52 protein-coding genes, 1 tRNA gene and 2 pseudogenes (1 of these 55 only partly in view) are annotated in these 56,034 nt (G+C 64.4%); 25 read left to right on the top strand and 30 right to left on the bottom strand.

Features of this window, described 5'->3' with window-relative positions:
* Positions 1–907, top strand: partial view of an alpha/beta hydrolase gene (locus LWW96_RS19485; protein ID WP_291489516.1) — the 3' portion only. It extends 101 nt beyond the left edge of the window; the window shows 907 of its 1,008 coding nt (coding positions 102–1,008); its start codon lies beyond the left edge, outside the window; the stop codon is at positions 905–907.
* A gap of 41 nt (positions 908–948) precedes the next feature.
* Here the strand turns inward: LWW96_RS19485 and LWW96_RS19480 are convergent, their stop codons facing one another.
* Positions 949–1,887, bottom strand: a complete 939-nt coding sequence (locus LWW96_RS19480; RefSeq protein WP_291489515.1) for an EamA family transporter — start codon at positions 1,885–1,887, stop codon at positions 949–951.
* A 304-nt stretch (positions 1,888–2,191) separates the two neighbouring features.
* On the opposite strand from LWW96_RS19480, the gene LWW96_RS19475 reads away from it, so the two are divergent.
* From LWW96_RS19475 to LWW96_RS19465, 3 genes are all read left to right on the top strand, one after another.
* Positions 2,192–2,536 (top strand): antibiotic biosynthesis monooxygenase family protein, encoded by a 345-nt coding sequence (locus LWW96_RS19475; RefSeq protein ID WP_291489514.1) that lies wholly within the window; start codon positions 2,192–2,194, stop codon positions 2,534–2,536.
* An 86-nt stretch (positions 2,537–2,622) separates the two neighbouring features.
* The gene (locus LWW96_RS19470; protein WP_291489513.1) at positions 2,623–3,504 is read left to right on the top strand and encodes a LysR family transcriptional regulator; all 882 of its coding nucleotides are present in this window, start codon (positions 2,623–2,625) and stop codon (positions 3,502–3,504) included.
* A gap of 169 nt (positions 3,505–3,673) precedes the next feature.
* A complete protein-coding gene (locus LWW96_RS19465; protein WP_291489512.1) occupies positions 3,674–4,831 on the top strand; it encodes a zinc-binding dehydrogenase in 1,158 nt (385 codons plus the stop codon).
* Between the two features lie 99 nt (positions 4,832–4,930).
* Here the strand turns inward: LWW96_RS19465 and LWW96_RS19460 are convergent, their stop codons facing one another.
* Genes LWW96_RS19460 through LWW96_RS19450 form a run of 3 tightly spaced genes read right to left on the bottom strand, consistent with a single transcriptional unit; the run spans position 4,931 to position 6,773 of the window.
* Complete coding sequence (locus tag LWW96_RS19460; protein ID WP_291489511.1) at positions 4,931–5,581, bottom strand: DsbA family protein; 651 nt, start codon at positions 5,579–5,581, stop codon at positions 4,931–4,933.
* Positions 5,582–5,584: 3 nt separating this feature from the next.
* Positions 5,585–5,863 carry a hypothetical protein gene (locus LWW96_RS19455; protein WP_291489510.1) on the bottom strand — a complete coding sequence of 93 codons (279 nt, stop codon included), beginning with the start codon at positions 5,861–5,863 and terminating at the stop codon, positions 5,585–5,587.
* 43 nt (positions 5,864–5,906) lie between these two features.
* On the bottom strand, positions 5,907–6,773 hold the full coding sequence (locus LWW96_RS19450) for an MBL fold metallo-hydrolase (protein ID WP_291489509.1): 867 nt from the start codon (positions 6,771–6,773) through the stop codon (positions 5,907–5,909).
* A gap of 124 nt (positions 6,774–6,897) precedes the next feature.
* On the opposite strand from LWW96_RS19450, the gene LWW96_RS19445 reads away from it, so the two are divergent.
* Entirely contained in the window at positions 6,898–7,791 is an 894-nt protein-coding gene (locus LWW96_RS19445; protein WP_291489508.1) for a LysR family transcriptional regulator, read from the top strand.
* A 267-nt stretch (positions 7,792–8,058) separates the two neighbouring features.
* On the opposite strand, the gene LWW96_RS19440 is transcribed toward LWW96_RS19445, so the two are convergent.
* From LWW96_RS19440 to LWW96_RS19430, 3 genes are read right to left on the bottom strand one after another with little or no spacing between them, the layout of a single operon-like run.
* A complete protein-coding gene (locus LWW96_RS19440) occupies positions 8,059–9,051 on the bottom strand; it encodes a tripartite tricarboxylate transporter substrate binding protein (RefSeq protein ID WP_291489507.1) in 993 nt (330 codons plus the stop codon).
* Positions 9,052–9,096: 45 nt separating this feature from the next.
* Positions 9,097–9,468, bottom strand: a complete 372-nt coding sequence (locus LWW96_RS19435; protein WP_291489506.1) for a hypothetical protein — start codon at positions 9,466–9,468, stop codon at positions 9,097–9,099.
* 11 nt (positions 9,469–9,479) lie between these two features.
* Positions 9,480–10,838, bottom strand: coding sequence for an acyclic terpene utilization AtuA family protein (locus LWW96_RS19430; RefSeq protein WP_291489505.1), 1,359 nt, complete (start codon positions 10,836–10,838; stop codon positions 9,480–9,482).
* Between the two features lie 104 nt (positions 10,839–10,942).
* Here LWW96_RS19430 and LWW96_RS19425 point away from each other — a divergent pair, with 104 nt between their 5' ends.
* On the top strand, positions 10,943–11,836 hold the full coding sequence (locus LWW96_RS19425) for a LysR family transcriptional regulator (protein ID WP_291489504.1): 894 nt from the start codon (positions 10,943–10,945) through the stop codon (positions 11,834–11,836).
* A gap of 81 nt (positions 11,837–11,917) precedes the next feature.
* Here LWW96_RS19425 and LWW96_RS19420 read toward each other — a convergent pair whose 3' ends face one another.
* From LWW96_RS19420 to LWW96_RS19405, 4 genes are all read right to left on the bottom strand, one after another.
* Positions 11,918–13,564: an ankyrin repeat domain-containing protein gene (locus LWW96_RS19420; RefSeq protein ID WP_291489503.1), complete on the bottom strand. Its 1,647-nt coding sequence runs from the start codon at positions 13,562–13,564 to the stop codon at positions 11,918–11,920.
* A 234-nt stretch (positions 13,565–13,798) separates the two neighbouring features.
* Complete coding sequence (locus LWW96_RS19415; RefSeq protein WP_291489502.1) at positions 13,799–15,229, bottom strand: hypothetical protein; 1,431 nt, start codon at positions 15,227–15,229, stop codon at positions 13,799–13,801.
* A gap of 12 nt (positions 15,230–15,241) precedes the next feature.
* Positions 15,242–17,458 (bottom strand): ATP-binding protein, encoded by a 2,217-nt coding sequence (locus LWW96_RS19410; RefSeq protein WP_291489501.1) that lies wholly within the window; start codon positions 17,456–17,458, stop codon positions 15,242–15,244.
* Complete coding sequence (locus LWW96_RS19405) at positions 17,455–18,687, bottom strand: hypothetical protein (protein ID WP_291489500.1); 1,233 nt, start codon at positions 18,685–18,687, stop codon at positions 17,455–17,457. Before LWW96_RS19405 ends, LWW96_RS19410 begins: the two co-directional genes overlap by 4 nt.
* A gap of 437 nt (positions 18,688–19,124) precedes the next feature.
* Here LWW96_RS19405 and LWW96_RS19400 point away from each other — a divergent pair, with 437 nt between their 5' ends.
* Positions 19,125–19,748: a lipocalin family protein gene (locus LWW96_RS19400; RefSeq protein ID WP_291489499.1), complete on the top strand. Its 624-nt coding sequence runs from the start codon at positions 19,125–19,127 to the stop codon at positions 19,746–19,748.
* 104 nt (positions 19,749–19,852) lie between these two features.
* Here LWW96_RS19400 and LWW96_RS19395 read toward each other — a convergent pair whose 3' ends face one another.
* The 6 genes from LWW96_RS19395 to LWW96_RS19370 are packed head-to-tail and all read right to left on the bottom strand — an operon-like array spanning position 19,853 to position 26,337.
* Positions 19,853–21,511 carry a dipeptide ABC transporter ATP-binding protein gene (locus LWW96_RS19395; RefSeq protein WP_291489498.1) on the bottom strand — a complete coding sequence of 553 codons (1,659 nt, stop codon included), beginning with the start codon at positions 21,509–21,511 and terminating at the stop codon, positions 19,853–19,855.
* Positions 21,508–22,587: an ABC transporter permease gene (locus LWW96_RS19390; RefSeq protein ID WP_291489497.1), complete on the bottom strand. Its 1,080-nt coding sequence runs from the start codon at positions 22,585–22,587 to the stop codon at positions 21,508–21,510. Before LWW96_RS19390 ends, LWW96_RS19395 begins: the two co-directional genes overlap by 4 nt.
* A gap of 25 nt (positions 22,588–22,612) precedes the next feature.
* Complete coding sequence (locus tag LWW96_RS19385) at positions 22,613–23,029, bottom strand: DUF86 domain-containing protein (RefSeq protein WP_291489496.1); 417 nt, start codon at positions 23,027–23,029, stop codon at positions 22,613–22,615.
* Positions 23,019–23,438, bottom strand: coding sequence for a nucleotidyltransferase domain-containing protein (locus LWW96_RS19380; protein WP_291489495.1), 420 nt, complete (start codon positions 23,436–23,438; stop codon positions 23,019–23,021). Before LWW96_RS19380 ends, LWW96_RS19385 begins: the two co-directional genes overlap by 11 nt.
* A gap of 16 nt (positions 23,439–23,454) precedes the next feature.
* A complete protein-coding gene (locus LWW96_RS19375; RefSeq protein WP_291489494.1) occupies positions 23,455–24,486 on the bottom strand; it encodes an ABC transporter permease subunit in 1,032 nt (343 codons plus the stop codon).
* Between the two features lie 45 nt (positions 24,487–24,531).
* Positions 24,532–26,337, bottom strand: a complete 1,806-nt coding sequence (locus LWW96_RS19370; protein ID WP_291489493.1) for an extracellular solute-binding protein — start codon at positions 26,335–26,337, stop codon at positions 24,532–24,534.
* Between the two features lie 72 nt (positions 26,338–26,409).
* Between LWW96_RS19370 and fabI the strand changes: the two genes are divergently transcribed.
* Both fabI and LWW96_RS19360 read left to right on the top strand, forming a co-directional pair.
* Positions 26,410–27,210 carry an enoyl-ACP reductase FabI gene (gene fabI, locus LWW96_RS19365; RefSeq protein WP_291489492.1) on the top strand — a complete coding sequence of 267 codons (801 nt, stop codon included), beginning with the start codon at positions 26,410–26,412 and terminating at the stop codon, positions 27,208–27,210.
* Positions 27,211–27,303: 93 nt separating this feature from the next.
* The gene (locus tag LWW96_RS19360; protein WP_291489491.1) at positions 27,304–28,164 is read left to right on the top strand and encodes a DNA ligase; all 861 of its coding nucleotides are present in this window, start codon (positions 27,304–27,306) and stop codon (positions 28,162–28,164) included.
* Positions 28,165–28,377: 213 nt separating this feature from the next.
* On the opposite strand, the gene LWW96_RS19355 is transcribed toward LWW96_RS19360, so the two are convergent.
* A complete protein-coding gene (locus tag LWW96_RS19355; RefSeq protein WP_291489490.1) occupies positions 28,378–30,750 on the bottom strand; it encodes an arginine/lysine/ornithine decarboxylase in 2,373 nt (790 codons plus the stop codon).
* 146 nt (positions 30,751–30,896) lie between these two features.
* Here LWW96_RS19355 and LWW96_RS19350 point away from each other — a divergent pair, with 146 nt between their 5' ends.
* From LWW96_RS19350 to LWW96_RS19335, 5 genes are all read left to right on the top strand, one after another.
* Positions 30,897–31,322, top strand: a complete 426-nt coding sequence (locus tag LWW96_RS19350; RefSeq protein WP_291489489.1) for an NfeD family protein — start codon at positions 30,897–30,899, stop codon at positions 31,320–31,322.
* 110 nt (positions 31,323–31,432) lie between these two features.
* The gene (locus LWW96_RS19345) at positions 31,433–32,362 is read left to right on the top strand and encodes a stomatin-like protein (protein ID WP_291489488.1); all 930 of its coding nucleotides are present in this window, start codon (positions 31,433–31,435) and stop codon (positions 32,360–32,362) included.
* Positions 32,363–32,757: 395 nt separating this feature from the next.
* A tRNA-Ser gene (locus tag LWW96_RS19340) sits at positions 32,758–32,847 on the top strand.
* Between the two features lie 517 nt (positions 32,848–33,364).
* Entirely contained in the window at positions 33,365–33,595 is a 231-nt protein-coding gene (locus tag LWW96_RS22230) for an AlpA family phage regulatory protein (protein ID WP_366118444.1), read from the top strand.
* Positions 33,592–35,001, top strand: a complete 1,410-nt coding sequence (locus LWW96_RS19335) for a YfjI family protein (RefSeq protein WP_291489487.1) — start codon at positions 33,592–33,594, stop codon at positions 34,999–35,001. The genes LWW96_RS22230 and LWW96_RS19335 overlap by 4 nt, the downstream gene beginning before the upstream one ends.
* Before the next feature lie 394 nt (positions 35,002–35,395).
* On the opposite strand, the gene LWW96_RS19330 is transcribed toward LWW96_RS19335, so the two are convergent.
* Positions 35,396–35,986 carry an inovirus-type Gp2 protein gene (locus tag LWW96_RS19330; RefSeq protein WP_291489486.1) on the bottom strand — a complete coding sequence of 197 codons (591 nt, stop codon included), beginning with the start codon at positions 35,984–35,986 and terminating at the stop codon, positions 35,396–35,398.
* 391 nt (positions 35,987–36,377) lie between these two features.
* Positions 36,378–36,485 carry a hypothetical protein gene (locus LWW96_RS22225; protein WP_366118442.1) on the bottom strand — a complete coding sequence of 36 codons (108 nt, stop codon included), beginning with the start codon at positions 36,483–36,485 and terminating at the stop codon, positions 36,378–36,380.
* 382 nt (positions 36,486–36,867) lie between these two features.
* Between LWW96_RS22225 and LWW96_RS19325 the strand changes: the two genes are divergently transcribed.
* The 4 genes from LWW96_RS19325 to LWW96_RS19310 all read left to right on the top strand — a co-directional run bounded on the left by LWW96_RS19325 (position 36,868) and on the right by LWW96_RS19310 (position 40,547).
* Positions 36,868–37,200, top strand: coding sequence for a hypothetical protein (locus tag LWW96_RS19325; protein WP_291489485.1), 333 nt, complete (start codon positions 36,868–36,870; stop codon positions 37,198–37,200).
* Between the two features lie 56 nt (positions 37,201–37,256).
* Positions 37,257–38,231: a DUF932 domain-containing protein gene (locus LWW96_RS19320; protein WP_291489484.1), complete on the top strand. Its 975-nt coding sequence runs from the start codon at positions 37,257–37,259 to the stop codon at positions 38,229–38,231.
* Between the two features lie 145 nt (positions 38,232–38,376).
* The gene (locus LWW96_RS19315; RefSeq protein ID WP_291489483.1) at positions 38,377–39,405 is read left to right on the top strand and encodes a lambda-exonuclease family protein; all 1,029 of its coding nucleotides are present in this window, start codon (positions 38,377–38,379) and stop codon (positions 39,403–39,405) included.
* A gap of 116 nt (positions 39,406–39,521) precedes the next feature.
* Positions 39,522–40,547 (top strand): phage capsid protein, encoded by a 1,026-nt coding sequence (locus LWW96_RS19310; RefSeq protein WP_291489482.1) that lies wholly within the window; start codon positions 39,522–39,524, stop codon positions 40,545–40,547.
* Positions 40,548–41,465: 918 nt separating this feature from the next.
* Here LWW96_RS19310 and LWW96_RS19305 read toward each other — a convergent pair.
* The 3 genes from LWW96_RS19305 to LWW96_RS19295 form a co-directional block, all read right to left on the bottom strand.
* On the bottom strand, positions 41,466–41,879 hold the full coding sequence (locus LWW96_RS19305) for a hypothetical protein (protein WP_291489481.1): 414 nt from the start codon (positions 41,877–41,879) through the stop codon (positions 41,466–41,468).
* Between the two features lie 73 nt (positions 41,880–41,952).
* Complete coding sequence (locus LWW96_RS19300) at positions 41,953–42,114, bottom strand: hypothetical protein (RefSeq protein WP_291489480.1); 162 nt, start codon at positions 42,112–42,114, stop codon at positions 41,953–41,955.
* A 10-nt stretch (positions 42,115–42,124) separates the two neighbouring features.
* Entirely contained in the window at positions 42,125–42,664 is a 540-nt protein-coding gene (locus LWW96_RS19295; RefSeq protein ID WP_291489479.1) for an SHOCT domain-containing protein, read from the bottom strand.
* Between the two features lie 176 nt (positions 42,665–42,840).
* Between LWW96_RS19295 and LWW96_RS19290 the strand changes: the two genes are divergently transcribed.
* The 3 genes from LWW96_RS19290 to LWW96_RS19280 all read left to right on the top strand — a co-directional run bounded on the left by LWW96_RS19290 (position 42,841) and on the right by LWW96_RS19280 (position 46,873).
* On the top strand, positions 42,841–43,101 hold the full coding sequence (locus LWW96_RS19290; RefSeq protein WP_291489478.1) for a helix-turn-helix transcriptional regulator: 261 nt from the start codon (positions 42,841–42,843) through the stop codon (positions 43,099–43,101).
* A 342-nt stretch (positions 43,102–43,443) separates the two neighbouring features.
* Positions 43,444–44,631, top strand: a complete 1,188-nt coding sequence (locus tag LWW96_RS19285) for an ATP-binding protein (RefSeq protein ID WP_291489477.1) — start codon at positions 43,444–43,446, stop codon at positions 44,629–44,631.
* The gene (locus LWW96_RS19280; RefSeq protein WP_291489476.1) at positions 44,624–46,873 is read left to right on the top strand and encodes a S8 family serine peptidase; all 2,250 of its coding nucleotides are present in this window, start codon (positions 44,624–44,626) and stop codon (positions 46,871–46,873) included. Before LWW96_RS19285 ends, LWW96_RS19280 begins: the two co-directional genes overlap by 8 nt.
* Here LWW96_RS19280 and LWW96_RS19275 read toward each other — a convergent pair.
* Positions 46,808–47,100: pseudogene (locus LWW96_RS19275) on the bottom strand (hypothetical protein); the annotation flags it as partial. The gene LWW96_RS19280 and the pseudogene LWW96_RS19275 sit on opposite strands and share 66 nt — an antisense overlap.
* A 41-nt stretch (positions 47,101–47,141) precedes the next feature.
* Positions 47,142–47,291 (bottom strand): hypothetical protein, encoded by a 150-nt coding sequence (locus tag LWW96_RS19270; protein WP_291489475.1) that lies wholly within the window; start codon positions 47,289–47,291, stop codon positions 47,142–47,144.
* A 155-nt stretch (positions 47,292–47,446) separates the two neighbouring features.
* Between LWW96_RS19270 and LWW96_RS19265 the strand changes: the two genes are divergently transcribed.
* Positions 47,447–48,220, top strand: coding sequence for a DUF4239 domain-containing protein (locus tag LWW96_RS19265; RefSeq protein WP_291489474.1), 774 nt, complete (start codon positions 47,447–47,449; stop codon positions 48,218–48,220).
* A gap of 73 nt (positions 48,221–48,293) precedes the next feature.
* Positions 48,294–49,532 (top strand): serine hydrolase domain-containing protein, encoded by a 1,239-nt coding sequence (locus tag LWW96_RS19260; protein WP_291489473.1) that lies wholly within the window; start codon positions 48,294–48,296, stop codon positions 49,530–49,532.
* A gap of 8 nt (positions 49,533–49,540) precedes the next feature.
* Here the strand turns inward: LWW96_RS19260 and LWW96_RS19255 are convergent, their stop codons facing one another.
* From LWW96_RS19255 to LWW96_RS19245, 3 genes are all read right to left on the bottom strand, one after another.
* Complete coding sequence (locus LWW96_RS19255) at positions 49,541–49,921, bottom strand: hypothetical protein (RefSeq protein ID WP_291489529.1); 381 nt, start codon at positions 49,919–49,921, stop codon at positions 49,541–49,543.
* A gap of 250 nt (positions 49,922–50,171) precedes the next feature.
* A complete protein-coding gene (locus LWW96_RS19250) occupies positions 50,172–50,699 on the bottom strand; it encodes a hypothetical protein (RefSeq protein WP_291489472.1) in 528 nt (175 codons plus the stop codon).
* A 313-nt stretch (positions 50,700–51,012) separates the two neighbouring features.
* Positions 51,013–51,705 (bottom strand): response regulator transcription factor, encoded by a 693-nt coding sequence (locus LWW96_RS19245; RefSeq protein WP_291489471.1) that lies wholly within the window; start codon positions 51,703–51,705, stop codon positions 51,013–51,015.
* 106 nt (positions 51,706–51,811) lie between these two features.
* On the opposite strand from LWW96_RS19245, the gene LWW96_RS19240 reads away from it, so the two are divergent.
* Positions 51,812–52,234, top strand: coding sequence for a hypothetical protein (locus LWW96_RS19240; RefSeq protein WP_291489470.1), 423 nt, complete (start codon positions 51,812–51,814; stop codon positions 52,232–52,234).
* Between the two features lie 224 nt (positions 52,235–52,458).
* A pseudogene (locus LWW96_RS19235) lies at positions 52,459–52,616 on the top strand (IS5/IS1182 family transposase); the annotation flags it as partial.
* A gap of 136 nt (positions 52,617–52,752) precedes the next feature.
* Here the strand turns inward: LWW96_RS19235 and LWW96_RS19230 are convergent.
* Together LWW96_RS19230 and LWW96_RS19225 are read right to left on the bottom strand one after the other, a co-directional pair.
* On the bottom strand, positions 52,753–54,885 hold the full coding sequence (locus LWW96_RS19230) for an IPTL-CTERM sorting domain-containing protein (protein WP_291489469.1): 2,133 nt from the start codon (positions 54,883–54,885) through the stop codon (positions 52,753–52,755).
* 756 nt (positions 54,886–55,641) lie between these two features.
* Positions 55,642–56,034 (bottom strand): XdhC family protein (locus LWW96_RS19225; protein ID WP_291489468.1); only part of this gene is annotated, 393 nt, incomplete at its 5' end.

Here is a 56,034-nt window from a genome sequence, read left to right as displayed (position 1 = left end):
CTTCATCAACGTGCCGGCAGGCCCGGACGGGCCCGCGCTGCGCGGTGCCGTGTGGTCGCCCTGCAGCGCCACGGCAGAGCGCCTGGTGCTGGCGCCGCTGGTCATCGAGGGCACGCGCGACTGCCCCGTGAACGGCACGCAGTTGCCGCTGGTGCTGGTGTCGCATGGTTCGGGCGGCTCGGCCCTGGGCCATCACGACACGGCGGCGGCGCTGGCCGATGCGGGCTATGTGGTGGCGGCCATCAACCATCCTGGCGACAGCTTCCAGGATGCAAACCGCCAAGGCCACCTCTCGGCCTTTGCCACGCGGCCGGTGGACATGAAGCGGCTGGCGGACTACATGCTGGGCACCTGGCCCCAGCGTGCGCAGCTGGACGCGGGCAAGGTGGGATTTTTTGGCTATTCGCGCGGCGGCTACACGGGCCTGGTGGCCCTGGGCGCGGTGCCGGACTGGACACTGCGCCCAGACCTGTGTCCACCCCTGTCCACGCGGCCCTTGTGCGGCGAGATCCGGCGCAACGAAATTCCCGCCACGCCCGCGCCCGACCCGCGCATCCGGGCGGCGGTCATCGTGGACCCGTTGAGCGTGTTCGACGCCAAAGGGCTGGGGAAGGTCAGCACGCCCGTGCAGCTGTGGGCCTCGGAGCTGGGTGGAGACGGCGTGACGCTGCCGAGCGTGCAGGCCGCGCGCGACGGCCTGCCGCAGCCGCCCGACTGGCATGTGGCAGCGGCCGCAGGGCACTTTGCCTTTCTGGCGCCCTGCTCACCGGCCTTGGCCGATGCCGCACCCGATATCTGCCGCGACGCCCCGGGCTTCGACCGTGCGGCCTTCCACCAGGCATTCAACGCGCAGGTGGTGGGCTTCTTCCAGCGGCACTTGCAGCGGACCGACGCGTCAGCGGACTGAGGTCGCGCCACCGCGGCAGCTCCCCGGTCTGGCCTTGAGCGTCACCGCGACGGCCGCCGCAGCGTCCACAGCGCAGCCGCCATCAGCCCCACCCCGGCCAGCTGCACGGGGCTGAGCGTGCGGCCGTACACCGCCCAGTCCACCAGCACCGCCGTGAGCGGGTACACAAACTGCAGCACCGCAATGCGCCCCAGCCCCAGCCGCGCCATGCCCGCAAACAGCACCACGTACGCCAGCCCCGTGTGCAGCACGCCCAGGCCGAGCAGCCAGCCCCAGGCCGCGCCCAGCGGCGGCCAGCCCAGCACCCAGGGCGCCCATGCCAGCGCCACCGTGCCCACCAGGCATTGCCACATGGCCATGGCATAGGGGCTGATGGCCTTTTGCGTATTGGCCAGCAGCGTCACGCCCGCATAGCAGAGCGAGCCGCCGAGGCACAGCAGCACACCGGCCAGGTAGTCCCCGCCACCGCTGGTCGCAGCGGCCGCGCCATCGAGCAGCCCGGTGGTCAGCACCAGGCCGCCCAGCGCGGCCAGGGTGGCGAGCCACTGCGCGGGCGAGACGGCTTCGCGCAAGAAAAGCGCACCCAGCACGATGACCCAGATGGGCTGGATGTGGAACACCACTGTGGCCACGGCAATGGAGGTGCGCGGGATGGCGGCAAAGAACAAGGCCCAGTTCATGACCATGAGCACGCCCGTGGCGCAGGCCACCCAGCGGGCGCGGCCGTTCAGCAGCAGTTCGCGCCCCCGCCCCGTGGCCAGGCACCACGCCAGGAGCGCCAGCGCGCCAAAGGCGCAGCGGAACCACACGGTGACCAGCGGGTGCTGGCCGGCCTCTTCCACAAACACGCCGATGGTGCCCAGCAGCACGCCACCGGCAATCAGCAGCCACTGGCCGTCGCGCTCGCGCGTGCTGGCGGGGAGCGGTGGGACAGCCGCAAGAACGGAGGACGGGGACGTACCGGCTTTGGAGGAGTTCATGGCACCGATGCTCGCGGTTTGTTGCCATTGTGTAAAACGGATAAATCGAACGGATACCATTCGATAATCGAATGCTGTGTGGCCTCCTGCCGTCGCCGGGCCGTAAAGGAAGGTCGCCCTTGCCCGACGGGCAGATACCGCGGTGGTGATGCACCGGCGCGGATGCCTCCGAGCCACCCGCTTGACCTCAACCCCACTTGAGCTTCTAGACTCCACGGCACACCCCTTCGAGCCCCGTTGGCGCCCCCCAAAGTCGCCAGCGGGCTCCTGGAACCTGTTCAACCCCTTGAAGCCGAGGCCCCCCATGCCCGTCACCGCCGCCAAAGACCACCCCACCACCGCCCTCTACCGCGTTGACAAGTTCACCGTGCCCGCCCACGCGGTGGACGCATTTGTTGCACAAATGAAGCGCCTGCAAGCCACGCTGCAGGCCCAGCCGGGCTGCCTGCATGCCACGGTGTTGACCCAACTGGGCGGGCCGGGCCGGTTCAACGTGCTGACCTGGGTGGAATGGCAGGACCAGGCCTCGGTGGACCAGGCCGCAGCCGCCATGCAGCGCCAGTTTGCCGCCGAGGGCTTTGACCCCAAGGCCTTTTTGCAGCAGCTGGGGGCAGAGGCGGACCTGGGCCTGTACCGTGCGGTTGCGTAGAGTGCCCGGCCGCGCGCCTGCGGGCTCGGCGGGCCGGACCTGAAAATCACCCCGCCCCCCGGCCCTCCTGATCCTTCGTTGCGCCCATGAACTACCCCGACTTTCAGATCGACTGGCTGCGCGCCTTTGTGGCCGTGGTGGATGCAGGCTCGCTCTCGGGGGCGGCACCGCTGGTACACCGCTCGCAGTCGGCCGTCAGCATGCAGATCAAGAAGCTGGAGGCCGCGCTGGGCCGCCCCGTGCTGCTGCGCGGGCCGCGCCACCTGGAGGTGACGCCCGCGGGGGCCGAGCTGCTGTCGTACGCGCGCCGCGTGCTGGACCTGCAGGCCGAGGCGCATGCCGCGCTGTTCGGCCCGCAGCTGGCGGGCCGGGTGCGGCTGGGCGTGCCGGACGACTACGCCAGCGCCTACCTCACGCCGGTGCTGCGGAGTTTTGCGCACCGGTACCAGGGGGTGGAGATTGAGCTGACGTGCGAGCAGTCCACCTCGCTGATTCCGCGCCTGGCGCGGGGCGAGCTGGACCTGGCCCTGGTCTCGCAGGACAAGCCGCAGCGCGGGCGCTTTCTGTTTGACGAGCCGCTGGTGTGGGTGGGCTCGCCGCAGTTCGAGGTGTGGCGGCGCGACCCGCTGCCGATTGCGGTGTACGAGTCCACCAGCATGGCACGCCAGGCCACGCTGGCTGCGCTGGGCACGCGGCGGCGCGGCTACCACCTTGTGTACCACAGCCCCAGCCTGGCGGGCCAGCTGGCCGCGGTGGAAAGCGGCTTGGCCGTGGCGGTGCTCACGCGCTGCAGCGTGCCGGCGCATTTGCAGATCCTGCAGAACCTGCCGGCGGAGTTTGAGCTGCCGCCGCTCGACGCCATGCACGTGGCGGTGCTACGCAGCAAGGTGTCGCAGCGGCAGCCGGCGGTGGACGCGATGTATGAGCAGGTGGTGCGGACGCTGGGCGGGTTGGGTGCGCGCGGCTGAGTCCGCAGCGTTGTGCAGCACGCCGCCGCCCGGCCCGGTGCGGCGCATGGCCGCCAGAAGCACCCGAAGCCGCCAGCAGCCACCAAGCCACCGGCAGCCGCCTGGGCGACCGTGGCGGTGCAGCGCACCGGGTTCTAATGCGCGGGTCTTGTTTCAACGGATGCAAACCATGACCGCCAGCCCCACCCTCGCCAACATCCCTTCCACCGCGCTGCAGTTGCGCTCCCTCGTCACTGCGGACGGCACCTTGCAGATCAGCCTGGAGCCCACGCCCGTGCCCACGCCGGGGCCCGACGAGGTGCTGATCCAAGTGCAGGCCACGCCCATCAATCCGTCGGACATTGGCTTGCTGCTGGGCCCGGCCGATCTGTCCACCGTGCAGGTCACCGGCACGGCCGAGCGGCCGGTGGCCACGGCCCGCATCCCCGAACGCGCATTGCCCGGCCTGGCCGCGCGCATCGGCCAGAGCATGCCGGTGGGCAACGAGGGCGCGGGCCTGGTGGTGGCGGCCGGCGCATCGCCCGCCGCGCAGGCACTGCTGGGCCGCACGGTGGCGGTGATTGGCGGTGCCATGTATGCGCAGTACCGCGCCATGCCTGCGGCGCAGTGCCTGCCGCTGCCGCCCGGCACCACGGCAGCCGAAGGCGCGTCATGCTTTGTGAACCCGCTGACGGCACTGAGCATGGTGGAGGCGATGAAGCGCGAGGGCCACACCGCGCTGGTGCACACCGCCGCGGCCAGCAACCTGGGCCAGATGCTGCTCAAGATTTGCCAGAAGGACGGCATTGGCCTGGTCAACATCGTGCGCAAGCCCGAGCAGGCGGCGCTGCTGCGCGGGCTGGGTGCCCAGCATGTGTGCGACAGCAGCGCGCCCACCTTCATGGCCGAGCTGACCGACGCGCTGGCCGCCACGGGGGCCACCATTGCGTTCGACGCCACGGGTGGCGGCACGCTGGCCGGGCAGATCCTGCAGTGCATGGAAGCCGCCATCAACCGCACAGCCAAGGAGTACAGCCGCTACGGATCGGCCGTGCACAAACAGGTATACCTGTATGGCCACCTGGACACGCGGCCCACCGAAGTGCACCGCACTTTTGGCATGGCCTGGGGCATGGGCGGCTGGCTGCTGTTTCCGTTTCTGCAAAAGATTGGCCCGGAGGCCACCCAGGCGCTGCGCGCGCGCGTGGCTGCAGAGTTGAAGACGACGTTTGCCAGCCACTATGCGCGCACGGTGTCGCTGGCGGGGGCGTTGAGCGCCGATGCAATTGCGTTCTACGGCGCGCGGAACACGGGGGCCAAGGTGCTGATTGATCCGTCGATGGAATGAGCTGGGAGCGTTTGGGCTGAGGCGGTGAAGGGCCCGTGCGGCGCTTCGACAAGCTCAGCGTGTGCCGAGTGTGGTTGTGCGAAGGCCATCAACCTGTATTCAAGCCGCAGCCGCCGCCCGCACCAGCGCGACCAGCTGCTCACGCGGCCCCAGCAGCGCATCGCCGCCCAGCAGGCGCAGCGCCCCGCCCTGCGCCGTGACCACCAGCTGCGGCACGCCGCGGGCGCCCACGGCGCGCAGGGTGGCCTGGGCCTGCGCGACGCGTTGGGCGGTGCGGCTGCGCAGCGTGGCGTCGGGGGCCTGCGCCCGGGCTGCGGCATCCGGCAGGCCCAGCGCGCGCAGCACCTCTGCGATCACGGCCGGGTCGGAGTTGTCGCGGCCGTCCACATAGCGCGCGTGCTGCAGGGCGTGCAGCGCGTCCAGCTCACGCTCCGGCGCCGCCTGCGCCACGGCCGTGAGGGCCAGCGTGGCGGGGCCGGAGTCAAAGCGCGCCCCCGCGACGCCCAGGACGCGGTCGCGGTAGGCCTGGGTGAAGGGCTGGCCGGTGAGCTGCTGGATGCGCTGGTCGTTGGCCCAGGCATAGGCGGCGAACTGCGCGTCCATGGCCCGTGCGCCGGCCCCGGCAAACAGGCCGGTGGGGGCCAGCGCCACGTGAAGGCCATCCACGCCCTGCAGGTGCTTCAGCGCGGGCGCGGCGGCATAGCACCAGCCGCAAAGGGGGTCGAACAGATAGGTGACCGTGGTGGACATGGGTCAGGGTCTTTCGTGAGGATCTCGGGTTTCAGACGCCGCCAGTGCGGCTTCAAAGGCGGCAACTTCTTCGGCCAGCGTGCCGCGGCTGCGGAAGTGGCGGGCGGCGCGGTCGTACCAGTTTTCGGCATCTTCCAGGTCGCCTTCCTGCAGGTGCAGGATGCCGTGCAGCCAGGCGGCCCGCATGGAGCCGTCGCGCTGCACCAGGTCGTGCGCCGCGTTCCAGCGCCCGGCGTGCAGGTGCAGCAAGACTTGTTGGAGCAGGGGCGGCGCAGCGGTCACGATCTTCTGGTGCCTTCGTTTCAACGGTTTGCCCGGGCGGCGCTCACCACTTCATCTCGCCCTTGTTCACCTTGGCGCCGATGTCCAGCGACAGGCCCATGGGCGCTGCGGGGTAGGCCTTCTGCATGGCATCGATGAGTTCGGCACTGGTTTGGGTGGCGGCGGCGTTCTTCTCGAACGTTTGCAGGTAGCCCTTGGTGTAGCGGATGTTGGCGGCGTCCAGCGCGCCGCCGGCGGGCATGTGGCCAGGCACCACCAGGGTGGGCTGCAGCGCAGCCATTTCGTCCAGCTGGGCCACCCAGGCACTGCGCTCGGCCACGGTCTGGGTGTCGGCCGTCCACACGTGGGTGTTGGTGCCGAACACGCCGATGGTGCCGACCACGGCCTTGATGGACGGGATCCACGCATACGGGCGGTGGGCCAGCAGGCCGGTGGTGCCGCGGATCTCGACCGTCTGGCCGTCCACGCTCAGCGTGTTGCCGGCGATGGCCTTGGGCAGCACGGGCGTGCGCGGTGCGTTGGCGCCCATCTTGGGGCCCCAGAAGGCCAGCTTGCCTGCCAGCTTGGCGTTGATCTTCTCCAGCACGGCGGGCGTGGTCACCACGTCGGCCTTGGGGAAGATTTCTTTCAGCGTCTCGACGCCAAAGTAGTAGTCGGGGTCGGCCTGGCTCACGTAGATGGTCTTCAGCTCTTTGCCCGTGTCGAGCACGTTGGCGGCAATGCGCAGCGCGTCGGCGCGGGTGAAACCGGCGTCGATGACCATGGCTTCTTTCTCGCCATAGACCAGGGTGGAGTTGACGTTGAAGCTGTTGCCGTCGGCGTTGTAGACCTTGACTTGCAGGGGCTGGGCAGCCTGGGCGCCGGTGAAGGCAACGGCGAGGGTGGCGGCGATGAGGGCGGTGCGGAACATGGGGTTTCTCCGGTGTTTTAAGCGGTGGTGCAAAGGACGGAATGCAGTTTATTTGCACTAATCGATCCAATAAACCCGATAATTCGCGCATATTTGTTTCACAAACCGATCAAATAACCTTCCTATGGACCGCCTGACCGCCATGCGTGTATTTGCCGAGGTCGCCACCAGCGGCAGCTTCAGTGCCACAGCCGACAAGCTGGACATGTCACGCGCCATGGTCACGCGCTATGTGGGTGAGATGGAGCAGTGGCTGCAGGCGCGGCTGCTGCAGCGCACCACCCGCAGCGTGACGCTGACCGACGCTGGCGAACACGCGCTGCGCCGCTGCCAGCAGATGCTGGCGCTGTCGCAGGACCTGGAGGATGAAACCGCCCACACGGCCGACGGCGCGCTGCGCGGGCAGTTGCGCATGACCTGCAGCGTGTCGTTCGCGTTTGCGCAGATGGGCGCAGCGATCGCAGACTTTCTGGCGCTGCACCCGCAGCTCAAGATCGATCTGGATGCGAGCGAGGGGTCGCTCAATTTGGTGGAAAAGCGCATCGACCTGGCCATCCGCATCAGCGCCGAGCCCGACCCGCTGCTCATCGGCCGGCCCCTGGCGCCGTGTGATTCGGTGCTGGTGGCATCGCCCGCCTACCTGGCCGCGCACGGCGTGCCGCAGGTTCCCGCCGACCTGGCGCCGCACCGCTGCCTGAGCTACGCCAACTTTGGCAAGAGCGTGTGGGCGCTGACGCGCGGCGGCGTGACGGAACGCGTGGGTGTCTCGGGGCACTTCAGCGCCAACGAAGCCACCACACTGATGCGCGCCGCGCTGGCGGGCGGCGGCATTGCCATGCAGCCGACGTATCTGGTCAATCCCTACCTGCACAGCGGCGAGCTGCAGACTGTGCTGCCGGGGTGGAACTTGCCGGCGATGACGATTTACGCGCTGTACCCGTCGCGCAGGCACTTGTCGCCGGCGGTGCGGGCGCTGCTGGATTTTTTGGTGGATCGGTTTGCGGGGGCGCCGTGGTGAGGGTGGTCACCTCAGCCGAAGAACCATCAATTTGATAGCTGCCAGCGCTTATCCATCAGGCGGTAGAGGCCTATTTGGCTTGATTTTTCACAACCTGTGAGAACGCGCTGACACTCCCTCTCCCCGGGTGGGAGAGGGTTGGGGAGAGGGGGAGCATGGGGCGCGGCGCTTGGAAGAAGAGCCCCTCTCCCCGACCCTCTCCCGCGAGGGGAGAAGGAGTGAGACCGGGGCAGCGCGTGTTGCCACCACCGCTACCGGACCTGCGGCTTACTCGGCCTCAATCCCTGCCGCCTTGATCACCTTGCCCCACTTCTGCGTCTCCGCGGCCTGGAATTTGGCGAGTTCATCGGGCGTGGTGGTCCAGGCTTCGGAGCCTGCGTTGTCAAAAAAGCTCTTGGCCGCGGCGCTCTTGGTGGCCGCCGTGAGCAGTTCGTTGAGGCGCGCCACCACCGGCGCAGGCGTGCCTGCGGGCACGTAGGCCGCAAACCAGTAGCCCATGTCGTAGCCCTTCACGCCCGCCTCGTCCAGCGTGGGCACATCAGGCAGCTGCGCGCTGCGCTTTTGTGTGGAGTAGCCCAGCGCGCGCAGCTTGCCCGCCTTGACCTGGGGCACGCCGGTGGAGGTGTCGGTGATCATCAGATCAATCTGCCCGCCCAGCAGATCGGTGATGGCCAGCGGGTTGCTCTTGTAGGGCACGTGCAGGATGTCCACGCCCGCGAGCTGCTTGAGCATTTCGCCCGCCATGCGGCTCGAAGAGCTGCCGCTGCCGAAGCTCAGCTTGCCGGGGTGCTTCTTGGCGAAGGCCAGCAGCTCCCCCACATTTTTGTACGGCGCGCTGGCGCTGACCACCAGCACCTGCCCGCCCTTGCCCAGGCCGGTGACGGGTGCAAAGTCCTTCACGGGGTCGTACGAGAGCTTTTTGTACAGGTGCTCGTTGGCGGCATGCGTGGTGTTGGTGGTGATGAGCACGCTGTAGCCATCGGCCGCCGACTTGGCTACGGCCGATGCGGCGATCATGCCGCTGGCGCCCGCCTTGTTGTCGATGACCACGGGCTGCTTGGTGTCGTTGGTGATGGACTGGCCCAGCGCGCGGGCCAGCTGGTCGGTGGCGCTGCCTGCGGCAAAGGGCACGACGAAGGTGATGGCCTTGGCGGGGTAGCCACCGGCCGCCTGGGCCAGCGCTGCGGGGGCGTGCAGTGTGCCGAGCGCCAGCACGGCAGCGGTGGCGAGCAGAGCGCGGCGGGGGGATGAAGGGGTCATGTTGTCTCCGGGTGTTGGTATGGATGAAAAATCGAAACGAGAGGGTTAGGCCGATGAGCCGCCAAAGTGCGGCGCCAGATCGGCGGGCACGGTGATGGGCATATCGAGCAGCAGGTAGCTCAGCGCCTTGCCGTGGCTATCGAGGTTGAGCGAGTCGTTCACGCCGCCGTCGAGCACGTCGTCCAGCACGATGTTCATGGCCTGCAGCTGGGGCAGCAGGTAGCGCGTGACCTGGCGCGGGCGGCGCTGCGCAAACTGCTGCGCCACGGCGGCCTCGGTGACTTGTTCGACCAGCACATCCCACAGCGCGGGGTGCCAGGCGATGACGCTGATGTTGGAGCGGTTGCCTTTATCGCCGGTGCGGCTGTGGGCCAAGCGATACAAAGGAACAGTCACAGTGTGGTCTGTTGTGGCCATAGCTTGAGTCCTCAATCCACCAGCTCAAAATGCACGGCCACCGCCTCGCGCGGCACCAGGCACGACACAGTGCCCAGGCGCGGGCGCATGGCGGTGCGCACGCCGCCGCCGCCTGCGGGGCCGCAGGTGTAGAGCGCTGTCACCTCGCGCACCAGGCGCTGGGCGCTGGCGTGGTCGCGGTGCTGCAGGGCCACGCGCAGGCGCACGTCGCGAGCATCACCTACTGTGGGGTCGTCCAGCCAAAGACTGGTGTCGTCGCCAAAGAGGCTGGTCACGCCGATCAGGTCGATGCGCAGCGGGCCCAGGCCGCTCAGACGCTCGCGCAGCACCTCGCCCGCCAGTCGGGCGCGGGCTTCGGCGCGCGGGCCGGCGTAGGAGATTTCGCCCTCAGCAAACCAGCCCGATTCAAAACACACGTTGACCTTGAGCGTGGCTGGCCGCGCGTGGCCCTGCACGCCTTCCAGCCGCACCGCGTCAGCGCCCACCGTGGTCACGCGGGCGGTGGTGATGTCGGCCACCACATCGGGCGTAAGGTAGGCCGCCGGGTCGTGCAGCTCGTACAGCAGCTGCTCCTTCACCGTGCGTTCGGTGATGCAGCCGCCCGTGCCCGGGGGCTTGGTGATGGTGCAGTGGCCGTCGGCGTCGATCTCGGCGATGGGGTAGCCCAGTTGCGCCAGGCCCGCCACATCCTTGTAGCCAGGGTCGGCAAAGTAGCCGCCCGTAACCTGGGCGCCGCATTCGAGCAGATGCCCGGCCATGGTGGCGCGGGCCAGCCTGTCCCAGTCGTCCAGCGCCCAGCCGTAGTGCGCCAGCGCGGGGCCCAGCACCAGCGACGGGTCGGCCACCCGGCCGCACACCACGATGTCGGCACCCGCGCGCAGCGCATCGGCAATAGCCTGCGCACCGATGTAGGCGTTGGCGCTCACGATGGGTTCGGCGGGCATGGCGCTGCCCAGCGCGGCTTGCAGCAGCGCGCGGTGTTCGGGGCCGCTCAGGTCGTCGCCCTGCAGCACGGCGATGCGCGGGCGGCCCAGGCCCAGCTCGGCCGCCAGCGCGTGGATGCGGCGCGCAGCGCCGTGCGGGTTGGCCGCGCCAAAGTTGCTGACGATGCGCACGCCGTGCTGCAGGCACTGCGCCAGCACAGGGCGCAGCAGGTCCACCAGCAGGGGTTCATAACCTGCATCGGGGTCTGTGCGGCGCGCCAGCTGGGCCAGGGCCAGCGTGCGCTCGGCCAGCGTCTCGAAGATGAGCACCGCAGGCTGGCCGCTGGCGATGAGCGCCTGTACCACGGGCAGGGCCGCGTCGGTGCGGTCGCCTGAGAAGCCGGCGGCGCAGCCGACCAGCAGTTTTTTGTCAGCGATGTTCGCCATGAATCGTTGTCTCCTGCGCTCACTGTAGGCAGCCTGCTGTGTTCTGTGAAATCGATTGTTACGATCAATCCATCTGAAATGCAGATGAATCAAGCCGCCCCGCCATGAGCACCCCTCACCTCTCCAGCCGCCAGCTCGATGCCTTCCTCGCGCTGGCCGAACAGCGCAGCTTCACCCGCGCCGCCGCGCTGTGCCACCTGTCGCAGCCTGCGTTCAGCGCCCTTATCCGCGCGCTGGAGGACGACCTGGGCCTGCGCCTGTTTGACCGCAGCACGCGGCATGTGGACCTCACGCCCGAGGGGCAGAACTTTCTGGAATCGGCCCGCCGCATTCGCGCCGAGATCACCAACGCCCTGGCCGCCGTGCGCGACACGGCCACGCTGCAGCGCGGGCGCGTGGCCGTGGCGCTGCTGCCATCGCTGGCCGCAGGCTGGCTGCCGGGCGTGCTGGCGCAGTACCGCACTGCGCACCCGGGCATCGAGATCGATATTGCCGATGTGCTGTCCGAGCCCTGCATCGACCGGGTGGCCAGCGGCCATGCCGACTTTGCGCTGGCCGCCATCCGCGCCGACACGCCCGCGCTGCAAGCCGAGCCGTTTTGCAGCGACAACTTCTACCTGGTGTGCCCGGCCGACCACCCGCTGGCGCGCCGCCGCAAGGCGATCACCGCGCAGGACCTGGCCGCATGGCCTTTCATCCACCTGGCTCGCACCAGCAGCGTGCGGCAATACCTGGAGGCCGCCCTGCACCCGCAGGCCCTGCGCACGCTGATGGAGGTGGAGCAGCTGGCCACCGTGATGGGCATGGTGCGCGCGGGGCTGGGCATCAGCGTGGTGCCCGCGCTCACGCTGTTCCATTTCGAGCAGCCCGGCCTGGTCACCCGGCCGCTGTCGCTGCCGGGGCTCACACGGCAGATCTACCTGGTGCGGCGGCGGGATGAGAGCCTGTCGGTGGCGGCGCAGGCGCTGTACGCGCTGGTGATGGCGCAGCGGCCATGATGGAAGCCGGATGTTTTTGCTACTCTATTGATAGCTGCCAGCGCTGACAGGTAAACCGCCACAGGCGGATTTCATTCAAAGTCAGGCCGCAAGCAGCTTCTGGGCCGCCTTGTTGCGCTTGACCACCGCCAGCTGCAGCGGTGTGCGGCCTTCGCGGTCGCACTGGGTGCGGTCCGCCCCCGCCTGCAACAGCAAAGGGATGCAATCGGTCGCCTTGCACAGCACGGCCTCATGCAAGGCATTGCCACCGCGGTACAGCACCCTGTTGGGGTTGGCACCGTGGGCCAACAGCAGCGCGACCTTGGCTTCAGACAGGGCGTTGATCGCGCCCTCCAAGGGAGTGCGCTGCGCATCGGCGGGGGGATCGGCGGGCAAGCCCAGCGCCAGCACCATCTCCAGCAACGCCACAGGCCGCTCCACGATGCGGCTGGTGAAATCCTTCAGGCAGCTGTTGGCGGCATTCAGCCAGACGGCGTCGCGCGCAGGAAATGCCTCGGGGGCGCTGCGCAGCACCAGGTTTCGCAGCGTGGCCACGTCCGTGCCTTCGTGCTTCGTGATGCCCTCCACCAGCAAGTGGGGTTCCGGGATTTTTTCGATGCACATCAGTGCGTGGTCTCCCGGTCGCCACAGGCGGTCCAGCGCATGGCCATTCCCCGCATCCACCGCACTGCTCAGCAACTGATGCCGTTGGGCCTCGTCTGGCGGGGCCTGCGCCAGCAGTTCATCGAGGCGCACGTGGTCGTGGTACCAGATCGCGCTGCGTTGCTGCTGCGGGGTGTCGTACTCCAGCGCGTAGTGCGGCCAGATCACCCGGCCACCGTGTGCCACCAGCAGATCGCGCAATGCCTGGTGCACGCCCCCAGCCAGGGCCGAATCCCCGTGCTGGCTTACGGCGTTGACCTCCGCGCCCCGCTCCAGCAACCACTGTGCGGCCTGCACCGCCATGGAGACTGGCTTGCTCAGATAGTGCGTTGCTTCGGCCAATTGCATCAAGGGCGTGTGCCCCTCGTCGTCCACAGCGTTCACATCCACGCCCGCGTCCACCAGCGCCTGCATCAGCGCAATGTCAAACGCATACGCCGCGCAATGCAGCGGAAACACCGGCAAGGTGAAGCTGGGCATGCGGGTGACCAATGCCAGCGGGTCGGGCCGCGCACCGGCTTGCAGCAGGGCGATGATGGCGTCGGTGGGCAACACGCCGCTGGCCTTGCCCGCCTGCGGCGTGAGCAAATGCACGATGAGCGGCCGGTGGTACAGCACCGTGTTGGGGTCCAGGCCGTGGTGGTGCACCAGGTTCAAGACCTCGCTGTATTGCTCTTTGGAGAGCAGCTGGTGCACTTCTTCCAGCGGGTCCAGCTTGCGCACAGCCGCTTCAAATTGCTTGCGCGTGACGGATTTGGAACCGTTGAGAAAAAAGCCTTGCGCCTTGGGGCCATCGTGCCATTCACAGCTCAGCAGCTTGGCCCCCCGCTCCAACAAACCAGGTGGCCATTCTTCGGCAGGCAGCAGGTTCCACGGCCCCAGCACGGCCAGCTCTGCACACAACTGCGCAGCCCCCGCAAACTCAAAAGAGACCCCGGAGTCTTCGCCCAGGCCCAACAGGGTGCCCAGCACGCGGGCCTGCTCGTTCAGCGGCAGATCCGCGGTGGATTGGGCCTGAGCAGCCCAGGCGGCCGCCTGGGCTCGGGACTCAAAGTAAACGGTGTAGTGCAGGTGGGATTCGGACATGGCGTGGGTTCAACAGCAGAGATAAATCACAGCGTTAGGCAGTGGCGGGGCTGCGACGCGTCAGCTCTTTTCTTCTCGAGCTTTCTGGAGGGCGGCTTCGCAGGCCTCGGCCACATCGGGCCGGGTTGAGACAGGCACATTGCAACGACTTCGGTCGGGTCCACGGGGGCTTGGCGGTCTTGAACGCCTGCGTTGGAGCAAGTCCATCGAGGGAAGGCCGTTGCGCACATGCCGTCAGGTCGGGGGTTTCAGGTAGCGCGCGCACAGCTGGCCGATGGCGTCGCACAGCAGATCGGTGGCGGGAGGCACGCCGGGCTCCATGGGAAAGTCGATTTCCTCGCGGCGCACCCAGTCGTCGCCGTCCAGCTGGGCGAAGCGCACGGTCATCTTTTTCCAGTCGAAAACCTGGGTTTGCAGTTCCACCGCGCCGCTGCGGCTGAAATAGGACTTGGTACGGGACAGGTGCAGGCTGCGGGAATGCCCGTCGTACTCCAGGTACAGCAGGCCCGGCGGCACGCGGGGGTCCGCTCCCGAAGCCAGCCGCTCGACCACCGCCTTCAGGCTGTCGCGCAGCCACTGCGGGTACTGGCGGGGCTGCCAGTCGGTGGGGCCGTCGATGAGGCCCGGCGCGCGCGCCCAGGTGGCGCGCTGGGCGGCGCCGTCGGCCACCGGCTTGGGCTTGCTGGCCTTTTTGGGGGGCGCGCTCGTGCCCAGGGCATCCACGGCCTCCTGCTGGGGCGTGCCGCGGAACAGGCGCACATCCGCTGCCAGCAATTGGCCGCGCGCAGCCAGCGCCTCGGCCAGCACCACCGCCACATCGAGGTTGCCGGCACTCACCGCCAGGCGCAGCGGCGTGCGGCCGCGCGCATTGGCGGCGGCGGGGTCCAGGCCCCACTCCAGCAACTGGCGGGTGGTGGCCACCGGGTCGCCCTCGCGCCGCCAGGCCACCGAGATGCCCGCGCGGCTCTGGTCCAGCCCGTCCACGTCGCCAGCGCAGTGCATCAGCGCGTTGGAGCCTGCGGGCGTGGTGAATTGCACATTGGCGCCGCGGTCCTTCAAGAAGCGCAACAGCGGCACACTGCCCATGGAGGCGGCCATGAGCACCGGGTTGACCATCTCACGGTGGTCCATGGCCTCGATGTCGGCACCGGCGTCCAGCAGCAGGTCGATGGCCTGATAGACGGCTTCGGCATGCCCGGCGGGGGCGTCGTCGCGAAAGGGCATGCTGAAGATTTCGCCGCGCATGTCCCCCAGCCCGAGGGCCAGGCACAGCGCCGGGTCTTTGGTTTTGCGCGGGTCGCCACCGGCGGCCAGGACCAGCGCCAGCCGCTCCAGCGCGCGGTGTTCCGCGTAGCTTGAGAACTCCGTGCAGCACTCTGCCAATGGGGTGGAATTGCGGTTCTTGCGCCGGTTGGGGTCACCGCCCTTCTCCAGCAGCAGGCGCAGCAGCGCGAACTGGGCGTCTACCCGGCCGGGTACGCTGGCATCGTCCGGACGGTCGTAATAGGCCCAGTGCGCCGAGCACGCCCACTGCATTGCAGACTCTTGCGAGACGCTGATGCGGTCCGGGTGCACGCCGGAGCGGACCAGGCGCTCTATCTCGGCAATGAGCGTGTCGAATCCGATGTCGTATTCGAGGGTGACGGAAGAAGATGCAGTGGCCATGAAGAAAAAAATTCAATCGGATGAAAGAGCGGAGCCGGGCCAGGCCTTTGCCGCCGCCGCAAGCTCCTGGTGCAGCAGTAATTCCACCTCGCTGGGCTCGAACTGCCCCTGCAGCAGCGGGATGGCAAAGCGGTATTCGCCGCCTTCGTGCTTGCGCAGCACGTAGGCCAGCTGCAGGCGCGCCAGCGACTGGCGCAGGGCCTGCGCGTCGGCCAGGACACCGTGGCTTTGCAGCAGCTGGGCCAAGCTGGCCAAACTGCTCTGCCCGGCCTGGGCCGTGTGGTACACCACGATGCGGTCGAGCCGGCAGGCGGCGTCGTCTTGGCTCAAGCGCCCCCAGCCGGCCAGCGCGTCGTGCACCGCCTGCGAGGCCAGGGCCTGATCCAGATGGCGCTGCTCGATGGCGCGCTCTCCGGGCTGCAGCGCCTCCAGGCATTCCTGACACAGGATGGCGACCAGATTGGCGCGCTGGCCGCTGGCGTCCACCAGCTTTTCCACCAGCGTGTCGCTGGCAAAGCCCAGGCGCAGCTTGCGCAGCGGCTCGGTGGCCAGTTCGCGGCAGGCATCGCGCTCCAGGCCGCCGATGGCCAGCACCTCGCCGAAGTTGCGCAGGGGGCTCTGGTAGTCCAGCACGGCCGTGGCGTACAGGTCCCAGAAGCCGGCCAGCATGAACCAGCAGCGGCCTTCTTCGCTGAGTGCGCGCAGGGTGGACAGCTGCGCATAGCCGCTGCCCGATTCGGCGCGGAAGAACAGGTCGGCCTCGTCGATCAGCAGCACCAGGCGCTTGCCCTGGTACTGCGCCTGCAGGTGGTCCACGATGGCTTCGAGCGGGGTGTCGGCCGGCAGGCCGAACTGCAGCGCCATGCGGGGCGCCAGGCGGTGGTCGCGCAGCGAGACGTAGTGGCACACGGTGTGCGGGTGGCCCTGCAGGCGGCGCTGCACGGCCTTGAGCAGGCTGCTCTTGCCCAGCTGGCGCCCGCCCACCACCAAGTAGTTGGCGGGCTCGCGGCTGACCACGCGCGCCAGCAGCTGCGTGCGGCCGAAGAACGCACCCTCGCGCGTGATGCCGCCGCGCGTCTGGTAGGGCGAGATGCGGGTGATGCGCAGCTGCGCCGCCAGCAGGCGCAGCAGCACCTGCAGCGACTGGCCGCCCACCAGCCATTCGGTCTGGCTGGCGCTGTCGATCAGCACATGCAGGTTGGCGCGGTCGTCGCCATGGGCCCGTAGCAGCGGCTCGGGCGTGTCCACGCTGTGCTGGCCCAGCACGAGGAGCACGTCGCTGCCCGTTTGCGCGGCGCGCAACTGCCGCACCAGGGTGGCCTCGTCCACGCCGGGCGTGGACGCGAAGACCAGGCACCGGTCCAGCGACACGGGCAGATCCGGCGGAAACTGCCACTCAAACACCAGCCCTGGCAGCGCCCAGCCGGTGCTGGGCTGGCTGCGGGCGGACACGCGCTCGGCCAGCGCGCGCACCAGCTCCGCGGCCGCGTCGCGCGCACCGGGCTGGGCGCATTGCACCGCGCGGCGCCAGTCCACCAGGCGGATGTCGGCGGCCAGAAGCGTGGCTTCGCGCCGGCCCGTCCACCCGAGCAGGCGGTCCAGCCGCGGCAGGCGCGAGAGCGGCGTGCGGCGCAGCCGCGCGGGCTGCAACTGCGCGGGCCCGAGCAGCGGATGGCGCGCCACCCACACCACCGCGCCGACCGCGAAGATTGCGGCGCACCAGTAGATGAGCTTGCGCAGGCCGTCGAACGGGTCGCGCTCAGAGGCGGGCACGGGTGCGAAGTCGTCCGGCTGGCCTTCCAGGCAGTTGATGGGCAGGTAGCCGCTCGGGATGGGCGGGCGCCCGGGCCGGCAGCTCCAGGTGGTGGTGCCGGGTTTCAGCTGCACCACCACCTGCGTGCCCGCCAGCTTGCCCAGCGCGGGGTTGGCCGCGATGTCGACCTGCAGCACATAGGGCCGCGGCGAGCTGACGCGCAGCTGCGGGTTGCCGATGGGCGGCGCGTATGGGCGAATGTCCTCGGGCCAGCCGTCCAGCTCGTTGTGGGCCTGCATCATCGCCACCCGCCACTGCACCAGCTCGCCCCACACCACGCCCGCGTTCTCTGCGCCCAGCACCGCATCGCGCGTGACGGGGTTGAGCTGGGGCGTAAGCAGCGCGCTGGCCACGAACAGCGTGACGGCCGCAATCAGCACCGCGCGGACCACGGCTTTGGAACGCAGCACGCTCATGCGGCGGTCGGGGAGGACTCCAGCACCATCACGCCAGCCTCGCGGATGGTGGCGCTGCGCCAGTGCAGCCGCGCCGCGTCGCCCGTGCCGCGCACCTGCAGCAGGTTGCCCCAGAACAGGCGGCGCAGTGCGTCGTCCTGCAGGTAGGGGCGCGCGCGGCCCAGCTCGTCGGCCTGCAGCAGCTGGGCCAGGCGCTCGCGCGTGGCGGGGGCCTGGGCCAGCGGCAGCAAGGTCTGCCACAGGCGCGCACTGCTGGCGAGGTGGCTGCGCAGCGCGGCCGAACGGGCCTGCGCCTCCTCCGCCCCATGGTCCACCAGCCACTGCAGCCCCTCCTCGAACAGCGCGGGGTGGCCGCCGCTGAGCTCTTGCAGCGCGGCCAGCACGGGCTGCGCCCACGGCGGCTCGGGCCAGCGCTGGCGGGCCAGGGCGGTGAGGTCGTCCAGCGACGGATCCGGCCAGTAGTGGACCTGTGCGATGTTGAGCAGCGACAGATCGCCGCCGCGGTACTTGAGATCGGCCAGCGCCTCGCCGCCGCACAGCAGCAGGTGCAGGCGGCCGCTGTGCATCTCGCTGAGGCTGCGCAGAATGCCCGCCAGGGTCTCCCGCAGCGCGGGCGTGCCCTGCTCGAAGCGGCTGACCAGGCAGAACAGCCGCTCGCCCGCCAGCAGGCGGCGCTCCAGCGCGGACTCGAACTCGTAGTCGGAGGCCACGTCGCTCAGGCCGCACTGCCGGCCGATGGCGGCAAAGTACTCGGCCGGCACCGTGCTGACACTGTAGGGTGGCTGGATGTGCAGCACAGCGCTGTCCCCGTACTGTGCCTTGGCACGCGCCAGCAGCCCCAGACGAAATGGCGGCTGCCCCCAGTGGGCGGGCGACAGCAGCAGCGAGATGGGGTACGGCACGGCCTGCGCCAGCTGCGCAAACAACCGGTCGAGGAACGCGCCAAAGGGCTGCTGCTGCGCCACGCCCGCAGATTCGGTCTGCAGCGGAAACTCCGGCTCGAAACCGGCGGCGCTGAGCAGGCGGTTGGCCTCGGCCTCGGTCAGCCGCAGGTAGCGCGTGCAGGCCACGACTTTGTCGCGCGAGCGCGGGTTGGGCGCCGACAGGCCGTTGCGCCAGTTGTTCACGGCCTCGCGGCTGAGGCCGATCTCGGTGGCGACGCCGGAAGCACTGGCGCGGATGCGCCGCATATAGAGCGAAAGCAGATCGGAAAACGAATCTCTGGCCATGGAGGAAAGCGGCGGCGGCGCTCGGTGAGTGCCGCCACGGTGGTCGTCAAAGCAAAAGGGCGAAATGCAAGGCGGCAAGGCCAGGCGGCAATTGTGAACTGTGAACCGGGCCCGGCGAACTGCGCGGCGCAACGATTCGGCAATCCCGCCACAGCCACAGCGGCCCCGCGCCGGGTCAAGCCACGCTGTCGGCACCGCCGGCCCGTGCGGGCATTGTTGCCGGCACGGGAGGTGCCGTCCCTCGCCAAGTTGTCCATGGTCGCCGCCGCGCTCTTGACACGGCGTCCACCGGCCGGCGGTGGCGCCGCGGTGCCAGGCTGCCAGGCGGGGCTACCGACACGCTGTGCCAGCGCCAGCCTACACGGCGCCTGCGCTGCGGCGCCTACAGTGGGCTGCGAGAGAAAGCACACCCACCTACTGCTTGAGGAGACCACACCATGCGCACCCGTTCCCCGCGACCCCTGGTCACCCCCTGGCACCTGGCGGCCGGCATTGCGGTGCTGGTGGCCGTGCTGGCGCTGTCCGCATGCACCACGCCCCGAACGCCCGAGGGCATCCAGCCCGTCACCGGCTTCGACGTGGACCGCTACGCCGGCCACTGGCACGAGGTGGCGCGCATTGACCACCACTTCGAGCGCGGCCTCATCCGGGCCAGCGCCACCTACACGCGCAACCCTGACGGCCAGTCACTCAAGGTGGTGAACCGCGGCTATGACCCGGTGCGGCGCCAGTGGAAGGAGGCCGAAGGCACCGCCCGCTTCGTGGGCGACCCGGCCCGGGCCGCGTTGAAGGTGTCGTTCTTCGGCCCGTTCTACGGCGGCTACAACGTGGTGGCGCTGGATGAAAACTACCAGTGGGCCCTGGTGGTGGGCTCCAGCACCGACTACGTGTGGATCCTGTCGCGCACCCCGGCCCTGCCCGCGCACGTGCGGGAACACCTGCTGGAGCGCGCACGGGAGTTAGGCATTGACATGAACCGCATCGTGTGGGAGCAGGAGCAAGCGCTGCAGCCCAGCCGCACGTCACGGGCAGCGCAGGTCCGCCGTGCGCCGATGACGTGAGCACCGGGGTGCGGCCCATGCCACGGGCGCCGCGCTGCCCTGCCCCCAGGACAGCGGCAGAATAGCTATATTTTTAATAGCGCCTTGCGCTTTATCCACGGGCGCTACGCGGCATTTTCATCCAAAGGAGTGGCTGCGGCCACCAGGCGCTGGGTGTACGGATGCTGCGGAGCGTCCAGCACGTCGGACACGCTGCCGCTTTCCAGCACCTCGCCGTCTTTCATCACCAGTACGCCATGGGCCATGGCGCGGATGACGTCCACGTCGTGGGTGATGAGCAGGTAGCTCAACCCCTTCTCTTTCTGCAAGCGCTGCAGCAGGCCCAGCACTTGCTGCTGGATGGTCACATCCAGCGCGCTCGTGGGCTCGTCCAGCACCAGCACCTGCGGCTGCACGATGAGCGCGCGGGCAATGGCCAGCCGCTGGCGCTGGCCACCCGAGAACTCGTGCGGGTACCGCTCCAGCAGGCGCGGGTACTGTGCCTCGGCCAGGCCCACTTCGGCCAGCACGGCTTCCACGCGGGCGCGCCGGTCGGCGGTGGCCAGGGCGGGTTCATGCACCCGCAGGCCCTCGCCCACGATTTCTTCCACGGTGAGGCGCGGCGAAAGCGAGGAAAACGGGTCCTGAAAGACCACCTGCACCTGCCGGCGCAGGCGCTGGTTGGCGGGGGTGTTGCGCGTGGCCGGCTGCTGCCAGGCCTGCCCGCCCACCTCCAGCAGGCCCGAACAGGGCAGCAGGCCCAGAATGGCCTGGGCCAAGGTGGACTTGCCCGAGCCGGACTCGCCCACCACCCCCAGCGTCTGCCCCGGCAGCAACTGCAGCGTGGCGCCGTGCACGGCCACGAACTCGCCCTTCTTGAACCAGCCCCGCAGGCCGGGCAGCGGCGTGGGGTACACCACGCGCAGGTCCCGCGCCTTCACGACGGGGGCGGCGCCCGCTGGCGGTGGGGTCTCGACCACATCGCGCCGCGGCTGGCTGGCAATCAGGCGGCGGGTGTAGGCATGCTGTGGTGCGCCGAACACCTCGGCCACGGGGCCCTGCTCCACCAGCACGCCCTGCTCCATCACCGCCACGCGGTCGGCGAAGCGGCGCACCAGGTTCAGGTCGTGCGTGATGAGCAGCACGGCCATCCCGCTCTTGCGCTGCAGCTCGGATAGAAGGTCCAGAATCTGGCCCCGCAAGGTCACGTCCAGCGCCGTGGTGGGCTCGTCCGCCAGCAGCAGCTGCGGCTCGCTGGCCAGCGCCATGGCGATCATGGCCCGCTGGCGCTGGCCGCCCGAGAGCTGGTGCGGAAAGCTGTTGGCGCGCCGTGCAGGCTCGGGAATGCCCGTCTGCGCCAGCAACCCGACGGCCGCCTGGGCGCACTGCGCGCCCGTCAGGCCCCGCTTGAGCTGCAGCACCTCGGCGATCTGCGCGCCGATGGTCATCAGCGGATTGAGCGCCGTCATGGGCTCCTGGAACACCATGGCGATCTCGCCACCGCGCACGCCGCGCATCTCGCGCTCGGACAGGGCCAGCAGGTCGCGCTGGCCCCGCAGCACGGCCTGGCCGGTGATAGCGGCATCGCCCGCCAGCCGCAGCAGGCTGAGCGCGGTGATGGTCTTGCCCGAGCCCGACTCACCCACCAGGGCAAGCTTTTCGCCCGGCGCGATGGAGAAGCTGACGCTGCGCACCACCGCTTTGGCGCCGAAGCGCACGTGCAGGTCCTGCACCTGCAGCAGGGGCAAGTGCGAAGACGAAGACGAAGGCGGAGAGGTGTTCATTGCTTTCGGGGATCGAGGGCGTCCCGCAGCGCGTCGCCCATGAAGGTCAGCAGCAGCAGCGTGACCACCAGCACCGCAAAGGTGGACAGCGAAATCCACCATGCGTCGATGTTGTTCTTGCCCTGGCTCAGCAGCTCGCCCAGCGATGGTGTGCCGGGCGGCACGCCCAGGCCGAGGAAGTCCAGCGACGTCAGCGCCAGGATGGCCGCGCTCATGCGGAAAGGCAGGAACGTGACCACGGGCGTCAGGCTGTTGGGCAGGATGTGGCGCCAGATGATCTGCGCATTGCCCACGCCCAGCGCGCGCGCGGCCTTCACATAATCCAGCTGCCGGTTGCGCAGGAACTCGGCGCGCACATAGTCCGACAGGCCCATCCAGCCGAACAGGCTCAGCAAAATGAGCAGCAGCGCCACGCTGGGCGCGAACACGGCACTGAAGATGATGAGCAGGTACAGCTCGGGCATGGAGCCCCAGATCTCGATGAAGCGCTGAAACGCCAGGTCGGTCTTGCCGCCGAAAAAGCCCTGGATGGCGCCGGTGACCACGCCCAGTAGCACGCCGGTCACCGTGAGTGCCAGCCCGAACAGCACACTCACGCGAAAGCCGTAGATCAGCTGCGCGAGCAGGTCGCGGCCCCGGTCGTCCGTACCCAGCCAGTTGTCGGTAGTGGGCGCCGATGGGTTGGGTGATTTGGCGAAGTAGTTGAGCGTGTTGGGCCCGTAGGTGTTGAGTGTGTAGAGCGCCCAGTTGCTGCCCTGGCTCAGCCGCTCCTGGATGAACGGGTCCAGGTAGTCCGTGGGGGTGTCGAAGTCGCCGCCAAAGGTGGTCTCGGGGTAGTCCCGCAGCATGGGGAAGTAGGTCTGCCCCTCGTAGCGCACGATGAGCGGCCGGTCGTTGCTGATGAGCTCGGCCCCCAGGCTGATGAGCACCAGGGTGCAGAAGACCAGCAGGCTCCAGTAGCCCAGGCGGTTGCGCCGAAAGCGCAGCCAGGCGCGGCGCGCGGGGGATAGCGAGGCGGGCGCGGAGGCCGGAGCCATCGCCGCCGGACCGGGGGAAGTGGGAGAAGGCGAATCCATGACCTGTTGTTGCCGGAAGGATGGCCTAAGCAGCATCCTGTTGCAGGAGAGTCTTGCTGTACTGCAGGAATTCGTCGAGATGCTTCTCGATGATTGCCACAGTGATGGGCAACTGCAGGCTCTGGTAGTCGTGCACCGCAATGTTGCGGAACCCGACCATGCGTTGGAGCCCCTCCGCCAGCGCGGCCTCGATGCGCCCGGCCCGGGCCAGCAGGGCAAACACGTCCCGCGCGCTTTGCGGCAGGCCGAGCCGGTCCCGCCGCACCAGGTGCTGCCCCATGTCCAGCGCGGCTTCGCAGGCGCGCAGGATGTTCAGGATGGCCGCGTCCTGGCGGCTGAAGCTGGCGGCAAAGGTGGCCGGATCGCTGAAATACTCTTCGCGCGCCCGCTTCACGCAGCGTTCGATCGTGGCGGCCTTGTTGACCAGCACCTCATCCACCATACACAGTTCCTCGTTTCTGGATATCGGCCAACAGCCCGGCACGCGCGGTGTCCAGCGCCGTCTTCTCGCTGAGGATGGCGCTTTCAAACAATGCGGCCTGCACGTCGCGTGCCCACCAGCGCTCGCCCCGGGTGATGACCTGGTATTGCATGACCGTGGACGCGGCGCGCAGGTCCAGTAGGTCCACGGCGCAGCCCGCCAGGTCTGCCAGCTCGCCGGACAGATGCCACAGGTGCGCGGCATCGGCATAGCCCGCCACCAGCACTGCCAGGTCCAGGTCGCTGTCCGGCCCGGCCGTGCCCTGCACGCGGCTGCCAAAGGCATATACGGCCAGCAGGCCGGGGACCTGCCCCTGCAGCGTGCCAACGATCTGGGCGCGGACCTGCGGCGCTATCGCCAACGGACTCATGTGCTGATGGCCTCCGTCAATCGAACTTCACGCGCGGGTCCACCCACACGTAGCACAGGTCGCTGATCAGCTTGGTCACCAGCCCGATCAGCGTGAACAGGTAGAGCGTGCCCAGCACCACCGGGTAGTCGCGCCGGATCACGCTGTCATAGCTCAAGAGGCCCAGGCCGTCGAGCGAGAACAGCGTCTCGATGAGCAGCGAGCCCGTGAAGAACGCACCGATGAACGCCGCCGGAAACCCGGTGATGATGGGGATGAGCGCGTTGCGGAACACGTGCTTCCACAGCACCTGCCGCTCCGACAGCCCCTTGGCGCGGGCCGTGAGAACGTACTGTTTGCGGATCTCTTCCAGGAACGCGTTCTTGGTGAGCATGGCCGTCACCGCAAAGCTGCCCAGCACCATGGCCGTGACGGGCAGCGTGATGTGCCACAGGTAGTCCACAATGCGCGCACCCCACGTCAGAGTCTCCCAGTTCGACGAGGTGAGCCCGCGCAGGGGAAACCACTGCAGCTGCCCGCCAAAGATCACCAGCAGCGCCACGCCCAGCACGAAGCCGGGGATGGCATAGCCCACCAGGATGATCAGCGTGGTGACCATGTCGAAGCGCGAGCCCGCCCGCACCGCCTTGGCCACGCCCAGCGGCACGGCCACCAGGTAGCTGATGAAGAAGGTCCAGAGCCCCAGGCTGATGGAGACGGGGAGCTTCTCCTTGACCAGGCTCCACACGTCCTTGTTCTGGAAAAAGCTCCTGCCCAGGTCGAAGCGGGCAAACTGGCCCAGCATCTGGAAGAAGCGTTCGTGCGCGGGCTTGTCGAAGCCGTACAGCGCCTTGATCTGCTCCAGCCGCTTGGGGTCGACGCCCTGGTCGCCGCGGTAGGCCATGCCCCCTGTCTCCAGCCCGCCCTTGCCGGCCGCCGTGCGCGCCTCGGCCAGGTACTGCTCCACCGGGCCGCCGGGCACGAACTGGATCACGGCAAAGGTCACGAGCAGCACGCCCAGCAGGGTGGGCAGCATGAGCAGCAGGCGTTTGGCGATGTAGGCAAACATGTCAGAGGTCCATGGCGCTGCGCGGCCATCCGGGGAGGTGCTGTTTCATTCTTTGGCCCACCACGAGAACATCAGCCATTCCTCGGCCTTGGCATAGGGGGGCATGGGCTCCTTGTAGGCCAGGCGCTGCTGGTTGTAGACCACGCGGTGCGAGCCCAGCGTCCACTGGGGGATGAGGTAGTGGCTGTGCATGATCACGCGGTCCAGCGCGCGGCAGGCGGGCAGCATCTCGGCCTGGCTTTTCGCGCGGGTGAGCGCCGTGACCAGGGCGTCCACGGCGGAGCTGTTCACGCCCGCGTGGTTGCTGGAGCCCTCCACCTTCACACCCTGGCTGCCGAACAGCTCCTTCATCGCCTGGCCCGGGTTGTAGGTGCCGGGGTAGGCCAGGCTGATCATGTCGTAGTCGAACTTGTCCAGCCGCTGCAGGTACAGCGCGAAGTCCACGGCGGTGAAGCGCAGGGTGATGCCGAGCTTTTCCAGGTTGCGGATCCACGGCGTGACGGTGCGCGCGCCGCCTTCCTTGCTGTCCAGGAATTCGATCACCATGGCCTGGCCCTCGGCATTGCGCAGCGCGCCGTCGCGGTAGGTCCAGCCGGCTTCAGCCAGCAGCTCGCGCGCACGGCGCAGGTTGGCGCGCAGCGAATGGCCCTCGCCCTCGGTGGTGGGCGGCGTGTACATGGGGCCGAAGACGGCGTCGGGCACCTTGCCGCGCCAGGGCTCCAGCAAGGCCAGCTCTTCGGCAGAGGGGTTGCCCCGGGCCTCGCACTGGGTGTTGCCAAACAGGTCTTTCACGCGCGGATAGCCGCCGTAGAACATCTGGCGGTTCATCCACTCGTAGTCGATGGCCAGGCCCAGCGCCTCGCGCACGCGCACGTCCTGCAGCAGCGGGCGGCGGGTGTTGAGCACATAGCTCTGGAAGCCCGCGGGCAGCTGGTGCTTCATGTCCTTCTTGACCAGCACGCCCTGCCGGAAGAGCTTGCCGTCGATGCGGCGGGCCCAGTCGCCGGCCGAGTAGATGGTCATGAAGTCGAACTCGCCGGCCTTCATGGCCTCCAGCCGAGCGGTGTTGTCCTTGTAGATCTTGACGGTGATGCGGTCGAAGTTGAAGGCGCCCTTCACCACATTGAGATTGCGGCCCCAGTACTGCGGGTCGCGCTGGTAGGTGATGTCGCGGCCGAAGCTCACCTCGCCAATGCGGTACGGGCCGCTGCCGATGGGCGTGTCCGTCACGATGTCGTCAAAGCGCTTGGCCTTGCCGTCTGGCCCGCGCCCCCAGGCCCGGCTGAAAACGGGCACGCCGCCCACGGTGATCGGCAGTTCGCGGTTGGGCTGCTTGAAGCGAAAGCGCACGGTGCGCTTGTCCAGCACGTCCACGCCCGCGACTTCCTGCAGCAGCGTGGCGTAGCTGGGCGAAGCGTAGGGCCCGATCAGCGTCTCGTAGCTGTACTTGACGTCGGCGGCCTCCACCGGCTCGCCGTTGTGAAAGCGCGCCTCGGGCCGCAGGCGGAAGGTGGCGCTCAGGCGGTCCTCGGCCACCTGCACGTCCTCGGCCAGCAGGCCGTAGGCCGAGGCCGTCTCGTCCATGGAGCCGGTGAGCAGCGATTCGAAAATCAGGTCCCCCAGGTAGGCCGGCGCCGACCCCTTCATAGTGAAGGGGTTGTACTTGTCGAAGGTGGAGTAGCGCAGGTTGCTCACCATGCGCAGCTCGCCGCCCTTGGGGGCGTCGGGGTTCACATAATCGAAGTGCGCGAACCCGGGCGGGTACTTCAGGTCGCCCCACAGCGCATAGCCATGGGCGGCCCAGGCAGGAGCCGCGCACACCGCCAGCAGGAAAGTCAGCCAAAACCGCATGCGACAATTCTGCCCTACGTTGCACACCCCACGCGGGTGCCGCATTCCACACCATTCCAAGGAGAACAACACATGGGTTTTCTGACCGGCAAGAAGCTGCTCATCACGGGCGTGCTGTCCAACCGCTCCATCGCCTACGGCATCGCCCGGGCCTGCCACCAGCAGGGCGCCGAGCTGGCGTTCAGCTACGTGGGCGAGCGCTTCAAGGACCGCATCACCGAGTTCGCCGCCGAATTCAACTCCACGCTGGTGTTCGACTGCGACGTGGCCAGCGATGAACAGATCGACCGCATGTTTGCCGACCTGTCGAAGACCTGGCCGAAGTTCGACGGCTTCGTGCACAGCATCGGCTTTGCGCCGCGCGAGGCGATTGCCGGCAACTTCCTGGACGGCCTCTCGCGCGAGGGCTTCCGCATCGCCCACGACATCAGCGCCTACAGCTTCCCGGCCATGGCCAAGGCCGCCCTGCCCTACCTGAACGACAAGTCCTCGCTGCTCACGCTGTCGTACCTGGGCGCGCTGCGCTCCATCCCCAACTACAACACCATGGGCCTGGCCAAGGCCAGCCTGGAAGCCAGCGTGCGCTACCTGGCCGAGGCCGTGGGCCGCACCGAGGACGGCCGCAGCTTGCGCGCCAACGGCATCAGCGCCGGCCCCATCAAGACCCTGGCGGCCAGCGGCATCAAGGACTTCGGCAAGCTGCTCTCGCGCGTGGCCGACGCCGCGCCCCTGCGCCGCAACGTGACCATCGAAGACGTGGGCAACGTGGCGGCCTTCCTGCTGTCGGACCTGGCCTCTGGCGTGACGGCCGAGATCACCTACGTGGACGGCGGCTTCAGCCAGACCGCCGGCCTGAGCGCCGACCAGGTTTAAGAACGTGTTCACGTTCTAAGAAAAATGGGCTCCAGCGCTGATCCAGCAAGCGCCGACAGCTATTCATTTGATAGCTCCAGCCGCCGCACCTGGATGTTTGCCAGTGCAGGCTGGCTGGCGGCCGTTGCGGCAGCGGGGCTGGGCACAGCCCCTTTCGCCGCGCACGCGGGCGAGCCTCCGGCGCTGCTGCTGGCCAACGTCTACCGCCCCGGCCTTCCCCTGGCGGACTACTGGGTCAGCGAAAAGTACGACGGCGTGCGCGGCTTCTGGGACGGCCAGCGCCTGCGCACGCGGGGTGGGGAGACCGTCCAGGCCCCGCCCTGGTTCACGGCCGGCTGGCCTGCCACGCCCATGGACGGTGAGCTGTGGGCGGGCCGCGGCCGTTTTGCCCAGGCCCAGTCCACCGTGCGCCAGCAGCGGCCCGACGACGCCGCGTGGCGGCAAATGCGCTTCATGGTGTTCGACCTGCCCGGCCACGGCGGCACGTTTGACGAACGCATCCCGGCTATCGAATCCCTGGTGGCGGGCATCGGCCAGCCCTGGGTGCAGGCGGTCGCGCAGCGCCGGGTGGCCTCGGACGCCGCCCTGCAAGCCCTGATGCAGCGCACGGTGCGCGAAGGCGGCGAGGGGCTGATGCTGCACCGGGGCGCGTCGCTGTACGAGGCGGGCCGCAGCGACGATCTCGTCAAGCTCAAGCCCCAGGAGGACGCCGAAGCCCGCGTGGTGGCCCACCTGCCCGGCCGGGGCAGGCATGCGGGGCGCCTGGGCGCGCTGCTGGTGGAGATGCCGTCCGGCCAGCGCTTCAAGCTGGGCGCCGGCTTCAGCGATGCCGACCGCGCCCACCCGCCCGCCGTGGGCAGCTGGGTGACCTACCGCTTCCGCGGGACGCACGAGGGCGGCGTGCCGCGCTTTGCGAGCTTTGTGCGCGTGCGCGAGGACCTGCCGCCGCGCTGACCGGTGCGCCCGGCGGGCTTGCACCGCCGAAAGTGCTATCAAAAAAATAGCTTCCAGCGCTTACTGCACAAGCCCTGGAAGCCAATTTCACTAAAAACGCAGGCTGCAAAGCCATCCGCCCGAGCCTGGCTCCGCGGCGGCCGGCCTCTCAACGGCGCGGGGCGGCCAGCCCTGCGGGCCGGGACCGCACCCGCGGCGGCCTGCGCGGATGCCTCAGACGATGCGGCCGTAAGGGCCGTCGTCGCCCTGCTGCACCAGGTTCTCCGCAGTGGCCAGGGGCGACGGGTTCTTGCGCGAGGACGTGTGGCCCTCGGCCACGCAGTCCGCGTAGTAGCGCACCTGCCCGTTCTCGTCCTCGACTTCCACCAGGCCGTGGATGTCGGTCTCGAAGCCCGGGCACAGCTTGGCAAACTCGCGCGCGAACTTGAGGTAGTCCACGATCTTCTTGTTGAACACCTCGCCCGGGATCAGCAGCGGAATGCCCGGCGGGTACGGCGTGACCAGGCCCACAGTGATGCGCCCTTCCAGGTGGTCGATTTCCACGCGCTCGGTCTTGCGGTGCGCAATGTGGGCGTAGGCGTCCGAGGGCTTCATGGCCGGAGTGAGGTCCGACAGGTACATCTCGGTCGTCAGGCGCGCGATGTCGTACTTGGCGTACATCTCGTGCACGTGCTGGCACAGGTCCCTGAGGCCCATGCGCTCATAGCGCTTGTGCAGCTGGCAGAACTCCGGAAGGATGCGCCACATGGGCTGGTTCTTCTCGTAGTCGTCCTTGAACTGCTGCAGCGCCGTCAGCAGCGTGTTCCAGCGGCCCTTGGTGATGCCGATGGTGAACATGATGAAGAAGCTGTACAGGCCCGTCTTCTCCACCACCACACCGTGCTCGGCGAGGTACTTGGTCACGATGGACGCGGGAATGCCGGTCTTGTCGAACTTGCCGTCCAGGTTCAGGCCGGGCGTGACGATGGTGGACTTGATCGGGTCCAGCATGTTGAAGCCGTCGGCCAGCTGGCCGAAGCCATGCCACTTGCTGCCGTTCTTCTTGCCCTTGCCATCGCTGCGGATGATCCAGTCCTCGGCGCGGCCCAGGCCTTCGTCCACGAGCTTGTCGGGGCCCCACACCTTGAACCACCAGTCGTTCTTGCCGAAGTCGTCTTCCACCTGGCGCATGGCGCGGCGGAAGTCCAGCGCCTCCAGCAGGCTTTCCTCCACCAGCGCGGTGCCGCCGGGCGGCTCCATCATGGCGGCAGCCACGTCGCAGCTGGCGATGATGCTGTACTGCGGGGAGGTAGAGGTGTGCATCAGGTACGCCTCATTGAAGAGGTGGCGGTCCAGCTTGGTGGTCTGCGAGTCCTGCACCAGCACGTGCGACGCCTGGCTGATGCCCGCCAGCAGCTTGTGGATGGACTGGGTGGCGTAGGTCACCGAATGCTTGGGGCGCGTGCGCTTCTTGCCCATGGCGTGGTAGCTGCCATAGAACGGGTGGAACGCCGCGTGCGGCAGCCAGGCTTCGTCGAAGTGCAGGTTGTCCACGTAGCCATCGAGCATGCCCTTGATGGTCTCGGTGTTGTAGAGCACGCCGTCGTACGTGCTCTGCGTGAGCGTGAGCACGCGGGGCTTCACCTTCTTGGCGTCCACACCCTTGAGCAAGGGGTTGGCCTTGATCTTGGCCTGGATGGCCGTGGGCTCGAACTCGCTTTGCGGGATGGGCCCGATGATGCCGAAGTGGTTGCGCGTGGGCTTCATGAACACGGGGATGGCCCCGGTCATGATGATGCTGTGCAGGATGGACTTGTGGCAGTTGCGGTCCACCACGACCACATCGCCCGGGGCCACGGTGTGGTGCCACACCATCTTGTTGGACGTGGACGTGCCGTTGGTCACGAAGAAGCAGTGGTCGGCGTTGAAGATGCGCGCGGCATTGCGCTCGCTTTCGCCGATGGCGCCGTTGTGGTCCAGCAGCTGGCCCAGCTCTTCCACCGCGTTGCACACGTCGGCGCGCAGCATGTTTTCGCCATAGAACTGGTGGTACATCTGGCCCACCGGGCTCTTGAGGAACGCCACGCCGCCCGAGTGGCCGGGGCAGTGCCAGCTGTACGAGCCATCTTCAGCGTAGTCCAGCAGCGCCTTGAAGAACGGCGGCTGCACGCCTTCCAGGTAGCTCTTGGCCTCGCGGATGATGTGGCGCGCCACGAATTCGGGCGTGTCCTCGAACATATGGATGAAGCCGTGCAGCTCGCGCAGGATGTCGTTGGGCAGGTGGCGGCTGGTCTTGGTTTCGCCGTGCACGTAGATGGGCACATCGGCGTTCTTGCGGCGCACCTCGCCGATGAAGTTGCGCAGGCTCAGCACAATGGGGTCCAGCCCCTCGCCCAGGGTGAATTCCTCGTCGTCAATGGACAGGATGAACGCACTGGCCCGGCTTTGCTGCTGCGCAAATTGTGACAAGTCCCCGTAGCTGGTGACCCCCACGACCTCAAACCCTTCGGACTCGATCGCCTGCGCCAGGGCACGGATGCCCAAGCCGGAGGTGTTCTCGGAACGATAGTCTTCATCGATGATGATGATGGGAAAGCGAAACTTCATGCGCAGCCTCCGTGCAGCCGTGCCCTGCCCGGCAAAAATGGAAAGAGGCGCGAAGTGTAAGGAATAACGTTGACGCGCCTTTGAACCGCTGCGCTTTTGAACCAGAATGTGGTGCCACAAACACAACCACAACAAGGAGGTCGGGTATGGAGCAATCCACTGTCTGGTGGCTGGCCGCAGGGGCCCTGGTGGTGGCCGAACTGATCACCGGCACCTTCTACCTGCTGATGGTGGCTGTCGGCCTGGTGGCGGGGGCGCTTGCGGCCCACCTGGGCCTGGCTGCCCCGCTGCAGATCGTGGCCGCCGCCGTGGTGGGGGCCGGCCTGGTCGTTGGCCTGCACCAGATGAAAAGGCGCCGCCCCGGCGACCCCTCGCCCCGTGCGGACCGCAGCGTGAACCTGGACGTGGGCGAAACCGTGCTGGTCGAAGCCTGGAACGCCGACGGCACCAGCAGCGTGAAGTACCGCGGTGCCACATGGACGGCCATCCACCGCCCGGGCATCACGCCCTCCGTCGGGATGCACCGCGTGGCAGAGCTGGTGGGCAACCGCCTGCTGGTCGATCCGGTGTAGCAGCGGCGCCGCGCCGCCCGCGCACCTCGGGCCGGCGGCCGTCGTTGCGGCCCTATCTTCTCTTCTGTTCGCCCTCCCCCTTCCTTCGCACCAATCTCCAAAGGTTATCCATGGACACAACCGTCATTGCCACCGTCCTCTTCATCATCTTCGTGGTGTTCGTGATCCGCTCGGTGAAGGTGGTGCCGCAGCAGAACGCCTGGGTCAAGGAGCGCTTGGGCAAGTACGCCGGCACGCTCTCGCCGGGCCTGAACTTTCTGGTGCCGTTCATCGACCGGGTGGCCTACAAGCACAGCCTCAAGGAAATTCCGCTGGACGTGCCCAGCCAGGTCTGCATCACCCGCGACAACACGCAGCTGCAGGTGGACGGGATCCTGTACTTCCAGGTCACCGACCCCATGCGCGCCAGCTATGGCTCCAGCAACTACATCATGGCCGTCACCCAGCTGGCGCAGACCTCCCTGCGCTCCGTCATCGGCAAGCTGGAGCTGGACAAGACCTTTGAAGAGCGCGACATGATCAACGCCCAGGTGGTGTCCGCCATCGACGAAGCTGCCCTGAACTGGGGCGTGAAGGTGCTGCGCTACGAGATCAAGGACCTCACGCCGCCCGCGGAAATCCTGCGTTCCATGCAGGCCCAGATCACGGCCGAACGTGAAAAGCGCGCGCTGATCGCCGCCTCCGAAGGCCGCCGCCAGGAGCAGATCAACATCGCCACGGGCGAACGCGAGGCGTTCATTGCCCGCTCGGAGGGTGAAAAGCAGGCCGTCATCAACAAGGCCCTGGGGGAGGCCGAATCCATCAAGGCCGTGGCCGAAGCCACGGCGCAAGCGATCGAGCGCGTGGCCACCGCCATCCGCCAGCCGGGCGGCGAGCAGGCCGTGCAGCTCAAGGTGGCGGAAAAAGCCGTGGACGCCTACAGCCAGGTGGCCAGCGACGCCACCACCACGCTGATCGTGCCCAGCAACATGACCGAAGTGTCCGCACTGATCGGCTCGGCCATGAAGATGGTGCAGACCACGGGCACGCCCCGCAATTGACGACGGCCGACTGCGGCGGGCGGCGGGCGGCGGGGCCGGCGATCGCCGCGGGCCTTTCCTGCTGCCCCGGGACTGCCGCCGCATGGGTCCGCCGCGCGGCGCGGCGCAAGCCCCGTCCGCTGCACCGTGACCATCGGCCTTTCGGAAGCCTCTGCCAACGTGCAAAAACTCGACAGCTGCCATGCAGCAAGCCAACACCGCGCTGTACCGCGGCAAGACTGCTGGACGCAATCGGATGGAGCAAGGCGGCCGCCCCCGCGCCCCAGCCAACCCACCCTGGAGCTAGCTCCGGCGGCCGTCTCGCCCGCAGCGCTCTGAAGCGGACCGGGGCGACAGCAAGTCTTCTTCATTCCAGCGGCAGAGCCTTGAATTCGCGTGCTACAATCTGAGGCTCAGGAGAGGTGGATGAGCGGTTTAAGTCGCACGCCTGGAAAGCGTGTGTGGGCTAATCCCCACCGCGGGTTCGAATCCCGCCCTCTCCGCCAGTAAGCAAGCAAACAAGCGCCTCTCGAGGCGCTTTTTTGTTTTGTATGCCATTTGGTATACCTTTTTGTTGGGGATGCCACGAGGCATCTTCGGACCTCATTGAACCCCGCATGGGTGAGCGGTGATGGATGGGGGTTCGGTTCGTAGTCCCCTCCCTCAAAGCATTCAAGGCCCCTGTACGCGGCCCGTGCAATGAACTGCGCGGAATTTTGGCTTGCGAATCGCGTCTGTCCGCACTACACTAGACCGCACGGAGCCTCTCGGCTTCGTTTCGAAAATCTCTAGTTGGCACGGGCGTAGCCCAGACAACATCTAAAAATCCCGCTTCGGCGGCGTATCTTAAAGCCTTCGGGCCTCTTTGGACGGTAGTTATGCCGTCCCATCTGTCTAAAAGATTCCTCGGCGCTGCCCTGTATGCGCGCTGCACTCAGCTCACCCTGAGTCGTGTCGTCTGGCGCAGCGCACACGCGTACGCGTCAGCACAGGTGTTTTTTTGAAAAAATTTGAGGTATTCCCATGGAACCGAAAAACAGAATCATTCGCCAGAACTTGACGCCTGCCTTCCTAGGCATCTCGAAATCAGCCGCGTTCGAGCTTCAGAATCCGCGCTCACCGCGCTATGACCCCCAATTCCCAAAAAAGATAGCGCTAAGTATCAGAGCTCGGGGATTTTTTGAGCACGAACTGCTCGCATGGCTGGACAGCCGCCGGGTGAACGCACAACCCATCGGGAGGGCTGCGCAATGAACGTCTTCACACAACCCATACCAGATCTTCCGAAAGAACTTGACCAACTTGTCCATGAAATCCAGACATCCGTCCAAGCCCCTCGTGAGCTGATCGTCACAGTCCTGCTGGGTGCGATCGCACTTTCGGTGCAGCACTATTGCCGCGTTGAACTCAAGCCCAAACTGAGTCGGCCGGTCGGCTTGCTCTTACTCGCTGAATGCGAGTCGGGTGAGCGCAAAAGCGCGGTCCTGAAGCTGCTCTTCAAACCCTTTACGGAGATCCAGCGGCGCTGGAGTGAAGAGGCCTCAGCGGAGCTCGCAACGTACGAGGTAGAGCATGCTCTTTGGCGAGAAAAAGTAGATGCGTTGCGCGATGCCTTGAGGCGAGCTGCTCGCAAAGGAGCGTCAACAGACGAGATCGAAAAAAAACTCCGAGAAATCCTCAAAGTGCGCCCCAAACGTAGTTCAGCACGCAGGCTGATCTACGCTGACGTCACGCCGGAAGCCTTACTCGAAGGACTGCACGAGTTCGGAAATTCTGCAGCCTTGGTGTACGACGAGTTTTCCCAGTTTTGCGATGGCCCCATGGCACGGCAACTTGGGATCTTGAACACGCTGTGGAGCGGAGAGGATGTGCCGGTTAATCGAAAGACGAGCCCAAGCTTTGTGGTAAACCCCGCTGGCTTCACCTGCCTTTTCCTACCGCAGCCTTCTGTGTTGGGGCGCTTTCTCGACAAGCGAGGAGACGATGCGCATGGAAATGGATTCCTTGCCCGCGTCCTTCCTTGCTCGCCGCTCTCGACGCAGGGACATAGGTTTGAGAACGGGGTTCAGGCGGCAGACGGAAACCTGCAGTGGTTTTATGACCGATGCAACAAACAGTTGGAAAAGACTGATCCGCGACTGCTGAAGTTCTCACCGCAAGCCCAGGCCAACTGGATTTCGATTGCGAATTTCTACGAGTCTTCCGTGCAACCTGGGGGCCCTTTCCATGAATCAAAAGAATTCGCATCAAAAGCCGCAGAAAATATCGCAAGGATTGCTGCCGTTTTGCATGCATTTCTTTACGATAACAGCGAGGAAATATCCCCAGAGACACTACAGTATGCCAACGATCTATTCTTCTACTATGGCAATCAACACTTAAGGAGCTTCGCAAGAGCCAATCCGCTCTCTGAAGACCAGCGCAATGCGATGGATCTTTGTGCATGGATCTATTCGATCCTAAGCGGCAAGAGGTGGAATTACGTTACAAAAGCTTACATTTTACAGTACGGCCCCAATCGCCTTCGCAACAAAGCTAAACTGGATCTTTTGCTTGAGTACCTAGCCGCATCCTTCCAGATAACCATTTGGAAGCAGGGCAAGAGAACACTCATCTGCCAAAACACACCAGTTCAAATGCTTCCGGCACAATGGCAGTAGGTTTTACAGAAAAAGCCTTAGGCAGCTGAAAGATCGCCCGAGACATCCTCGGGCGATCTACCTTGCCTAAACAGCGGCCAGGTCAATTTCCATTTAACCAAGGCCTACGATGATCTAAAGGCCATTGTCACAAGAGGTGCCCACACTTTTCCGAACCAGTGGATGCGCCCTTCTCGACCTTCAGCGGTCGCTCCAGTTGGAGCGTCAAAGCAACGCTTAAAGTGCGCAGCCAGTAGTTTTTCCTGCGCTATCACCGCTAATTTCCGCTCAGATTAGCGAAAAAAGCTCTCTCTCACGTCCCCTCTGCCCCCTCCAATCCCTTTGGGGGGGCATCGGAGACCATCACGCTGCCAAGGCTGCGTAAGCAAGAGCTCCGACGCTCTCGTGCACACATCTACTTTCTTGGTCGTCCAGCGTTGCTCTTATTGTGGGTGCACACACCTTTGGTCAGAGACTTTTCACGCCCAGATTGCTTGATACCGTCGATGCTCTGCTCATCTTTTAGCATATAGCCGATGACTTTTTCTTCGAGAACTGCACGCTTGGCAAAGTCTGAGTGGTCGATCATGCCAATGCCCCGTTGGTCATAGCGATTCTTGTTGCAGTTATGAAAAACACCATTTCCATCGGTAATTCTTTCATTCCAATAGTTACCAATCTGGTCGCCGAGATAAGCGTCCTTACACGCCTTTTGACCATCATAAAAGAAAAGTGCATGCGCATGGGGCCCCTTTTCTTCCGTGTCTTCAAACTTGACCACATAGCCGACCTGATGCTCGAACAATGAACGCTTGCCCCGACGATTGTCGAGCAGATGTTTGACATCTTGTTTTATTTCGTCCAGCCGACATTCACTGCCGTGCGCCTTTTTGTAACCCAGATCAATCCTCACTGCCAAGAGCTTTGAGTATGTATCCTGTAACTCCCGACAGTAGTTAGTGACGCTCTCCAGGTTTCTTCCGTTTTCTTTCTTAACTTTAGACATCAAAACACCTCGTATGAACATGATCACAACCATTTGCAATCACATGATATACAAAGATGTTTACAAAACGGCAGAGATGGGATGACAGCACGAACCACTCACCCCAAAAAGGACAATATTTACAGCAGGCACACCCTGTTTAATTGTATTAATAACCTATATTAACTACAAAATTAATCAAAGACATACACCAATGCAGCTGAATTCAACTCTCAGATGCAACCTCGCATTCAATGTTGCTATGAATATACAAAGTTACGCAAAATAGGACAATAATTCCAACCCCTTTTCGGGGCAAAAGGGTGCAGCCAGGCAGGGCGACGGCCCCGCAGGGCCTCATGCCGCGTGCTAGCCCGTCATGCCTCACCCCCGCTGGCCCCTGGATGGTTGGTCAGGCCAATGCCTGCCAGCAGGCCACCAGCTGCAGCAGCATGGCCCACTCGGACAGTGTGGGCACGGCGGTCACACCGGCCGGGCTGGTGGCTGTGCAATTGATCACCACATTGACTAGGTTGACGCTGGCCGTGCCGCTGCCGCTACTGACCGTGCAGATTGGGTTTTGACCGAGACGGCGTAGGCGCTGCCGGCAGAAATGGCCGTGCCGAAGGTGACGGCACCGTTGGCGCCAACGCTCAGATCATCACCCGCATTGCTTTGCAGCACCACCTGCGATCAACGTTCTGCAGTAGACCAAGTGTGAGTTGCAGCTCGCATCAATCAGAAACTGCATTTGAATCCCCTTCAGTTCCACATATACCCATTGCTATCCAGGTAACCCCACCCTGACCAGCCCCTCGTTGGTCTGATTTCACCTCACCCACAAGCCCGGAGCACGTTCGCGTGCCCCGGGCTTTTTTGCGTCCATCGCAAGGAGCTCTCCCATGACTGTTTGTCCCATCTGCAAATCCACCCACGTGACCGCCCGCCAAGTCGGCCGCGATACCGGAAGAACCCTCGGCGGTGTCGCCGGAGCCGCCAGCGGCGCTGCCAGCACCTGGTCCGGAGCCCAGGTTGGCGCTTCCTTTGGTGCCGTTGGTGGCCCTGTCGGCATCGCCCTCGGGGGCATTGCAGGTGCCCTGCTGGGTGGCCTGCTCGGCGCCACGGCGGGTTCCGTCGCTGGCAGCCGTTTGGGCGATGTCGTTGACGAGCACTACCTCGGCAACTGCGAGTGCCAGGACTGCGGCTCCGTGTTCACCGGCCCCTCCCGTTCTTGACCCTGCAGCCGCGGCTCTTTCCTCCATCTCTCCCATCTTCACTACGAAAGCCCCTCATGTCCCACCTCATCGAAACCATGGCCCATGTCGGCCAGACCCCTTGGCACCAACTGGGCAATGCCCTGCCCAAGCAGCAACCCATCGACGTCTGGGCCCAAGCCGCAGGCATGCAATGGCACATCCGGGAGACCCCGGTGCGCTACCTGGCCACCGACGACAGTTCCAACCTCTACGGCGAAGCCATGGAGTTTCCCGACCAGAAGGTGCTGTACCGCAGCGATACCAAGGCCCCCTTGTCCGTGGTGTCTGGCCGCTATCAAGTGGTCCAGCCCAAGGACGTGCTGGAGTTCTACCGGGATCTCACGGAGGTCTCGGGCTATGAACTGGAAACCGCCGGTGTCCTCAAAGCCGGGCGCAAGTTCTGGGCGCTGGCTCGCACCGGCAAGACCTCGGCCCTCAAGGGCAACGATGTGGTGAACGGCTATCTGCTGCTGGCCACGTCCTGCGATGGCAGCTTGGCCACCACCGCCACACCCACCACGATCCGGGTGGTCTGCAACAACACGCTCTCCATTGCACTCAGTGGAGCCACCAGCGCCATCAAGGTGCCCCACAGCACGACCTTCGATGCCCAGGCCGTGAAGAAGCAGTTGGGCATTGCCGTCTCCCAATGGGACAGCTTCATGTACCGCATGAAGACGCTCTCGGAGCGCAAGGTCAAGAGCCACGAGTCCATGAACTACTTCCTCAAGGTCCTGTGCCAGACGGATGCCCATGCCGACCAGGCCATGGGTCTCGCGAACGAGCGTGCCATCAAGAAGGTGCAGGCGATGTACGAGGGCCAGGGCCGTGGCGCGGAATTGCAGGCAGCCAAGGGAACGGCCTGGGGCCTGCTGTGCGCCGTCACCGAGTTTGTGGACCACGAGCGGCGTGCCCGCAACCAGGAATACCGGCTTGACAGTGCCTGGTTCGGCCAGGGTGCCGCTCTAAAGCAACGTGCGCTGGAACAGGCGCTGCAGTTGGCTTCGTGAGTGCCAGGTTCAACGGTCCAAAGCGCCGAAGCCAGAGAGCCTTCCTTCCTCCCTTTCCTTCCCCACCTTTCGCAGCAAAGCCCCGGCCCTCGAATGGGATCGGGGCTTTTTGTTGTGCGGGAGTTTCTAAATCCAAGGAGTCACCATGTCTCAACCCTCTGTTCATACGGATTCCGTTTCTGCTCCGTCTTCTTCGTCGATACCCAAGGCCCGACCGGCCCTGAAGCTGGTCAAGACGAACACCCTCAAGCGTGAGGATTGGCTGGAAGTCCGCAAGGGCGGTATTGGAAGCTCCGATGCTGCCGCTGCCGTGGGCCTTCATCCCTACAAGTCCCAGCTGCAGCTGTGGATGGAGAAGACCGGGCGTGATGCCGCTCTGCCGGTGGTCGATCCCAATGACGACCAAAGCCCGATGTACTGGGGCACGCTGCTCGAACCCATCGTGGCGGCGCACTACACCCGGCGCACGGGCAATCGGGTGCGGCGCGTCAATGCGGTGCTGCAACACCCTGAACATCCCTGGATGCTGGCGAACCTCGACCGGGAGGTAATGGGTGCCCCGGATGTCCAGATCCTGGAATGCAAGACGGCGGGGATCAATGGGGCCAGGCTCTGGCGCGATGGCGTGCCCGAGTACGTGCAGCTGCAGGTGATGCACCAGTTGGCGGTGACCGGCAAACAGGCCGCCGATGTGGCCGTGCTCCTGGGTGGGCAGGAACTGCAGGTGTTCCGGATCGAACGGGACACCGAGATGATCGCTCAGCTCATCCAGTTAGAGCAGCAATTCTGGGGCTACGTGGAGGGGGACCAGGAGCCCCCGGCCGATGGCTCCGACTCTGCAGACCTGGCACTGCGTTGTCTCTATCCCCGCGATAGCGGCACCACGCTGGATCTCTCAACCGACCTGGAGATGTCGGGGGTGTTCTCTGACCTGCTGGCGGTGCGGGAGGTCATCAACACCCAGACCGCGCTGGAAGCCCAGCTCAAGCAACGCATTCAGCAGCGCATGGGCGAGGCCACGCGCGCTCTGTTCGAGACCGGCGAAGTGTCCTGGAAACGCAGCAAGGACGGAACGGCCCTCGACACCGCGCAGTTGCTCAAGGACCGGCCTGAGCTGGCACAGGCCTACCCGCTCACCAAGCCAGGCAGTCGGCGGTTTCTGGTGCAGCAGTAGCCGGGCTAGGCAGGTGTCGGAGTCGCAGACCCCATGCCCCATACCCATCAACCACTCACAGCGGACCTCACCCCCATCGGTGCAGGTCCGTTTCTTTTTGTCTTGAAGGATTCACCATGCTCAAAGGTTTGGCATTGACACCCCCGGTCATTGGCCGGATATCGATTGGCAAAGTCGTGGAGAAGAACGGCAAGCGCTTGCCGGACAAGGATGACGAATTCACCATCACCAGCCAGGTACAAAACCGCGATGGCTGGGTAAACCATCCGCTGGATGAGCAGTTGCGCAAGGACACGAACACCAAGCTGCGCAGCATCCCTGTGCGGCTGCTGTTTGACGATCCTCATCTCAGCCTGCGGGCGAACTACACGATGTTCGACCGCTCCACCGGGCGGCCACTGTGTGTCGGCAATGGGGAGACCTGCAAACGGGCCACGCTGTCCGGGATGCAGAGCTTTGCGTGTCCGTCACCACAGGCCTGCCCCTTGGCCGAAGGCGGCAACTGCAAGCCCTATGGGCGCCTGAATGTGCGTATCGATGTGGAGGGAGTCGGGAGCGACGAACTGGGCAGCTTTGTGCTGCGCACCACAGGGTTCAACAGCATCCGCACGCTCTCGGCACGGCTGCGCTACTTCCATGCGCTGTCCGGTGGCTTGTTGTCCACCCTGCCACTGGAGCTGCGTTTGCGCGGGAAGTCCACCACGCTGTCGCACCGCACGCCGATCTACTACGTGGACCTCACACTCAGGGCTGAGACCACGTTACCGCAGGCCATCGCCAGTGCCCGGACAGAATGGGAAGCGTGCAAGGCGGCGGGGATGAACCAGGCAGCGCTGGATGAAGCGGCCAGGGCTGGGTTTGCGCTTGGGGAGTTTGAGGAGTCCGAGGAAGATGGGGCTGCCGTGGTGGAGGAGTTTTATCCCGACACGGAAGGAAACCCAGGAGACGGACTGGACCAGGGCTCTCAAGATGCCGGGCACGGGCCATCGCAGCCACAAAGCACACGACAGCGCCAGTCTGGACCACACCGCAACCTCGGCCACAAGCTGGGGGAACGGCTGAAGGCGCAGGGCATGGTGCCCATCGGCGCGCCTCGCTCGGGATCGGTTGTGGATTCGGGGGTAGGCCATGGCAGTGGCTGACAAAGCGAAGGGCCTGCGCGCGGTTCGCCCCGCATCGTTGGTGCAGGTGTACACGGCCGGGCTGCGGTGGGAGACGGAGCCGATGGTCTGGGCATGGGCGCCGACGCAAGATACGGCAACCGCCGCCCCTCTCCACCGCCTTCCCCTGGAATGTCCTGTGGAAGAACCACAAGGAGATCACCGCTCTCTGTGGACAGCACTGTGGCAAGCGGCCTGTCTGTTGCGTCCAGAGGTTTCACCGGTTCAGTGGCGAAGCCGGGTGCGCCGTCTGGCCCGGATAGCGGGTGCACTGATCCACGTTGAAACGGAGGCTGACGCACCGGAGCAGCGCGAAGCCAGGCAAGACCCAAGGACGGCATTGGACTTCCGAATGGCAGAGTGGGTTCGTCGCCTGCTACTGCCATCGAAACCGACACCGACAGATTCGTTTGGTCCAGCGATGTCTGTGCTGGAAAGTGCGGAGCTGGATCTGGATGCGATGGAGCGATGTCGTCGCGAAGGCGGTGTCCTGCTGGTGGCTTGGCGACGGGTGCACCCGGAAAAGCGCGGTGATGGCGGCTGGCAATGGCGCGTTGCGGCCGGGCTGGAGGGTGTGGAAGCTCCGAGAGCCAAACGAGCTTCGGGATTGCAACCCCGATCAGTGCTGTTGGCGCCCCAAGAGGCTGAGGCGGTCTGGGGATGTGGCTACGGATTGCGCTTGGATCCTGTCGCTTCCTCGGCGGTGACCTCATTGGGATCCGGCAACCGCTGGCAGCTGCGGAGCCTGTATGGCGACTGGGCCGCTGTGGAGGTGCTGCAGGTGCTGATGCTCAGGAGGGGATCCACGTGACGACGTTGATGGGCAGTGGAAAACCTCTGCTCGAAAGACCATCCCTGGCTACGGCTGGGGGTGGTCTTTTCTTTTGAGGGGGCTGGGCTTCAGCCGCCGGCATCGGCAATCAGGTAGTCCATTTTGACGGGCTGGACGCTCGCGGAGGCTTGGGATTTCTTCTGATCCTCCAGGTACTTCAGTGCGTACGAGATTTGCACCTTGCGGGTCTTGTTCTTGAATTCGTAGTTGTACGTCGCGGTGCACGAATACCTGCCCAGCTCCTTATCGGACTCGGTGGTGGCGATGTCAGTCAGATAGCGTTTGCCCAGGTGGGGCTTGATCCGCGTGTCGAACCCGCCGACGGTATCGATGTGGGAATGGATGACCTCCAGGACTTCTTTTTTGGCTTCTTCGTCGTTGCAGGTCAGCTGGTTCCTGCCGCAGGCGGTCAAGCCGCAGGCCAGTGTGAGGGCGACGGCGGCGGCCAGGGGGTTGGCCGTTCTGGTGCGGATGGGTTGCATGTTGGAGTTTTGTTGGTTGGAGTGACGGCCTGTGCCGGTGACTCCGACACAGGCACCCGAAGACGGCAGAGGGCTATTTCCTCAGATAGAACACGTAGTACACCAGGGGTGCAAACGGGTTGGAGAAGATCAAGATCAGGAAGCCAATGGGTTTCTTTTTGGCGACGCAGTGACCCAGACAGATCAGCCACAGCAGGGCATAGACGGGGATTGCAAGCAGCAGGATGCTTTTCATCGGCAGACTTTCAGATTTGCGCCACCAGGATCTGGCGCTTTTGGGTGTATTCCGCCTCCGTCAGGAGGCCTTCATCGAAGAGTTCTTTCAGTGCCCGCAGTGCCTCTTTGGCGCGCTGCGTCGGGGCGGTATTTGCGGCATGGCGTTTGACGGTGTCCACGATGGCGGTCAGCATTTCTGCGAAGAGCGCGGCATTGGACTTCTTGGCCATGTTCGACCTGAAGATGTAGGTGTCATTGATCGTGAACACGCACTCCAGCAGGCCCTCCTGGAACTGCACATCCTTGATGTCGCCCAGGAGCACATGGAATGGCGCTTCCAGCATGTTGTGCACGTGCACGGCGGATCGGGTTAGCAGCAGACCATCCTTCGCATTGCCGAAGACGGTGTTGTCGACCAGGGCCAGCACGTCGTCTACGTCATCGCTGCCACCGAACTCGGAGACGGCGTTCGCCAGCTTCTTGGGCGGTATGTGGGGATGGAAAAAGATCTTGTCGTCGTTGACGTTGGATCGGTAGGTCGCCAGGATTTCTTGGATTTCTTCTTCCATTGCGTTGCTCACAGTTCGATGCTGTGTCTGGTGTGAATAGCTGGGCGCTCCCCACAAGCTAGAGGGGAACTGCGTCGCTTTGCAGCGGTGCCTTGGATCCACATGCGAAACCTAGGGCACCGATATGTGAAGCAAACACCGTAGATGCAAATTTATCAGAAAAGCATCCTCGTGCGGTGTCTGCCAAGCCCCAACCACCCACCAATCTGCCCGATCCCGACAATCTTCGGGACGTGCTGGCCTACTGGATGCGCCTCAAGCGAGTGGAGAAGGGGTGGTCGCAAGAGCGGCTTGCGATGGAGTGCGACCTCGACAGGACGTATGTGTCAGCGGTGGAACGATCCCGCTGGAATGTGTCGCTGTCGAACATTGAGCGCTTTGCGCAGGCGCTTGATGTGGAGCCTTGGATGTTGCTCAGGCCGCCGAAGGCGGAGTGATTGAGCTAAGCGGACTCGGTCGCTCACTTTCACACGAAAGTGGGGATTCAGCTCTGCAGTTGGTGTTGCCTTCCACTACCGCAACTGGTACTCACGCTGAGTGCCATGAAGCGGTCGCTGGCTCTGACCACCTAGGGATTCTTGGCGAATTCTGGGGCGATGTGATCGACCAAGCCCGAAGTCCAGACAACCAACGCAAGAAGCAAAGCTACCTGGGCCTGAGCAACACCCGCATGCGCGGACTCTTGGATGCCTTGAAGTTGGTGGTTCCGTGGACTGAACTGGTTGCGTGCTAGCGCCCTACTCAGCTGGGCGCGGACCGCTCGGTTCCACTTGGACTTTTTGACGATCAACAACTTTCCTCCGCCCAAGCCCCCAATTCCCGAAATTTTGGAACATAATCAAAACTATGTTCCAACAAGTTCCAGAATGAACCGGCTGACTATGAAAGAAGAACTAAGAAAAGAATGGTCAGCGCTGATGCAAGAGGGCGCAAGCGGCCATGCCACTCGCTTCAAACTGCGGGGAATGCGACTTGCCCAGTTGATGCGGAAAACGGCCCCCGAACTGTCCGAAGCAATCTCAGCAGGCTTGAATGCTGCGCCGAGTTCTTTGACCCGCTTCGCTCCAAACGTCGTCCAGCGACCAGAGGCGCCAGAAGTGCTGGTCATTGAGGATGCTCCGTTGTTGCCCCAGGAGCCAATCTGGCCCGACACGGTAGAAGCCGATTTGCATCGTTTGACAGCCGAGTGGTCGTCACGATCCGTCCTGCAAGAGGCCGGACTGACCCCCGTGCACACTGTTTTGTTGCACGGGCCGCCAGGGGTCGGAAAAACCTTGGCGGCGCGTTGGCTCGCGCAGCAACTGGGATTGCCTTTGGCGACGTTGAACATTTCCGCCACCATCAGCAGCTATCTCGGCAAGACCGGACAAAACATCAACCAAGCGATCGAATACGCTCGAACGACACCGTGTGTGCTTTTTCTCGATGAATTCGATGCACTCGGAAAAAGCCGCGATGACCAGCAAGATGTGGGTGAGCTGAAGAGAGTCGTTAATGTGCTGCTGCAATCGGTGGACTCTTGGAATGGTCCTTCGTTGCTGGTTGCCGCAACCAATTTTGAGAATCTCCTTGACCCTGCGATGTTGCGTCGCTTTGAGTTAAGCATCCGCTTTCCTGCCCCTGCACGCGCACAAATTTCGCAGCTCTTCAGAGCCCTGGACGTGCCTGGCCCGCTGTCAATCGCCCTAGCGCCGAAGTTCGAGGGGCGCCCGCTTTCGGACATTACCCGACTAGTCACGAACGCTAGAAAGCGCGCCTTGCTGGGTCGAATTGATTTCTCGACAGCATTACAGCTGTGTGCGCAAGAAGAGGGGCAGCAGAAGTCAACCATCCAATCGCGCAGGGAGATGGTTCGCTTGCTACATGGCGCTGGGCAGAGTGCGCACCAAATCGCCCGACAGCTTCGTACTACCCACACTACCGTCCTGCGAGATCTGAAAACTATTCAGGGAGATGATCATGGCTGAGCCCACGGGAAATATTTTGATTGGACAGGGCGAAAAGCTCATCGAAAACGGTGATTGGTCGGGGTCGACCCGGCCCAAGCCTTTGCCTTACGCTATTGAGCATCAGCGTTCCCTGTTTGGGCCAACGCTGGACAAGCTAGCTCAGACTGCTCTGCACCAAGACCCCAAACTGGCACCGCGTAGAGAGATCGCTGCTAAGTTCACGATCCATCCCGAGTTTCTAGCAAAGTCTTATTTCCCGACGTCGCTGCTGAAAACCGCCGGCCTGCGGCTGCTCGGCTCACGCGCCGTCGATGTCACCCCACGCAAGATGGTACGAGGCAAGGCTCCAAAGCGTCTGCCGACGGCCATGCTCATTGTGGCAGGTAGCGCCGAGAACTTTGTACGGGCATCGACATTGCTTGCGGACACGGAAGCTCCTCAGACGGTTCAGGATTGTTTCAACCGCCTCGAAAGCATCGATCCCTTCCTGCCGCAGGATCGTAAGCATGGGCTGGACTATTCGGATTTCGACGGCAATTTCGAAGTCGTATTGCATGCATCCGTTCATGATCCGGATATCAACCGGGCATTTTTTGAACTAGCTCGGGGACTGAATGCCCGCTTCGAGGACCGGCGAGCTAGGACAATTGGTGGATTGACATTCCTGCCCTTGAAAATCGAGATAGATGCCACGCGCGCGTTTGTCGGGGTTGTTGAATCATTCACGCACCTACGAGCCATTCGTAATATGCCGGTGCTGACGGATGATCCCATCACGCCGGATCAGGGGCTGACCCGTTCACTGGCTTTTGCCCCGCCGCTTCCTCAGGAAGCTGCCATTGATGAATCACTGAAGGCGGTGATTTTCGACGGCGGTTTCACCCCGAAGCTTCTGCCGTGGGTAAATGCGCTCGATGCGCCGGATTTAGCGGCGGCCCAGCCCAATCACCTTGAGCACGGTCACGCGGTAACGTCCGCGTTTCTGTTTGGCGCCATTGGGGAGACGCAACACACAATTGCTCCGCCATACTGCAACGTCGATCATGTGCGCGTGCTTCCGAGTACCTCTGGCGACATGCAGGTCGCAGACGTCATTGACCGGATTATCAGCACTCTGCAGACAGCACGCGACAGTGGGCGACCTTACTCACTTGCAAACCTAAGCCTTGGCCCCCGCGTACCAATCCTTGATGACGATCCACACGAATGGACAGTTCGGTTGGATGACTTCCTGTCCTTTGGCGATCTGTTTATGACCATCGCGGTTGGTAACGATGGCAATGAGGGAACTGACCTAGGCCGCATCCAGCCGCCCGGAGATGCTGTCAACGCCTTCGCCGTTGGCGCCAGCGATGGCCACCACGGAAAAGCAGCAAGGGCTTTTTACAGCTGCGTTGGACCGGGGCGAAGCCCTGGCCTAGTAAAGCCAGATGCGGTGGCGTTCGGCGGGTCGGCCACGGACCTGATGCGAATCGTCGATCCGACATCTCGCGTCATACGCCATCGCGCAGGGACCAGCTATGCAGCGCCGCTGGCTTTGCGACTCGCCGCCGGCGTACAGGCCACAGTGCATGAGAGGATTGAGCCGATCATGCTGCACGCCCTGCTGGTTTCCCGTGCGCAGTTCAATCCATACCAGCACGATCAAACCGAGGTCGGCTGGGGCGTACTTCCCGCCACGGTCGAAGAAATTCTCTACTCTCCCGAAGACGAGGTTGTAGTCATGTATCAGGGGCTTATTGCCAAGGGATCGCCCCTAAAGGCCAAGATACCGCTGCCGCCAGGATTGCCGGTGGAACTCAAGCCCACTATTGCCGCAACATTTGCCTATCGAGCCCCAGTCGATCCGGCTCACCCGGTGAGCTATACCCGGGCCGGTCTCGAAATCCGTTTTAAACCGGATGGCAAGGCATCGGCTAGCTTCTTCAGTAAGACCCAGTTCGATACCGAACAAACACTGCGTGCGGATGCGCTGAAATGGGAAACCTGCAGACACCACCAGCGCCGCATTCCGGTCGGCGACCTAACCGATCCTTGCTTCGTCATCCGCTACCAAGGAAGGGACGAAGGGGCCGCCGATGAAAAAGCGGCAAAAGACACGACTGGCGCGCTGCTCCCAGCAGAGCAACAGCCGAGCGCGCTCCCCTTTGCGCTGATCGTTCGCCTCAAGGTGCCTGGCGTGCACGATCTGTCATCACGCGTCCTTGGCCAATTCAAAGTGCTTAGCAAGGTCATGCTGCGCGCTCAAATTCAGACGTAGGCTGCCGAGTTGCCGATAGAAGTTTGCCCCGCCTCTGCAAGCGGTATGTACCCGATGGGTTCGAGCACGCAACGGTGGTCGGGCCAAGGTACCCATTCGAGCGTGGCGAACTTGACTGGTTCCTTTGCTTTCAATAGCGCTCGGCAGTGCATCGGTTCGGCCTTGTACCGGCCGGTAGCAGTTTCGGCCAGTGCGTTGTCGTAGCTGTCATCCTTGCTACCCACCGAATGCCAGTTTCACGCACGCCGGCATCAAACTGAGCACTTGCCTATTCGTTCAAGGTCTGCGGCGCGCGGCCGATCTTGGGAGTGAAGGACTCCATGGCCGCCCACAGCGTCGGGTATTTCCCACCATGATCTTGCAGCATCCTCACCGTGCAGTCACGCACTTGAGGCGGAAACTTCTTCGACTTACTCATGGCTCAACCCTCCCGAAAGTGTTGAGCCTCCGCAGAAAACGGCGCGGTTCATAGTTCCGCCATGCGACCATGCGTTATCGGCCAGTATGTGAGCTAGGATCTGGAGGGGCTTACCTGAGGCCAATGCCTTTTAAGTTGATCAGTGGACTTCTTGCATGAATTTGAGTCTGTTGCACACCTATGACCAGTACGTCTACGCACTTGTGGCTCTAGTGGGTACCTTAGCGGGCGTGGCGTTTGTGCAATGGTTCATCCAGTGCTCTCGCGGGTCAGTCTGGGTGAGCAGTTTTCATGGCGTAGTCGCCCCCTTCATCAACATCATTGGCGTTTTGTTTGGCCTTACGCTCGCCTTTCTGGCGAATGACACCTGGAGTGCGCACGATCGTGCCACCGACGCGGTTTTTCGCGAAGCGGATGCGCTGCGCAGTCTGATAGCACTGTCTGATACCCTGCCTGGGCCGCTGCGCGAACAAACTCGCTCAACCCTGCGCGACTATGCGCAGGCCAGTTCGGGCGAATGGTCAATGCTGGCGCGACGGGAGACCAACCCCGATGTACCGGCTGTGGCCGACAGGTTGCTCAAATTGCTGGCCAGCCCCGAAGTGACTCAAACAACTGCGGCCAGTGTGCAGTCCTTGATGCTGGACAAGGTCAGTGAAATTCGGGCCCAGCGCGGCCTTCGTATAGGTTTATCGCAAACCCATGTGAACCCGCTCAAATGGCTGGGAATGGCCTTTTTGGGCTTGGTCACCCTGCTTTCGCTGGCTGTGGTGCATATTGATCGACCCCGCGCGGCATTCGGCGCGATGGTATTGTTTGCGCTTGCCGCTGCGCCTACTGCCGCGATCGTGTTGCTGCAGGGCAATCCATTCGAGCATCTGGCACCGGTGTCTGCTGCGCCAATTTTCGCCGCCGTCAAGGGACTTTGACCGTAGGCGCTTAGCCCACGTGGTCGGCCCATCGGGCAGACAGAGAAACCAAACAACCGGCCAGGAGCCCCCAATGAGCCCCTTCGTCTACTGCATCGGGCGGATGTTCAACACGGCGGCGTGCATCGCTCTGTTGGTCACCGTCGTGGGCTGCGCTACCCACGCTCCCGTTCATGAGGGCCTCCCGCCCTGCGCAAGGGCACTGAGCTACCGCGGCACCCTGCCGCAGCGCAGCGCCTTGCCGGACACCGATTGGCCGACCGGCGACGACGGCAGCTGGCTCGATCGGCCTGTTCCGCCGGCACTCGGTGCGCAGCTGGAATCTCGCCTGCAGTCCGTGCTTGCTCAAACAGGCGCACCGGGCGCGACGGTCGCAATCGGTGGCCCGGGGCTGGGGCTATGGCAGCACACCCTGGGGCTGGCCCGCACCGCTCCACGCGTTGTTGCAGATGATGCATCGCTCTTTTGGTGGGCCAGCGTGGGCAAGGCCTACACGGCTGTGCTGGTGCTGCAATCCGTGCAGCAGGCAAAGCTGTCCCTTGATCAACCGGTCAGCACGTGGTGGCCGCAGTTTCCTGAAGGAAAACATATCACCGTCGCCCACTTGCTCAGTCACACCGGAGGGCTCAACGCCGCTGAGTTCACGGCGCCGCCAGAAGCAAGCTACCAGCCGCCGGAAGCCTTGATCGCCAAAGCGCAAGCGAGCGGCAGCCTCTTTTGCCCCGGGGCCTATTGGCGCTACAGCAACACGGGCTACATCATGCTTGGCCGCGCGCTGGAGATAAGCGAAGGCATGCCCTATGCCGAGCTGCTGCAACGGCGCGTGTTCGCGCCACTCGGATCAATGCACAGCGCCGTCATTGTCCAGGGCCCCCCGCCCGTGGGCTTGGTAACGTCGCATCCGGGCAATCAGCCGGTAGACGATGCGGCCCGCGCCACGCCGTTCGCTGCGGGCTCCATTGCGGCGCGCGCGGACGACGTGCTGCGCTTCTGGCAGGCGTTGCTGACAGGAAAGCTGCTGCCGGCGTCGACCGTCAGGGCGTCGTTCGCGACGCTCTACCCGATGTTCAACGCGACCGATGACTACTATGGGCGCGGCGTCATGGTCAAGGAATGGACTGACACGCAGGGCCGCTCGCGGCGCTGGCTCGCACACCAGGGTGGCCACCCTGGCGCCAACGCCTTGGTGGCTTATGACCCGATGCTGAAGGTCTACGTGGCGGTTGCGCTCAACTCCGACGTTTCGGCCGTGGCCACCTCCAACGCCCTTCTGCAGACCTTGGAGAGGTGGCGTTCGACAGCAACGCCTTAGCCTCCCCCTCAAAACCGCAGGGGAGCACCGGCAGGCATGGTGACGCTACGGCAGCGGCCGAAGACACCCAAGGGGACGATTTCCGTGCCGCTGGAGGACATGGAGCCACGCAGGTGATCTGCTGACAGTACATCAAGGATGCGCGGCCCCAAGGTGTTGCTGGGTTTTGACGTCAAGGAACGTTGGCTGCGGGAGTTGGAAGTGTGAGTTCCCCCCCGGTTACACAGCAGATGCCCGAAACTGGATCGCTTGTGGAATAGCTGCTGGTACGTCCGGTACCACTCTTTCATGGCCTGCATAGGCGTCTTGCTGCCCAGCGCTGACTGCAGAAGTTGGTTGCACGCACGGCGGGCGTAGGTGCGGGCGTTCTTGTGCAGGGCTACCAGCATGCCGTCACTCCCCTGTTGGATTGCTAGGACTCTATCAACTCCCTCAAGACCTAAGAGGGGACAGCGATTGGGATCAATGCAATCATCCAGGATGCGACAGGTAAGTGAGGAACTAGACCTGGATTCGATCGAGCGTTGCCGTCGCGAGAGCAGTGTCCGGCTCCACGGGTCGGCTGGCCCCTCTCGCAGAGAGAGCAGTGGACAGTCAGCAGCACCCGTCGGCATACCGCTGCCGGCCGGGGCTTTGGGCTCAGCGCAGCGGCATGCGCCGGCCGGACAGCACCATCCCCAGCAGCACCATCAGGCCCGCCAGCGCGGCGCGGGCCCAGTCGCCCAGCGTGGGCACCTGGGAGAGCGTGTGGCGCGCCAGGAAGCAGCCCAGCGTGGCGAAGGCGGGGGCGTCGAGCTGGCCGGCGGCGGTGGAGAACCGGCCACCCTCGGGCGCCGGCCCGGGAGCGATGGCGTTGGTGACCAGCGACGCCGTCGCGCAGGCCTTAATCCCATCCGCCGTCTTGGGCCAGGTGACTTCGGCGGTGATGGTGCATCCGCCGGGCGGGATGGTGGCGCTGTACAGCTGCAGGCGGCGGCTGCCTGCGGCGGCGGCCAGGGCGCCGCCGGCACAGGTGTGGGCCGCCTGGATGAGCTGCAGTGGCGCGGGCAGTTCGTTGACCAGGTTGGCGCCCGGCACGGGCGTGTCGAGGTTGGGGTTGGCCAGCGTGATGGTCAGGGTACTGTGTTCACCGGGTGCGACCGCGGCCGGGGCAAAGGCTTCTCTCACGCTGGGTGACTCCGCTGCCGGCTGGCCGACGCCAGGACTGTAGTCACCTTCCGCAGCCTGCCCTGCCGCCGCCAAGTTTTCGAGTGCTAGGGCCGTGAAAACAGCGGCACGGAAAGCGGCGACAGCGGCAAGAAAAAAGAGGCGGCGTGAAAGCATTGTCACACCCCTTGCAATGGAGTGTCTTGCGGTTCCGGCGAGGCAATGGAGCCCAGGGCTTGCTGGCGCGCCTTTAACAGTTTTTGACGGCCCGCATGTTGATACCACCCCAAGAATGCAAGCGGCATGCCGACGTGCGCAGGGCGTTCCACAGTGCTCAGCTCTGGGAGTGCGTGAGCACGATCACATTCAGCCGGTACCCAGTGCCATATACGGCGTCGAGGGTGTAACCGTTGTTGGGGCTCAGGTGCAGCTTGGTGCGCAGGTGCGAGACATGGGTGTCCAGCGAGCGCGAGTCGCTGAAGTCGCCCCAGGCTGCTTCGCGCAGGTGCGAGCGCGACAGCAGGCGCCCGGCATTGCGGAACAGGAAGAGGGCCAGGTCGTACTCGCGGTTCTTGAGGGTTATCAGCTCACCGCGCAGCGTGAGATTGCGCTGCTCGGCATCGAAGCGGTACGGGCCGAACACCAGTTGCTCGCTGTGCGCCTGCGGGTGCGAGCGGCGCAGCAGCGCGGAAACGCGTGCGGCCAGTTCGCCGGTGCGCACGGGCTTGACCATGTAGTCATCGGCGCCACGGCTGAGGGCTTCGACCACGTCGCGCTCCTCGCTGCGGCGGGTGATCACCAGGATCGGCAGATGCTGGCCCGTCATCTCGCGGATGCGCTGCACGACTTCGATGCCGTCGCGGTCACGCAGATGCCAGCCCGCGATCAGCAGGTCAAAGGTCTCGTGCCGGAAATCCTTGAGGAGGTTGGTGGCGTGAACGTAGAAGTGGCAGGAATGTTCGGGCTGGAGGTGAACCCGGATCATTTCAAGGATGCCCGGATCGTCGTCGAATACCGCGATTCGCATACTCAGTTTTTTAGGGAGATGCAATACTGATACAACCCGTAGTATTGCAATGAATATTTTCTATATTCTACAGACGATAATTCAATATTAAATAACAATCGTTGTATTGAGCCTAGGAGACTGCGCCGCTGCCAATTTTTCGAATCATCACAGCGTGGTGCCTGCAGATTTCTTCCTGTGTTGCGCGAAATTTGTATTTCGCGCGTCGACCATTTGTCATGGAATTTATTTTCAAATATTAACCTTAGTCCCAACAAAAAACTATCGAAATATTTCAAAACAATATTTCAATATTGAAATAATTATTGACACCTTGAGGAATCCTCAAAACTGTGTCAGTCAGTCGGAGACCCCGTGTGGTCACGGCATCTTCACAAGCCACGGAGCAAGTAGCCGTGACCTGCGCACCAAGAGAACGCGCATGCAGACGCTGGTGGCCCAGATGGACTGGGTGGTTACAGGGACTGCGTTGCTCGATCTCATTGCCCTGTACTACCGAGAAGCCAAGACCGGCCGCCCACCTTTTTGACCTGGAGACCATGGTGCGCGCCCGCTGCATTCAGCAGTAGCGGTTCACCTTGTCGGCTCTCAAAAGGAAAAGGCCTTCTTTGAAACCCGATCTACGGGAGCCCACAGGCTTTGATGCGCATGGGTGAGTGCTGAGGAAAGCACTATTGAGGTTTCGCCATCGGCTGGGGGAACAGAACTGGGCCGATTAGATTCTGGCCACTATCAACGAACTAAGGCATGCCGCTCAAGGATTGCACTGCGGTAGATGCCACACTGATCGCCGCACCCAACTCAACCACGAAAAGAGACAGAAGGCGCGACCCAGAGATGCACTCCAGCGAAGGGGGCAATGGATGGCACTTTGGAATAAGTGCCATTGGCCTGGATGCGCCTCAGGACTGGAGCAAACCGTCATCGGCACCTCAGGCAACGTGGCTGACGCTCCAGAAGCACCGGCTTGCTACGCTTGGTGCATTGCGCACGCCCCGGGCTGTCTTCCGCTTCAACAGGCCCGGGGCACTCGCGTTCAACGGAACCTTAGCGACGCGACTTGCGTTTGATTTCTGCCGCCATGCCCAGGAGCATCAACGCCGACAGGATCATCAAGCCGTATTCCGACAGCGTGGGGATGGACGATCCCGTCACCACGCTGTTGCTGACCGAGCTCGTGCAGTGGGTGTCGCCTGGGCAGGTGGTGTCTCCGCCACCACTGACAGTCGCGGTGTTGGTGAGTGTGGTGCCCGCGGCTGCTGCCGTGGGGGTCACGGGAATCGCAAAGGAGCTCACGGCATTGGCCGCCAAGCCTGCGGCCACGGTGCAAGTCACCACTTGGCCTGCGGCCGTACAGCCGGCGGGCATGGTGCCCAAGGTCAGGTTGCCAGGCATCGTGTCGGTCACGGTAGCTGCAGCGGTGGTCGCAGCAATGCCGGTGTTAGTCACGGTAAGGGTATAGGTGACCGGCGTACCTACGGTGAACGTGGCGCTGCTGGCGGTCTTGGACATCGTCAAGGCAGGCACACCAGGCGCGGCCGACACGCTGTTGCTGACGGAACTGGTGCAATGGGCGGCTGCTGGGCAGGTGGTGTCGCCACCACCGCTCACGCTGGCAGTGTTGGTGAGCGTTGTGCCCGCTGCGGCTGCCGTGGGAATTGCGGGAATGGCAAAAGAGCTCACGCCGCCAGCCGCGAGACCTGCAGCAACAGTGCAATTCACCGCCTGACCAGCCGCCGTACAGCCCGCAGGCAGGGTGCCCAAGGTCAGGTTGGCCGGCACGTTATCGGTAACGGTCGCTACAACTGTGGTCGCGCCGGTACCGGTGTTCGTCACCTTCAGGGTGTACGTCACTGGCGTGCCCACGGTGAACATAGTGCTGCTGGCGGTCTTGGACATTGTCAGTACGGGGCCGCCCATCACGCTGCTGCTGACGGAGGCCATGCAACGAGCTACCGCCGGGCAGGTACTGTCTCCCCCACCGCTCACGCTCGCCGTGCTGGTGAGCGTACTTCCCACCGCCGCAGCCGTGGGTGTCACGGGGATGACGAAGGAGCTCTCGCCGTTGGCCACCATGCCAGCGGCAATGACACAGGTCGCCACCTGCCCTGCAGCGGTACAGCCGGCGGGCATGGCGCCCAACGTCAGGCCGGCAGGGATAGTGTCCGTGACGGTGGCTACAGCTGTTGTTGCAGTAACGCCGATGTTCGTGACTGTCAGCGTGTAGCTCGCCGGAACGCCTACTGTGAAGATAGCACTGCTGGAGCTCTTCACTATCGTCAATGTTGGCACCGGTGCAGTGCAGCCAGCGCTCCATGGGCCGCCACCCGGCGTTGCCGCGTCCCAAGCGGCGTCAGACGCGGAGGGAGTGGAGAGAAAATTCGGGCATATTTCAGCAATTGTCAGCGTCGACGGTGCTGCGGGCGGATTTCCGGTGAGCGCGTTGCTCTGGACAAGGAACCGCTGCAATGCTGTGTTGTTACTCAGTGAAGGGATGGAGCCTGTAAGTGCGTTCCACCTGACATCGAAGACCAGCAATGCCGGATTGTTGTCCAACGAGGGGATTGAGCCGCTGAGCAGGTTCGCTTCGGCTATGAAATCCGTCAGCGCCGTGTTGTTGCTCAGCGAGGGGATGGAACCCGTAAGCTGGTTGCCGTTGACAGCGATCCACTGCAAGGCCGTATTGTTGCTAAGCGAGGGAATAGGGCCTGTGAGTTGGTTGTGGTCGACGCCGAAGTGCTGCAAGGCCGTATTGTTGCTAAGCGAGGGAATAGGGCCTGTGAGTTTATTGTCGCCAGCCTCGAAGTACCACAACACCGGATTGTTGCTCAGCGAGGGGATGGAGCCGGTGAGCTGGTTGTGGCCGACATTGAAGACCTCCAGCGCTATGTTGTTGCTCAGCGAGGGAATTGAGCCAGTGAGTTGGCTATACACGACGGCGAAGACCCGCAACGCGGACAGGTCGCCGATGGAGGGCAGTGCGCCGACAAGATTATTCTGAATAAGAACGATGTCCGTAACGTGTCCTTCCGCCCCATCGCAGACTATGCCGTACCAACTGCATTCGGTGCCGGCGATGGCAGTGTCCCACCCTGCCTTGTTCGTCCAGCCAGGGCCGCCGGTGCTGTTGTAGAGGTTGATGAGCGCGTCTCGCTCGGCTTGGGGAATGGCGGCTTGCACGGCGCTGGTAAGGACCAAAGCTCCTAAGGCGAGAAACACCTTGCAGCAATGGAAAATTCTATTAATTATCATAATATCCTCAAAATTGAAGTCGACATACGACCTGCACCCATGCGCAGATCTCCATCACAAATGCAAGCAGCGAGCCGTGAACTTCATTTTCATTCCCAGATGCAAGCGGATACGATGGATGTGGTTTGCAAACAGAAGCTATATTGAAAGATACATGTCTACGCGAACCTTCTGTTCTTTCCGCTTCAAATTTTACTCTCAATAAATACACAGATTACGCCCAAATCTGAAAATGATTTTTCATCAGTGAAACAATCATCATTGGCCGAACAGAGCTATCGTGACCATGCACAGACATGGGGTTCACTGGGCATCGACCAGTTAAGGTCACCCACCTGTAGAGATGCAACACGGTAGGAAAAATTGACCGCTCCACCGAACGCTGCAGACGGGCAGCAAGTGGCATTACTGGCGTTCACGGCTGCTACAAAAGTGCCGCCGCGTGTTCCCTCACGTGACGAGGGAGGTGCTTGACGTCAGAAAAAGTGAGTCAACGCAAGGGCTTGGGCGGGAAGCCATTGCCCCCCCGCACACCCATCGCTGCTCAGCAGACCCTTGTGGCAGACAGCCCACCCCCGGGATTTCGGGGTTGGTCCCCGCCCTCGCTTCAGCTCCCGGTAGGAGCCGAGTCAGATGAAAAGTGCTATTGCCCCCTCATCGAATCAGAACCGAGCTTCCGCAAAACTAAGCTCCGCACGAGCTGGTGTTGATCTCAACAAGGGGACCGAGGCCGTTCTTGGCTGGACCCACCTGAAATGAACTGGGGAGGGAAACACCGTTTTTGACCGCTAGAACTTCGGCCATGATGCTGACGGCAATTTCAGGAGGCGTTTTGCTCCCGATATAGAGACCTACCGGACCGCGGAGGCCCGACAGACTGGCCTCCGTCTGGTCGAAATGTTCGATCATCCGCGCCCGGCGTGCCTCACTATTACGGCGAGAGCCGATAGCCCCTACGTAAAAGGCGTTGCTGCCCAGGGCCTCCAGCAAAGCCAAATCATCTAGTTTGGGATCGTGGGTCAGCGCAATCACGCAACTGCGCTGATCCAATTTAAATGCCTGCACCACATCGTCGGG

Source organism: Acidovorax sp. (assembly GCF_021287135.1).
Classification (GTDB): domain Bacteria; phylum Pseudomonadota; class Gammaproteobacteria; order Burkholderiales; family Burkholderiaceae_C; genus Acidovorax.
Note: the sequence above shows the minus strand (reverse complement) of the source record. Positions and strands in the feature narration are given on the sequence as shown.

Excerpts from the sequence above, each read along its gene's own strand:
- LWW96_RS19375 (WP_291489494.1), bottom strand. The coding sequence starts at position 24,486 with ATGTTTGCCTACATCGCCAAACGCCTGCTGCTCATGCTGCCCACCCTG.
- LWW96_RS19450 (WP_291489509.1), bottom strand. The coding sequence starts at position 6,773 with ATGTTCCGCACCGCCCTCATCGCCGCCACCCTCGCCGTTGCCTTCACC.
- LWW96_RS19405 (WP_291489500.1), bottom strand. The coding sequence starts at position 18,687 with ATGGCCAGAGATTCGTTTTCCGATCTGCTTTCGCTCTATATGCGGCGC.
- LWW96_RS19445 (WP_291489508.1), top strand. The coding sequence starts at position 6,898 with ATGGACCGCCTGACCGCCATGCGTGTATTTGCCGAGGTCGCCACCAGC.
- LWW96_RS19325 (WP_291489485.1), top strand. The coding sequence starts at position 36,868 with ATGACTGTTTGTCCCATCTGCAAATCCACCCACGTGACCGCCCGCCAA.
- LWW96_RS19420 (WP_291489503.1), bottom strand. The coding sequence starts at position 13,564 with ATGTCCGAATCCCACCTGCACTACACCGTTTACTTTGAGTCCCGAGCC.
- LWW96_RS19360 (WP_291489491.1), top strand. The coding sequence starts at position 27,304 with ATGTTTGCCAGTGCAGGCTGGCTGGCGGCCGTTGCGGCAGCGGGGCTG.
- LWW96_RS19475 (WP_291489514.1), top strand. The coding sequence starts at position 2,192 with ATGCCCGTCACCGCCGCCAAAGACCACCCCACCACCGCCCTCTACCGC.
- LWW96_RS19390 (WP_291489497.1), bottom strand. The coding sequence starts at position 22,587 with ATGGATTCGCCTTCTCCCACTTCCCCCGGTCCGGCGGCGATGGCTCCG.
- LWW96_RS19255 (WP_291489529.1), bottom strand. The coding sequence starts at position 49,921 with ATGCTGGTAGCCCTGCACAAGAACGCCCGCACCTACGCCCGCCGTGCG.
- LWW96_RS19305 (WP_291489481.1), bottom strand. The coding sequence starts at position 41,879 with ATGCAACCCATCCGCACCAGAACGGCCAACCCCCTGGCCGCCGCCGTC.
- LWW96_RS19400 (WP_291489499.1), top strand. The coding sequence starts at position 19,125 with ATGCGCACCCGTTCCCCGCGACCCCTGGTCACCCCCTGGCACCTGGCG.
- LWW96_RS19430 (WP_291489505.1), bottom strand. The coding sequence starts at position 10,838 with ATGGCGAACATCGCTGACAAAAAACTGCTGGTCGGCTGCGCCGCCGGC.
- LWW96_RS19385 (WP_291489496.1), bottom strand. The coding sequence starts at position 23,029 with ATGGTGGATGAGGTGCTGGTCAACAAGGCCGCCACGATCGAACGCTGC.
- LWW96_RS19300 (WP_291489480.1), bottom strand. The coding sequence starts at position 42,114 with ATGAAAAGCATCCTGCTGCTTGCAATCCCCGTCTATGCCCTGCTGTGG.
- LWW96_RS19315 (WP_291489483.1), top strand. The coding sequence starts at position 38,377 with ATGTCTCAACCCTCTGTTCATACGGATTCCGTTTCTGCTCCGTCTTCT.
- LWW96_RS19350 (WP_291489489.1), top strand. The coding sequence starts at position 30,897 with ATGGAGCAATCCACTGTCTGGTGGCTGGCCGCAGGGGCCCTGGTGGTG.
- LWW96_RS19395 (WP_291489498.1), bottom strand. The coding sequence starts at position 21,511 with ATGAACACCTCTCCGCCTTCGTCTTCGTCTTCGCACTTGCCCCTGCTG.
- LWW96_RS19270 (WP_291489475.1), bottom strand. The coding sequence starts at position 47,291 with ATGAGTAAGTCGAAGAAGTTTCCGCCTCAAGTGCGTGACTGCACGGTG.
- LWW96_RS19245 (WP_291489471.1), bottom strand. The coding sequence starts at position 51,705 with ATGCGAATCGCGGTATTCGACGACGATCCGGGCATCCTTGAAATGATC.
- LWW96_RS19355 (WP_291489490.1), bottom strand. The coding sequence starts at position 30,750 with ATGAAGTTTCGCTTTCCCATCATCATCATCGATGAAGACTATCGTTCC.
- LWW96_RS19280 (WP_291489476.1), top strand. The coding sequence starts at position 44,624 with ATGGCTGAGCCCACGGGAAATATTTTGATTGGACAGGGCGAAAAGCTC.
- LWW96_RS19425 (WP_291489504.1), top strand. The coding sequence starts at position 10,943 with ATGAGCACCCCTCACCTCTCCAGCCGCCAGCTCGATGCCTTCCTCGCG.
- LWW96_RS19465 (WP_291489512.1), top strand. The coding sequence starts at position 3,674 with ATGACCGCCAGCCCCACCCTCGCCAACATCCCTTCCACCGCGCTGCAG.
- LWW96_RS19260 (WP_291489473.1), top strand. The coding sequence starts at position 48,294 with ATGAGCCCCTTCGTCTACTGCATCGGGCGGATGTTCAACACGGCGGCG.
- LWW96_RS22230 (WP_366118444.1), top strand. The coding sequence starts at position 33,365 with ATGGAACCGAAAAACAGAATCATTCGCCAGAACTTGACGCCTGCCTTC.
- LWW96_RS19265 (WP_291489474.1), top strand. The coding sequence starts at position 47,447 with ATGAATTTGAGTCTGTTGCACACCTATGACCAGTACGTCTACGCACTT.
- LWW96_RS19345 (WP_291489488.1), top strand. The coding sequence starts at position 31,433 with ATGGACACAACCGTCATTGCCACCGTCCTCTTCATCATCTTCGTGGTG.
- LWW96_RS19480 (WP_291489515.1), bottom strand. The coding sequence starts at position 1,887 with ATGAACTCCTCCAAAGCCGGTACGTCCCCGTCCTCCGTTCTTGCGGCT.
- LWW96_RS19330 (WP_291489486.1), bottom strand. The coding sequence starts at position 35,986 with ATGTCTAAAGTTAAGAAAGAAAACGGAAGAAACCTGGAGAGCGTCACT.
- LWW96_RS19380 (WP_291489495.1), bottom strand. The coding sequence starts at position 23,438 with ATGAGTCCGTTGGCGATAGCGCCGCAGGTCCGCGCCCAGATCGTTGGC.
- fabI (WP_291489492.1), top strand. The coding sequence starts at position 26,410 with ATGGGTTTTCTGACCGGCAAGAAGCTGCTCATCACGGGCGTGCTGTCC.
- LWW96_RS19410 (WP_291489501.1), bottom strand. The coding sequence starts at position 17,458 with ATGAGCGTGCTGCGTTCCAAAGCCGTGGTCCGCGCGGTGCTGATTGCG.
- LWW96_RS19460 (WP_291489511.1), bottom strand. The coding sequence starts at position 5,581 with ATGTCCACCACGGTCACCTATCTGTTCGACCCCCTTTGCGGCTGGTGC.
- LWW96_RS19295 (WP_291489479.1), bottom strand. The coding sequence starts at position 42,664 with ATGGAAGAAGAAATCCAAGAAATCCTGGCGACCTACCGATCCAACGTC.
- LWW96_RS19335 (WP_291489487.1), top strand. The coding sequence starts at position 33,592 with ATGAACGTCTTCACACAACCCATACCAGATCTTCCGAAAGAACTTGAC.
- LWW96_RS19320 (WP_291489484.1), top strand. The coding sequence starts at position 37,257 with ATGTCCCACCTCATCGAAACCATGGCCCATGTCGGCCAGACCCCTTGG.
- LWW96_RS19435 (WP_291489506.1), bottom strand. The coding sequence starts at position 9,468 with ATGGCCACAACAGACCACACTGTGACTGTTCCTTTGTATCGCTTGGCC.
- LWW96_RS19470 (WP_291489513.1), top strand. The coding sequence starts at position 2,623 with ATGAACTACCCCGACTTTCAGATCGACTGGCTGCGCGCCTTTGTGGCC.
- LWW96_RS19440 (WP_291489507.1), bottom strand. The coding sequence starts at position 9,051 with ATGACCCCTTCATCCCCCCGCCGCGCTCTGCTCGCCACCGCTGCCGTG.
- LWW96_RS19370 (WP_291489493.1), bottom strand. The coding sequence starts at position 26,337 with ATGCGGTTTTGGCTGACTTTCCTGCTGGCGGTGTGCGCGGCTCCTGCC.
- LWW96_RS19310 (WP_291489482.1), top strand. The coding sequence starts at position 39,522 with ATGCTCAAAGGTTTGGCATTGACACCCCCGGTCATTGGCCGGATATCG.
- LWW96_RS19415 (WP_291489502.1), bottom strand. The coding sequence starts at position 15,229 with ATGGCCACTGCATCTTCTTCCGTCACCCTCGAATACGACATCGGATTC.